The 57,671-nt window shown below is 70.1% G+C and carries 51 protein-coding genes and 1 tRNA gene (2 of these 52 cut by a window edge); 34 read left to right on the top strand and 18 right to left on the bottom strand.

Annotated elements, in window-relative coordinates; genetic code table 11:
• The 3 genes from AU194_RS01580 to AU194_RS01590 all read left to right on the top strand — a co-directional run.
• A protein-coding gene (locus AU194_RS01580; protein ID WP_059087439.1) for a LysR family transcriptional regulator crosses the window boundary here: on the top strand, window positions 1-645 show its 3' portion. 246 nt of this gene lie to the left of the window's left edge; 645 of the gene's 891 nt are visible here — the last part of the coding sequence; the start codon falls outside the window, past its left edge; the stop codon is at window positions 643-645.
• Window positions 646-727: 82 nt separating this feature from the next.
• Window positions 728-3,388 carry a DNA polymerase I gene (gene polA, locus AU194_RS01585; RefSeq protein ID WP_197417485.1) on the top strand — a complete coding sequence of 887 codons (2,661 nt, stop codon included), beginning with the start codon at window positions 728-730 and terminating at the stop codon, window positions 3,386-3,388.
• Between the two features lies 1 nt (window position 3,389).
• The gene (locus AU194_RS01590; RefSeq protein WP_059087441.1) at window positions 3,390-4,199 is read left to right on the top strand and encodes an acyl-CoA thioesterase II; all 810 of its coding nucleotides are present in this window, start codon (window positions 3,390-3,392) and stop codon (window positions 4,197-4,199) included.
• Here AU194_RS01590 and AU194_RS01595 read toward each other — a convergent pair.
• On the bottom strand, window positions 4,184-5,341 hold the full coding sequence (locus AU194_RS01595; RefSeq protein ID WP_059087442.1) for a PrsW family intramembrane metalloprotease: 1,158 nt from the start codon (window positions 5,339-5,341) through the stop codon (window positions 4,184-4,186). The two genes, AU194_RS01590 and AU194_RS01595, sit on opposite strands and share 16 nt — an antisense overlap.
• Window positions 5,342-5,380: 39 nt before the next feature.
• Here AU194_RS01595 and AU194_RS01600 point away from each other — a divergent pair, with 39 nt between their 5' ends.
• From AU194_RS01600 to coaE, 5 genes are all read left to right on the top strand, one after another.
• Window positions 5,381-5,836 carry a nuclear transport factor 2 family protein gene (locus tag AU194_RS01600; RefSeq protein WP_059087443.1) on the top strand — a complete coding sequence of 152 codons (456 nt, stop codon included), beginning with the start codon at window positions 5,381-5,383 and terminating at the stop codon, window positions 5,834-5,836.
• Window positions 5,833-6,648: an NAD(P)-dependent oxidoreductase gene (locus AU194_RS01605; RefSeq protein ID WP_059087444.1), complete on the top strand. Its 816-nt coding sequence runs from the start codon at window positions 5,833-5,835 to the stop codon at window positions 6,646-6,648. The genes AU194_RS01600 and AU194_RS01605 overlap by 4 nt, the downstream gene beginning before the upstream one ends.
• Window positions 6,645-7,232 carry a TetR/AcrR family transcriptional regulator gene (locus AU194_RS01610; RefSeq protein ID WP_059087445.1) on the top strand — a complete coding sequence of 196 codons (588 nt, stop codon included), beginning with the start codon at window positions 6,645-6,647 and terminating at the stop codon, window positions 7,230-7,232. The genes AU194_RS01605 and AU194_RS01610 overlap by 4 nt, the downstream gene beginning before the upstream one ends.
• A gap of 119 nt (window positions 7,233-7,351) precedes the next feature.
• Window positions 7,352-8,791: a 30S ribosomal protein S1 gene (gene rpsA / locus AU194_RS01615; RefSeq protein ID WP_059087446.1), complete on the top strand. Its 1,440-nt coding sequence runs from the start codon at window positions 7,352-7,354 to the stop codon at window positions 8,789-8,791.
• A 77-nt stretch (window positions 8,792-8,868) separates the two neighbouring features.
• Window positions 8,869-10,026, top strand: a complete 1,158-nt coding sequence (gene coaE / locus AU194_RS01620) for a dephospho-CoA kinase (RefSeq protein ID WP_059087447.1) — start codon at window positions 8,869-8,871, stop codon at window positions 10,024-10,026.
• 4 nt (window positions 10,027-10,030) lie between these two features.
• On the opposite strand, the gene AU194_RS01625 is transcribed toward coaE, so the two are convergent.
• Window positions 10,031-10,558 (bottom strand): hypothetical protein, encoded by a 528-nt coding sequence (locus tag AU194_RS01625; protein ID WP_059087448.1) that lies wholly within the window; start codon window positions 10,556-10,558, stop codon window positions 10,031-10,033.
• Window positions 10,559-10,568: 10 nt separating this feature from the next.
• The gene (locus AU194_RS01630; RefSeq protein WP_197417486.1) at window positions 10,569-11,075 is read right to left on the bottom strand and encodes a DUF402 domain-containing protein; all 507 of its coding nucleotides are present in this window, start codon (window positions 11,073-11,075) and stop codon (window positions 10,569-10,571) included.
• A gap of 58 nt (window positions 11,076-11,133) precedes the next feature.
• Between AU194_RS01630 and uvrB the strand changes: the two genes are divergently transcribed.
• Both uvrB and AU194_RS01640 read left to right on the top strand, forming a co-directional pair.
• Window positions 11,134-13,293: an excinuclease ABC subunit UvrB gene (uvrB, locus tag AU194_RS01635; RefSeq protein WP_059087450.1), complete on the top strand. Its 2,160-nt coding sequence runs from the start codon at window positions 11,134-11,136 to the stop codon at window positions 13,291-13,293.
• A gap of 44 nt (window positions 13,294-13,337) precedes the next feature.
• The gene (locus tag AU194_RS01640) at window positions 13,338-14,783 is read left to right on the top strand and encodes an MFS transporter (RefSeq protein ID WP_059087451.1); all 1,446 of its coding nucleotides are present in this window, start codon (window positions 13,338-13,340) and stop codon (window positions 14,781-14,783) included.
• Here the strand turns inward: AU194_RS01640 and AU194_RS01645 are convergent.
• Entirely contained in the window at window positions 14,755-15,492 is a 738-nt protein-coding gene (locus AU194_RS01645; RefSeq protein ID WP_059087452.1) for an MgtC/SapB family protein, read from the bottom strand. The two genes, AU194_RS01640 and AU194_RS01645, sit on opposite strands and share 29 nt — an antisense overlap.
• Window positions 15,493-15,606: 114 nt before the next feature.
• Here AU194_RS01645 and AU194_RS01650 point away from each other — a divergent pair.
• Window positions 15,607-15,680: transfer RNA gene (locus AU194_RS01650), tRNA-Cys, on the top strand.
• A gap of 421 nt (window positions 15,681-16,101) precedes the next feature.
• On the opposite strand, the gene AU194_RS32395 is transcribed toward AU194_RS01650, so the two are convergent.
• A complete protein-coding gene (locus tag AU194_RS32395; RefSeq protein ID WP_231743106.1) occupies window positions 16,102-16,521 on the bottom strand; it encodes a hypothetical protein in 420 nt (139 codons plus the stop codon).
• A gap of 8 nt (window positions 16,522-16,529) precedes the next feature.
• Between AU194_RS32395 and AU194_RS32400 the strand changes: the two genes are divergently transcribed.
• The 3 genes from AU194_RS32400 (at window position 16,530) to AU194_RS32410 (ending at window position 18,766) form a co-directional block, all read left to right on the top strand.
• The gene (locus tag AU194_RS32400; RefSeq protein WP_231743107.1) at window positions 16,530-17,156 is read left to right on the top strand and encodes a hypothetical protein; all 627 of its coding nucleotides are present in this window, start codon (window positions 16,530-16,532) and stop codon (window positions 17,154-17,156) included.
• Window positions 17,157-17,705: 549 nt separating this feature from the next.
• The gene (locus AU194_RS32405) at window positions 17,706-18,344 is read left to right on the top strand and encodes a hypothetical protein (RefSeq protein WP_231743108.1); all 639 of its coding nucleotides are present in this window, start codon (window positions 17,706-17,708) and stop codon (window positions 18,342-18,344) included.
• Between the two features lie 53 nt (window positions 18,345-18,397).
• Window positions 18,398-18,766, top strand: a complete 369-nt coding sequence (locus AU194_RS32410) for a hypothetical protein (protein ID WP_231743109.1) — start codon at window positions 18,398-18,400, stop codon at window positions 18,764-18,766.
• Between the two features lie 48 nt (window positions 18,767-18,814).
• Here AU194_RS32410 and AU194_RS01660 read toward each other — a convergent pair whose 3' ends face one another.
• Complete coding sequence (locus AU194_RS01660) at window positions 18,815-20,146, bottom strand: sensor histidine kinase KdpD (protein WP_231743118.1); 1,332 nt, start codon at window positions 20,144-20,146, stop codon at window positions 18,815-18,817.
• Between the two features lie 145 nt (window positions 20,147-20,291).
• On the opposite strand from AU194_RS01660, the gene AU194_RS01665 reads away from it, so the two are divergent.
• Window positions 20,292-21,149 (top strand): acyl-CoA thioesterase II, encoded by an 858-nt coding sequence (locus tag AU194_RS01665; protein ID WP_059087454.1) that lies wholly within the window; start codon window positions 20,292-20,294, stop codon window positions 21,147-21,149.
• Here the strand turns inward: AU194_RS01665 and AU194_RS01670 are convergent.
• Window positions 21,122-21,814 (bottom strand): UdgX family uracil-DNA binding protein, encoded by a 693-nt coding sequence (locus AU194_RS01670; RefSeq protein ID WP_059087455.1) that lies wholly within the window; start codon window positions 21,812-21,814, stop codon window positions 21,122-21,124. The two genes, AU194_RS01665 and AU194_RS01670, sit on opposite strands and share 28 nt — an antisense overlap.
• Window positions 21,815-22,072: 258 nt before the next feature.
• On the opposite strand from AU194_RS01670, the gene AU194_RS01675 reads away from it, so the two are divergent.
• Both AU194_RS01675 and AU194_RS01680 read left to right on the top strand, forming a co-directional pair.
• Window positions 22,073-22,519: a universal stress protein gene (locus AU194_RS01675; RefSeq protein WP_059087456.1), complete on the top strand. Its 447-nt coding sequence runs from the start codon at window positions 22,073-22,075 to the stop codon at window positions 22,517-22,519.
• Window positions 22,520-22,589: 70 nt separating this feature from the next.
• Window positions 22,590-23,891 (top strand): cytochrome P450, encoded by a 1,302-nt coding sequence (locus AU194_RS01680; protein WP_059087457.1) that lies wholly within the window; start codon window positions 22,590-22,592, stop codon window positions 23,889-23,891.
• A gap of 23 nt (window positions 23,892-23,914) precedes the next feature.
• On the opposite strand, the gene AU194_RS01685 is transcribed toward AU194_RS01680, so the two are convergent.
• A complete protein-coding gene (locus AU194_RS01685) occupies window positions 23,915-24,592 on the bottom strand; it encodes an MBL fold metallo-hydrolase (protein WP_059087458.1) in 678 nt (225 codons plus the stop codon).
• Window positions 24,593-24,678: 86 nt separating this feature from the next.
• Here AU194_RS01685 and uvrA point away from each other — a divergent pair, with 86 nt between their 5' ends.
• Window positions 24,679-27,573 (top strand): excinuclease ABC subunit UvrA, encoded by a 2,895-nt coding sequence (gene uvrA, locus AU194_RS01690; RefSeq protein ID WP_059087459.1) that lies wholly within the window; start codon window positions 24,679-24,681, stop codon window positions 27,571-27,573.
• Here the strand turns inward: uvrA and AU194_RS01695 are convergent.
• From AU194_RS01695 to AU194_RS01720, 6 genes are all read right to left on the bottom strand, one after another.
• The gene (locus tag AU194_RS01695) at window positions 27,563-29,014 is read right to left on the bottom strand and encodes an NAD(P)/FAD-dependent oxidoreductase (RefSeq protein ID WP_059087460.1); all 1,452 of its coding nucleotides are present in this window, start codon (window positions 29,012-29,014) and stop codon (window positions 27,563-27,565) included. The genes uvrA and AU194_RS01695 overlap by 11 nt on opposite strands.
• 52 nt (window positions 29,015-29,066) lie before the next feature.
• Window positions 29,067-30,233, bottom strand: a complete 1,167-nt coding sequence (locus AU194_RS01700; RefSeq protein ID WP_059087461.1) for a winged helix DNA-binding domain-containing protein — start codon at window positions 30,231-30,233, stop codon at window positions 29,067-29,069.
• A 3-nt stretch (window positions 30,234-30,236) separates the two neighbouring features.
• Window positions 30,237-30,506, bottom strand: coding sequence for a hypothetical protein (locus tag AU194_RS01705; protein ID WP_059087462.1), 270 nt, complete (start codon window positions 30,504-30,506; stop codon window positions 30,237-30,239).
• A gap of 34 nt (window positions 30,507-30,540) precedes the next feature.
• Entirely contained in the window at window positions 30,541-31,848 is a 1,308-nt protein-coding gene (locus AU194_RS01710; protein WP_059087530.1) for an alpha/beta hydrolase family protein, read from the bottom strand.
• Between the two features lie 86 nt (window positions 31,849-31,934).
• Window positions 31,935-35,237 (bottom strand): bifunctional lysylphosphatidylglycerol synthetase/lysine--tRNA ligase LysX, encoded by a 3,303-nt coding sequence (gene lysX / locus AU194_RS01715; RefSeq protein ID WP_059087463.1) that lies wholly within the window; start codon window positions 35,235-35,237, stop codon window positions 31,935-31,937.
• A 45-nt stretch (window positions 35,238-35,282) separates the two neighbouring features.
• Window positions 35,283-35,618: a DUF1844 domain-containing protein gene (locus AU194_RS01720; protein WP_059087464.1), complete on the bottom strand. Its 336-nt coding sequence runs from the start codon at window positions 35,616-35,618 to the stop codon at window positions 35,283-35,285.
• Window positions 35,619-35,871: 253 nt separating this feature from the next.
• On the opposite strand from AU194_RS01720, the gene infC reads away from it, so the two are divergent.
• The 4 genes from infC to AU194_RS01740 are packed head-to-tail and all read left to right on the top strand — an operon-like array spanning window position 35,872 to window position 37,900.
• Window positions 35,872-36,450: a translation initiation factor IF-3 gene (infC, locus tag AU194_RS01725; RefSeq protein WP_197417487.1), complete on the top strand. Its 579-nt coding sequence runs from the start codon at window positions 35,872-35,874 to the stop codon at window positions 36,448-36,450.
• Window positions 36,451-36,486: 36 nt separating this feature from the next.
• Window positions 36,487-36,681 carry a 50S ribosomal protein L35 gene (gene rpmI, locus AU194_RS01730; protein WP_059087466.1) on the top strand — a complete coding sequence of 65 codons (195 nt, stop codon included), beginning with the start codon at window positions 36,487-36,489 and terminating at the stop codon, window positions 36,679-36,681.
• A gap of 44 nt (window positions 36,682-36,725) precedes the next feature.
• Window positions 36,726-37,115: a 50S ribosomal protein L20 gene (rplT, locus tag AU194_RS01735; RefSeq protein ID WP_059087467.1), complete on the top strand. Its 390-nt coding sequence runs from the start codon at window positions 36,726-36,728 to the stop codon at window positions 37,113-37,115.
• A 2-nt stretch (window positions 37,116-37,117) separates the two neighbouring features.
• Window positions 37,118-37,900: a TrmH family RNA methyltransferase gene (locus AU194_RS01740; protein ID WP_369804012.1), complete on the top strand. Its 783-nt coding sequence runs from the start codon at window positions 37,118-37,120 to the stop codon at window positions 37,898-37,900.
• A gap of 64 nt (window positions 37,901-37,964) precedes the next feature.
• Here AU194_RS01740 and AU194_RS01745 read toward each other — a convergent pair whose 3' ends face one another.
• On the bottom strand, window positions 37,965-39,203 hold the full coding sequence (locus AU194_RS01745; RefSeq protein ID WP_059087469.1) for an acyl-CoA dehydrogenase family protein: 1,239 nt from the start codon (window positions 39,201-39,203) through the stop codon (window positions 37,965-37,967).
• A 5-nt stretch (window positions 39,204-39,208) separates the two neighbouring features.
• On the bottom strand, window positions 39,209-40,231 hold the full coding sequence (locus AU194_RS01750) for an oxygenase MpaB family protein (protein WP_059087531.1): 1,023 nt from the start codon (window positions 40,229-40,231) through the stop codon (window positions 39,209-39,211).
• A 110-nt stretch (window positions 40,232-40,341) separates the two neighbouring features.
• Here AU194_RS01750 and AU194_RS01755 point away from each other — a divergent pair, with 110 nt between their 5' ends.
• From AU194_RS01755 to argH, 11 genes are all read left to right on the top strand, one after another.
• Window positions 40,342-41,169: an adenylate/guanylate cyclase domain-containing protein gene (locus AU194_RS01755; RefSeq protein ID WP_059087470.1), complete on the top strand. Its 828-nt coding sequence runs from the start codon at window positions 40,342-40,344 to the stop codon at window positions 41,167-41,169.
• A 59-nt stretch (window positions 41,170-41,228) separates the two neighbouring features.
• Window positions 41,229-42,263, top strand: a complete 1,035-nt coding sequence (gene pheS / locus AU194_RS01760; protein WP_059087471.1) for a phenylalanine--tRNA ligase subunit alpha — start codon at window positions 41,229-41,231, stop codon at window positions 42,261-42,263.
• Window positions 42,263-44,749 carry a phenylalanine--tRNA ligase subunit beta gene (pheT, locus tag AU194_RS01765; RefSeq protein WP_059087472.1) on the top strand — a complete coding sequence of 829 codons (2,487 nt, stop codon included), beginning with the start codon at window positions 42,263-42,265 and terminating at the stop codon, window positions 44,747-44,749. The genes pheS and pheT overlap by 1 nt, the downstream gene beginning before the upstream one ends.
• Before the next feature lie 133 nt (window positions 44,750-44,882).
• Window positions 44,883-45,917: an N-acetyl-gamma-glutamyl-phosphate reductase gene (gene argC / locus AU194_RS01770; RefSeq protein WP_082698428.1), complete on the top strand. Its 1,035-nt coding sequence runs from the start codon at window positions 44,883-44,885 to the stop codon at window positions 45,915-45,917.
• Window positions 45,872-47,113 (top strand): bifunctional glutamate N-acetyltransferase/amino-acid acetyltransferase ArgJ, encoded by a 1,242-nt coding sequence (gene argJ / locus AU194_RS01775; RefSeq protein ID WP_369804013.1) that lies wholly within the window; start codon window positions 45,872-45,874, stop codon window positions 47,111-47,113. The genes argC and argJ overlap by 46 nt, the downstream gene beginning before the upstream one ends.
• Window positions 47,110-47,997, top strand: coding sequence for an acetylglutamate kinase (gene argB / locus AU194_RS01780; RefSeq protein WP_059087475.1), 888 nt, complete (start codon window positions 47,110-47,112; stop codon window positions 47,995-47,997). Before argJ ends, argB begins: the two co-directional genes overlap by 4 nt.
• A complete protein-coding gene (locus AU194_RS01785; RefSeq protein ID WP_059087476.1) occupies window positions 47,994-49,172 on the top strand; it encodes an acetylornithine transaminase in 1,179 nt (392 codons plus the stop codon). The genes argB and AU194_RS01785 overlap by 4 nt, the downstream gene beginning before the upstream one ends.
• A complete protein-coding gene (gene argF / locus AU194_RS01790; protein ID WP_059087477.1) occupies window positions 49,169-50,095 on the top strand; it encodes an ornithine carbamoyltransferase in 927 nt (308 codons plus the stop codon). Before AU194_RS01785 ends, argF begins: the two co-directional genes overlap by 4 nt.
• A complete protein-coding gene (locus AU194_RS01795) occupies window positions 50,092-50,571 on the top strand; it encodes an arginine repressor (RefSeq protein ID WP_059087478.1) in 480 nt (159 codons plus the stop codon). The genes argF and AU194_RS01795 overlap by 4 nt, the downstream gene beginning before the upstream one ends.
• 13 nt (window positions 50,572-50,584) lie before the next feature.
• Window positions 50,585-51,787: an argininosuccinate synthase gene (locus AU194_RS01800; protein ID WP_059087479.1), complete on the top strand. Its 1,203-nt coding sequence runs from the start codon at window positions 50,585-50,587 to the stop codon at window positions 51,785-51,787.
• Window positions 51,788-51,794: 7 nt separating this feature from the next.
• Complete coding sequence (gene argH / locus AU194_RS01805; protein ID WP_059087480.1) at window positions 51,795-53,207, top strand: argininosuccinate lyase; 1,413 nt, start codon at window positions 51,795-51,797, stop codon at window positions 53,205-53,207.
• Here the strand turns inward: argH and AU194_RS01810 are convergent, their stop codons facing one another.
• Together AU194_RS01810 and AU194_RS01815 are read right to left on the bottom strand one after the other, a co-directional pair.
• Window positions 53,208-53,645 carry a TIGR03618 family F420-dependent PPOX class oxidoreductase gene (locus AU194_RS01810; protein WP_059087481.1) on the bottom strand — a complete coding sequence of 146 codons (438 nt, stop codon included), beginning with the start codon at window positions 53,643-53,645 and terminating at the stop codon, window positions 53,208-53,210. It abuts the gene before it with no gap.
• Window positions 53,646-53,672: 27 nt separating this feature from the next.
• A complete protein-coding gene (locus AU194_RS01815) occupies window positions 53,673-55,463 on the bottom strand; it encodes an ABC-F family ATP-binding cassette domain-containing protein (RefSeq protein WP_059087482.1) in 1,791 nt (596 codons plus the stop codon).
• Between the two features lie 137 nt (window positions 55,464-55,600).
• On the opposite strand from AU194_RS01815, the gene AU194_RS01820 reads away from it, so the two are divergent.
• A protein-coding gene (locus AU194_RS01820; protein ID WP_059087483.1) for an acyl-CoA synthetase crosses the window boundary here: on the top strand, window positions 55,601-57,671 show its 5' portion. 944 nt of this gene lie beyond the right edge of the window; only the first 2,071 of its 3,015 coding nucleotides appear in the window; the start codon lies at window positions 55,601-55,603; the stop codon falls past the right edge of the window.

Genomic DNA, 57,671 nt, shown 5'->3' on the forward strand with positions numbered 1-57,671 from the left:
GACGACGTCGCGGGCCTGGTTCGCGGGTCGGTGGTGATCGGCACCGTCACCGCGCACGACGTCGACATGCCGCGCCTGTTGGCCGGATTCCATGCCGCCCACCCGGGCGTGGAGATCACCCTGACCACCGCGGAGTCCGATCGGTTGATCGAAGGGGTAAGGGCCGGGCACTTCGACGTCGTCATCGCCTCGGTGGGCGCCGACGAGGTGCCCGACGGACTCGCGATCGAGGTCACCACCGACGAGGCGGTCAGTGCGGCGGTGGGCCTCGACGATCCGTGGTCCGGCCGCCGGACGGTCACCGTCTCGGCGCTCGCCCAGCGCCCGCTGATCGCGCTGCCCTCGGGGACGGGGCTGCGCCGCCGACTCGAGGAGGCGTTCGCGGCCGCCGGGCTGGCCCCGCGGGTGGCGTTCGAGGCGAGCACGCCGCAGGAGTTGGCCGCGCTGGCCGCGCGCGGGCTCGGCGTCGCGATCGTCCCGCAGTCGCTGGCCCGCAACCGGCCCGATCTGCATGCCGTCCCGATCCGCCCGGCGCTGCGGGGCCGGCTCGTGCTGGCGTGGCGCGCGGACGGACCGGTCGGCCCGGCGGCGCGGGTGCTCATCGGCATGGCCCGCGAGCACGTGCGTGTCGGACGGGGTGCCTAGAGTTGAGCCCGTGAGCCCCGCAGCGACCAAGAACACGGCGAGCCAGAAGACAGCCGCCAAGGCGGATGACAAGCCGACATTGATGCTGCTGGACGGCAACTCGCTGGCCTACCGCGCCTTTTACGCGCTGCCCGCGGAGAACTTCAAGACCCAGGGCGGGCTGACCACCAACGCGGTCTACGGCTTCACCGCGATGCTGATCAACCTGCTGCGCGACGAACAGCCCAGCCACGTGGCGGCCGCGTTCGACGTCTCCCGGCAGACCTTCCGCATCGACAAGTACCCCGAGTACAAGGCAGGCCGGTCGAAGACGCCCGACGAGTTCCGCGGGCAGATCGACATCACCAAGGAGGTGCTGGCGGCACTCGGCATCGGGGTGCTGGCAGAACCCGGTTTCGAGGCCGACGACATCATCGCCACGCTGGCCACCCAGGCCGAGGCGGAGGGGTACCGGGTGCTCGTCGTCACCGGCGACCGCGATGCGCTGCAGCTCGTCAGCGACGACGTGACCGTGCTCTACCCCCGCAAGGGCGTCAGCGAGCTGACCCGGTTCACCCCCGAGGCGGTGCTCGAGAAGTACGGGCTCACCCCACAGCAGTATCCCGACTTCGCGGCCCTGCGCGGCGACCCCAGTGACAACCTGCCCGGCATCCCCGGCGTGGGGGAGAAGACGGCGACCAAGTGGATCGCCGAGTACGGGTCGCTGCAGGCGCTCGTGGACAACGTCGACAAGGTCAAGGGCAAGGTCGGCGACGCGCTGCGGGCCAACCTGTCGCACGTGGTGCTCAACCGGGAACTCACCGACCTGGTCAAGGACGTCCCGCTCCCGCACACCCCGGACACGCTGCGGGTGCAGCCCTGGAACCGCGACCAGATCCACCGCCTCTTCGACGACCTGGAGTTCCGGGTGCTGCGCGACCGGTTGTTCGAGACGCTGGCCGCCGTCGAACCCGAGGTGGAGCACGGGTTCGACGTGCGCGGCAAGGCGCTCGAGCGCGGTGAGCTCGCCGCCTGGCTGTCCGAACACAGCCTCGGCAACCGGTTCGGCATGGCCGTCGTCGGTACGCACCTGGCCTACGACGCCGACGCCACCGCGCTGGCCATCGTCGCCTCCGACGGCGACGGACGCTACATCGACACCGCGACGCTGGACCCCGACGACGAGGCCGCGCTGGCGTCCTGGCTGGCCGATCCGGGCCCGCCGAAGGCGTTGCACGAGGCGAAGCTCGCCATCCACGATCTGGCCGGGCGCGGGTGGACGCTGCGCGGAGTCACCTCCGACACCGCGCTGGCCGCCTACCTCGTGCGTCCCGGCCAGCGCAGCTTCAGCCTCGACGATCTGTCGCTGCGCTACCTGCGCCGCGAACTGCGCGCGGACAACCCTGCGCAACAACAACTCTCGCTGCTCGACGACAGCGAGGGCGGCGACGACCAGGCGATCCAAACCCTGATCCTGCGCGCGGTGGCGGTGCTCGACCTCGCCGACGCCCTCGACGAGGAACTCGCGCGGATCGACTCGTCGTCGCTGCTGGGCCGCATGGAGCTGCCGGTGCAGCGGGTGCTCGCCGACATGGAGCACATCGGCATCGCCGTCGACATCGACCAGCTGCGCGCGCTGCAGAGCGAGTTCGCCGACCTGATCCGCGACGCCGCCGAAGCCGCCTACGCGGTGATCGGCAAGCAGATCAACCTCGGGTCCCCGAAACAGCTGCAGGCGGTGCTGTTCGACGAACTCGAGATGCCCAAGACGAAGAAGACCAAGACCGGCTACACCACCGACGCCGACGCGCTGCAGTCCCTGTTCGACAAGACCGGTCACCCGTTCCTGCAGCATCTGCTCGCCCACCGCGACGCCACCCGACTCAAGGTCACCGTCGATGGGCTACTGAACTCCGTGGCCTCCGACGGGCGCATTCACACCACGTTCAACCAGACGATCGCCGCGACCGGCCGGCTGTCGTCGACCGAGCCGAACCTGCAGAACATCCCGATCCGCACCGAGGCGGGCCGGCGCATCCGCGACGCATTCGTGGTAGGCCAGGGTTATGCCGAGCTCATGACCGCCGACTACAGCCAGATCGAGATGCGCATCATGGCGCACCTGTCGCAGGACGCCGGGCTGATCGAGGCGTTCAACACCGGCGAGGACCTGCACTCGTTCGTCGCGTCGCGGGCGTTCGACGTCCCGATCGACGAAGTGACACCGGATCTGCGGCGTCGCGTCAAGGCGATGTCCTACGGCCTGGCGTACGGGTTGAGCGCCTACGGGCTCGCCGCGCAGCTCAAGATCTCGACCGAAGAGGCCAAGGTCCAGATGGACCAGTACTTCGCACGGTTCGGCGGCATCCGCGACTACCTCCGCGACGTCGTCGACCAGGCCCGTAAGGATGGCTACACCTCGACGGTGTTCGGCCGTCGGCGCTATCTGCCCGAACTCGACAGCAGCAACCGCAACGTGCGCGAAGCCGCCGAGCGGGCCGCGCTCAACGCCCCGATCCAGGGCAGCGCCGCCGACATCATCAAGGTCGCGATGATCGACGTCGACCAGGCGATCAAGGACGCCGGGCTGAAGTCGCGGATGCTGCTGCAGGTGCACGACGAGCTGCTGTTCGAGGTCGCCGAGGGGGAGCGGGACACGCTCGAGGCGCTGGTGCGCGACAAGATGGGCAGTGCCTACCCGCTCGACGTGCCGCTGGAGGTCAGCGTCGGATACGGCCGCAGCTGGGACGCGGCGGCGCACTGAGGTGACGGAGCACCCCTTCGACGCCGCGGTCGCGCTCGAACCGGTGTTGCACGCCGGTCACTGGCGCGGGCACACCCACCCGGATTGGGCCAACATGGTCGGACCGTTCGGCGGGATGACCGCCGCGGTCCTGCTGCACGCCGTCGAGAAACACCCCGACCGCATCGGTGAACCGGTCGCGCTGACCGTCAACTACGCGGCACCCGTGGCCGACGGCGCCTTCGACGTCGTGGCCACCTGCATCCGGACCAACCGCACCAACCAGCACTGGGTCGTCGAGCTCCGGCAGGACGGGGCGGTGAAGACGAACGCCACCGCCGTCTTCGGCACCCGCCGCGACACGTGGTCGGACACCGAAGCCACCATGCCGGAGGTGCCCGCGCCCGATCGTGTCGCCGAATCCGGGCTGCCCGACATCATCGTGTGGGCAGGCAACTACGAGACGCGGTATGTCGAAGGCGGCGTGCCCGGCGAAGGCGCGGGTCCGGCGCCGTCGTCGGCGACGACGCTGTGGGCGCGCGACCGCCGGGGTCGCGGACTCGACTTCCCGGCGCTCACGGCGATGAGCGACATCTTCTATCCGCGGGTGTTCCTGCGGCGGGGTGCGATCTCACCGGCCGGCACCATCTCGATGACCATCTACTTCCACGCCGACTCCGCAGCGCTCGGCGCCGTCGGCGACGACTACGTGCTCGCCCGCACCCGCGGCAACCGGTTCTCCCGCGGCTACTTCGACCAGTCCGCCGAATTGTGGAGCCGCGCAGGCGAACTGCTCGTCACCACCCACCAGGTGGTCTACTTCAAGGCCTGACCCGCGCGCGCGGCGTACAGCGCGTAGGTCTCCTCGTGCAGCAGGCCCACGACGCGGGCGTCGCCGAACCCGCGGTCGATGCGGTCGCGGACGAACGCCAGCTCGACCACCTGGTTGGCGAACCTCGCCACCGACCGGGCGGCCGGTGCACCGCCGACCCGCCGCGCCTCTGCGATCGCGCGTTTGCGGGTCGCCAGCGATCCGAGCCAACTCGCCTCGGCGGGCGTCAGCAGGCCGGCGGCCACCATGCCCGGCAGTTTGGCCGCCACGATCTGCTGCTCGCGACGGCGACTGCGGACCGCGAGCACGATCGCGAGCCCGAAGATCGGCATCATCCAGAACACGTACAGGCCGAAGTACGCCCCGGCGCCGAACATCGAGGAGCCGTTCCACATCGCGTGCAGCAGCACCGCGCCGGCGTAACCGAGCAGCAGGAAGCCGATGCGGGCGGCGGTGTCGCGCCGGTTCAGCGCGTACCAGACGCCGATCGCGAACGCCGTCGTGAACAGCGAATGCGCGAACGGCGCCATGATGAGCCGCAGGGCCGCGGTGAGCAGCGAGTCGGCCAGCGATTCGCCGTTGGCGATGTAGAGGATGTCCTCGAGCCAGGCGAAACCGGCGCCGACCAACCCCGCGTAGACCAGGCAGTCGGTCAGCGAGTTCATCTCGCGGCGGCGGGCGCCGGTCATCATCACCAGCAGGAAGAGCCCCTTGGCCGCTTCCTCGGTCAACGGGGCGCCCAGTGCCAGCGTCACCGGGCTGGTGCCGGTGTCGCCGACGGCGGGATGGATCCACGCCTCCAGGACCAGTTGCAGCACCGCCGAGACGACGACGGCCACCGAGGTGCCCCAGACGAACGCGAACACCAACAGCCGCGGCGGCTCGGGTTCCCAGCGGTCCAGCCACAGATAGGCCAGCACGACGACGGTCATCGCGACGCTGGACAACACGAACCCGACGGCGGTGCCGACCGGGTTCACCGCCGTCAACAGGATGACCAGCAGACCGGTGAGCGTGCCGAGGGCGATCAACACGCCCAGAGGTGCGCCGACGTCACGCACCCGTCGGGTCCAGGGGGCGCCGGGGTGAGACACCCGAGCAGGGTAGCCGGAATACGTCGTGGCGCAGCACGGTTGACGCAATACGAGACGGTATCGTCTCGTAATTAGGAGGAGATCCCGATGACCGACCGCGACCGCCGCCGGCGCGCTCACCAGACCATCGACCGGCTCACGAAGGCGCTACTGGCCCACGACATGTCCGCATTCGCCGACCAGTGGGCGCCCGACGGCACCATGAGCTTCCCGTTCGCGCCGCCCGGGTGGCCGGCGCCCGTCGGCCGCGAGGCCGTGCGGGCCTATCTCGCCGACTACACCGACACCGTCGACGTCCGCGCCGTCACTCGGATGACGCGGCACGACACCACCGACCCCGACACGGTCATCCTCGAATGGGCCGTCACCGGGGTCGCCGTCAAGACGGGCCTGCCATACGACATCGCGTACGTCGCCGTGATCACCGTCGGCCCCGACGGGATCGTCGCCTACCGCGACTACTGGAATCCGCTCGCGGCCGCCGCCGCACTCGGCGGCGTCGATGAGATGCGAGCCGCGTTCGACGCGCAGGTCCGGCGATGAGCGGCGCGGTTCTCGTCCTCGGCGCCACCGGCAACACGGGCAGCGCGGTGATCGACGCGCTGGGGCGTTCACCGGAGGTCCGCGCCGCGAGCAGGCACGGCCACCACCGCTTCGACTGGGCCGATCGCACGACCTGGGACGACGCCCTCGACGGAGCGGATCGGATGTACCTGGTCGCGCCGGTCGGCGATCCGGATCCGATGACCGCGGTCGGCCCGTTCCTCGAGCGGGCCGTCGCCGCGGGCGTGCGGCGGGTGGTGGCGTTGAGTTCGTCGGCGGTCGCATTCGGCGATCCGGGCCTGGGGGAGGTGGCCGCCGCCGTGCGCGACGCATTCGGTGAGTGGGAGATCCTGCGCCCGTCCTGGTTCATGCAGAACTTCACCGGTCGGCACCCGATCGCCGACAGCATCCGCCGCAACGGCGAATTCGTCACGGCCGCCGGGCGCGGTCGACTGGCGTTCATCGACGCCCGTGACATCGGACGCACCGCGGCGCACCTGCTCACCGCGGCAGAAGCGCGGTGCGAGGAACACCTGCTGACGGGGCCGGAGGCGCTCACGTACGACGACGCCGCCGCCATCGTCGCGGCGGCGACCGGCCGGGCGGTCCGCCACCGTGCCGTCGATCACGACCGCCTCGTCGCCGTCCTCGTCGCCGCCGGATACGACGCCGCCTTCGCCACGGTGCTCGCCGCGCTCGACGCGCTGGTCCGCGAGGGCGGCCAGGCCGTCGTCGCCGACACCGTCGAGCGGCTCACCGGAACACCCCCGCGCCGCTTCGCCGACTACCTGCGCGCGGTGCAGCCGGTATGAACGCCGGACGGCCCCGCGACGCGCGGGTCACCGAGTCGATCCTCGTGGCGGTGCTCGACGAACTCGCCGACAAGGGATTCGGCGGGTTGACGATGGACGCCGTCGCCCGCCGCGCCGGCGTCGGCAAGAGTGCGCTGTACCGGCGGTGGCCCTCCAAGGTCGAGATGACCGCCGATCTGATGCGGACGCTGAGCGTCCCCACCGAGCCCGCACCGGACACCGGGTCGCTCCCCGGTGACGTGCGGGCCCTGCTCGACGACGTCGTCGGCTGGTTGACCGACGACCGGGTCCGCCGCGTCTACCCGGACCTGCTCGCCGAGGCCCAGCGCACCCCGACGCTCGCCGACGCCCTGATGACCTACGTCGGCCGGCCCCGGCGGGCCCGTGGGTTCGCCGTCCTCGAGCGCGCCGCAGATCGCGGAGAATTGGCCGTCGACGCTGATCAGGACGTTATCGTGGACGCGATGGGGGCGCTGGTGTTCTGGCGGCTGATCGCGCTGGGGCAGCCGGTGACCGCCGCGCACCTGGACCGGGTGACCACCGCGATCTGTGCGATGGCACGCGGTGCCGCACCGCGCGGCTGACCGGGTTTGTCCTGCGTGGACCGAGTCGAGTAGCCTGAACGAGTACCTGTGTGCGCGATCTCAGGTCACGAACCAATCACCTGTACCTACGAGAAAACCTGTCCGGAGCAACCCACCACATGCCAAGTCCCTCCGTCACCTCGCCGCAAGTAGCCGTCAACGACATCGGCTCGGCTGAGGACTTCCTCGCCGCCATCGACAAGACCATCAAATACTTCAACGATGGCGACATCGTCGAAGGGACGATCGTCAAGGTCGATCGCGACGAAGTACTCCTAGACATCGGTTACAAGACCGAAGGCGTCATCCCTTCCCGCGAGCTCTCCATCAAGCACGACGTCGACCCCAATGAGGTTGTGTCCGTCGGCGACGAGGTGGAAGCCCTGGTCCTCACCAAGGAGGACAAGGAAGGCCGCCTGATCCTGTCCAAGAAGCGTGCACAGTACGAGCGCGCCTGGGGCACCATCGAAGAGCTCAAGGAAAAGGACGAGGCCGTCAAGGGCACCGTCATCGAGGTCGTCAAGGGCGGCCTGATCCTCGACATCGGCCTGCGCGGCTTCCTGCCCGCATCGCTGGTGGAGATGCGTCGCGTCCGCGATCTGCAGCCGTACATCGGCAAGGAGATCGAGGCCAAGATCATCGAGCTCGACAAGAACCGCAACAACGTGGTGCTCTCGCGCCGCGCGTGGCTGGAGCAGACCCAGTCCGAGGTCCGCAGCGAGTTCCTCAACCAGCTGCAGAAGGGCGCCATCCGCAAGGGTGTCGTGTCCTCGATCGTCAACTTCGGCGCGTTCGTCGATCTCGGCGGTGTCGACGGCCTGGTGCACGTCTCCGAGCTGTCCTGGAAGCACATCGACCATCCGTCCGAGGTCGTCACCGTGGGCGACGAGGTCACCGTCGAGGTCCTCGACGTCGACATGGACCGCGAGCGGGTTTCGCTGTCGCTCAAGGCGACTCAGGAAGATCCGTGGCGCCACTTCGCCCGCACCCACGCGATCGGCCAGATCGTGCCGGGCAAGGTCACCAAGCTGGTGCCGTTCGGTGCGTTCGTCCGCGTCGAAGAGGGCATCGAGGGTCTGGTGCACATCTCGGAGCTGTCCGAGCGCCACGTCGAGGTCCCGGACCAGGTCGTCACCGTCGGCGACGACGCGATGGTCAAGGTCATCGACATCGACCTGGAGCGTCGCCGGATCTCGCTGTCGCTCAAGCAGGCCAACGAGGACTACACCGAGGAGTTCGACCCGTCGAAGTACGGTATGGCCGACAGCTACGACGAGCAGGGCAACTACATCTTCCCCGAGGGCTTCGACTCCGAGACCAACGAATGGCTCGAAGGTTTCGAGAAGCAGCGTGAGGAGTGGGAGTCCCGCTACGCCGAGGCCGAGCGCCGGCACAAGATGCACACCGCGCAGATGGAGAAGTTTGCCGCCGCCGAGGCCGAGGAGGCCTCGCGTCCGGTGTCGAACGGTTCGTCTCGCTCGGAGGAGTCGACCGGCGGAACGCTCGCCAGCGACGCCCAGCTCGCCGCTCTGCGCGAGAAGCTGGCTGGCAACGCCTAAGCAGTAACTCCAGTACGACCGCCCCGGCTCACCGAGCCGGGGCGGTCGTCGTTCAAGGGCCCTGACACACTGGTGCGGTGCTGAGAATCGGATTGACCGGAGGTATCGGGGCGGGCAAGTCGACGGTGTCCGCGACGTTCGCGGACTGCGGCGGCGTGGTCGTCGACGGCGACGTCATCTCTCGCGAGGTCGTCGAACCGGGGACCGAGGGGCTGGCCGCCCTGGTCGAGGCCTTCGGTGACGACATCCTGCTGCCTGACGGTGCGCTCAACCGACCGGCGTTGGCGGCCAAGGCTTTTCAGGACGACGAACAGCGTGCCAAGCTGAACGGCATCGTGCATCCGCTGGTGGGCAAGCGACGTCAGGAGATCATCGACTCGGTCGCGCCGGGCACCGTCGTCGTCGAGGACATCCCGCTGCTGGTGGAAACCGGTATGGCGCCGTTCTTTCCGCTCGTCGTGGTGGTCTGGGCCGACGAGGAGACCCGGGTGACCCGCCTGATCAAACGCGGCCTGCCCGAACACGACGCACGCGCACGGATGAAGGCGCAGGCGACCGACGAGCAGCGCCGCGCGATCGCCGATGTCGTGCTGGACAATTCGGGCACCCAGGAGGAGATCGTCGCGGCCGCGCGCCGGCTGTGGGAGGAGCGGGTGCTGCCGCTGGCCGAGAACATCCGCACCGGTCAGCGGGTGTGTGTCGAACCGAAGCTGGTGCCGCACGATCCGGCCTGGGCCGCCGACGCGCAGCGAATCATCAACCGGCTCAAGGCCGCCGGTGGTGCGAAGGTGCTGCGGGCCGACCACGTGGGGTCCACCGCGGTCGCCGGACTGGACGCCAAGAACGTCGTCGACGTCCAGGTGACGGTGGCCTCGCTCGACGATGCCGACGAGATCGCCGGGGCGTTGGCCGCCGTCGGGTACCCGCGGGTGGACGGCGTCGACTCCGACGTCGCGCACGACGACAGCGGCCGGTGGGGCAAACGGCTGCACGGCGCGGCCGACCCGGGTCGCCCGGCCAACATCCACATCCGCGTCGACGGCTGGCCCAACCAGCGGTTCGCGCTGCTGTTCCCGGCGTGGCTGGCCGCCGAACCCACGGCCCGAGAGGAGTACCTCCAGGTCAAGCGTGCCGCGTTGACGGCCCCGGATTATGCCGAGGCCAAGGAGCCGTGGTTCGCCCAGGCCTATCCCACGGCGCTGGCGTGGGCCGAGGAGACCGGCTGGCGCCCCTGACGGGTCAGGCGACCGGAGCCGGCGGCTCGGCGGGCGGGGCCGGTTCGACCGGCGGTTCGACGGGCGCATTCCGTACCGCCGCCGCGACCGGGGCCTCGCAGGTCAGCACGGCGTAGTCGGGGTCCTGTGGCAGGAACCGCGGGGCGACGAAATCGTCGGCCTGGGCGGCGAGCTGATCGTCGATGAGCACCTCGCAGTGCAGATTCGCCGAGTACGGCCACTGCACCGACACCTTCATCGTGGCCACGTCGGACTCGGGAAGCACGGTGTTCACCTCGAAGACGCGGCCCGGCACCATCGTCGGATTCGCGGTCAGCGTCTGGTCGCCCTCGGCTTCGTAGGTCACGGTGGCGCCGCGGGAGACGCCGTCGATCCGGGCCCGGTACACGACGTTGTGCAGCACCGGCGGCGCCTCCGAGACCACGGTCTGCGTATCGCTGTCCGGGTCCGCGACGGCGACGGCGGGGCTCACCAGGACACCGCCGACGGCGGCGCTCATCACCACTGTTCCCGCGCGCATGACGGAATTCATATAGGTGACCTTACAATGTTCGCCACGAGAGGACCATGCCGTGCCCGGCCAGCCAGCTGTGCAGGTCGTACCCGTGGCGGGCAAGGCCGCCGACTGTGCTGACGGCGGTCTGCACCGCCTGTTCGCCGGCCTCCGGGGTCAGCAGGTTGTGCCGGACCGCGGTGAGCAGTTCGTCGACGTCGCACAGTTCGGCGCCCAATCCGGTGCGCACCACGATGTCGAGGTAGTGGTCCTCGGCGGTCCACCGGTCCGGCCCGGGGGTATAGGCGCCGATATCGAGGTAGAAGTCCTGGTCCTTCTCGAAGCCGGGATTGAAGTGGAACACCGACGCCCGCAGGTTCAGCGACGGCAGCAGCCACGACTCCAGGTAGTGGAACTGCGCGCGGCCGGGGGTGGGGCGCGCCATGTACAACCCCCACGACTCGACCGAATAGACGTCGACGGCCCGCACGATGCCTTTGGGATCGGTGTTCGTGCAGGCGAGCAGGTCGAAGGTCTCGTGTTTGGGCGCGTGGATACCTGCAGCATAGGGCTGGGAACAGAAACGTGTCGGTCGCTGGTTCTACCCTGGTGAAATGGCATTCGCTACCGAACACCCCGTACTCGCGCATTCGGAGTACCGCCCGGTCGAGGCGATGGTGCGTACCGGCAAGCGGTTCGAGGTCGTCAGCCCCTACGAGCCGGCCGGCGACCAGCCCGCCGCCATCGACGACCTCGAACGCCGCATCCGGGCGGGGGAGAAGGACGTCGTCCTGCTGGGCGCCACCGGCACCGGTAAGTCCGCGACCACCGCGTGGCTGATCGAACGGCTGCAACGTCCCACGCTCGTGATGGCGCCGAACAAGACGCTGGCCGCCCAGCTCGCCAATGAGCTGCGAGAGATGTTGCCGCACAACTCCGTCGAGTACTTCGTCTCGTACTACGACTACTACCAGCCCGAGGCGTACATCGCGCAGACGGACACCTACATCGAGAAGGACAGCTCGATCAACGACGACGTGGAGCGGCTGCGGCACTCCGCGACGTCGAGCCTGCTGTCCCGGCGTGACGTCGTCGTGGTCGCCTCGGTGTCCTGCATCTACGGCCTCGGCACGCCGCAGTCCTACATGGACCGCTCCGTCGAGCTCACGGTGGGCGAGGAGGTGCCGCGCGACGCGCTGCTGCGCCTGCTCGTCGACGTGCAGTACACCCGCAACGACATGGCGTTCACCCGCGGCACATTCCGGGTGCGTGGCGACACCGTCGAGATCATCCCGTCCTACGAAGAGCTCGCCGTGCGGATCGAATTCTTCGGCGACGAGGTGGAGGCGCTGTACTACCTGCACCCGCTGACCGGTGACATCGTCCGCCGGGTCGATTCGCTGCGGATCTTCCCCGCGACGCACTACGTCGCAGGCCCGGAGCGCATGGCGCAAGCGATCACCTCGATCGAGCAGGAACTCGAGGAACGGCTGGCCGAACTCGAGGGGCAGGGCAAGCTGCTGGAGGCGCAGCGGCTGCGCATGCGCACCAACTACGACATCGAGATGATGCGGCAGGTCGGGTTCTGCTCCGGCATCGAGAACTACTCGCGCCACATCGACGGACGCGGTCCGGGAACGGCGCCCGCCACGCTGCTCGACTACTTCCCGGAGGACTTTCTCCTCGTCATCGACGAGTCGCACGTGACGGTGCCGCAGATCGGCGGCATGTACGAGGGCGACATGTCGCGTAAACGCAACCTCGTCGACTTCGGTTTCCGGCTGCCGTCGGCGGTGGACAACCGGCCGCTGACGTGGGAGGAGTTCGCGTCGCGGATCGGGCAGACCGTCTACCTGTCCGCGACACCGGGTCCCTACGAGATGAGCCAGTCCGGCGGTGAGTTCGTCGAACAGGTCATCCGCCCGACGGGTCTGGTCGACCCGCAGGTGATCGTCAAACCCACCAAGGGGCAGATCGACGACCTGATCGGTGAGATCCGCAAACGCACCGAACTCGACGAGCGCGTCCTGGTCACCACGCTGACCAAGAAGATGGCCGAGGATCTCACCGACTATCTTCTCGAGCTGGGCATCCGGGTGCGATACCTGCACTCCGAGGTCGACACGCTGCGACGCGTCGAACTGCTGCGGCAACTGCGACTCGGCGAGTACGACGTGCTGGTCGGCATCAACCTGCTGCGTGAGGGTCTCGACCTGCCCGAGGTATCGCTGGTGGCGATCCTCGACGCCGACAAGGAGGGGTTCCTGCGGTCCACCCGCAGCCTCATCCAGACCATCGGCCGCGCCGCCCGCAACGTCTCGGGTGAGGTGCACATGTACGCCGACAAGATCACCGACTCGATGCGTGAGGCGATCGACGAGACCGAACGCCGTCGCGCCAAGCAGATCGCGTACAACAAAGAACACGGGATCGACCCGAAGCCGTTGCGCAAGAAGATCGCCGACATCCTCGACCAGGTCTACCGCGAGGCCGAGGACACCGAGACCGTCGAGGTGGGCGGTTCGGGCCGCAACGCCTCGCGCGGCAGGCGCGCCCAGGGCGAGCCGGGCCGGGCGGTCAGCGCCGGCATCGTCGAGGGCCGCGACACCACCAACATGCCGCGGGCCGAACTGGCCGATCTGATCAAGGATCTGACCGAGCAGATGATGACCGCCGCCCGCGACCTGCAGTTCGAGCTGGCCGCCCGCATCCGCGACGAGATCCAGGACCTCAAGAAGGAGCTGCGCGGCATGGACGCCGCCGGGCTGAAATGACCGGCGGTTGACCTCAACGGCGCTTGAGCTCCTAGCGTGTCGGTGTGACTGACAGTTCGGACGTCGCGGCCGGCGGTTGGCGGGACCTGCTGGGCCCGACCCATCTCGGTGCGTCGACGGTGCTCGCCGGTGGCGTCCTGTTGTACGCGACCAACGAGTTCCTCACGATCAGCCTGATGCCGAGCGCGGTCGCCGACATCGGCGGGCAGCGGTTCTACGCCTGGGTGACGACGGTCTATCTCGTCGCGTCGGTGATCGCGGCGACGACCGTGCAGCCGGTGCTGATGCGAATCGGGCCGCGATGGGCATACCTGTCCGCGCTGACGGTGTTCGCGGCGGGCAGCCTCGGATGCGCACTGGCGCCGACGATGGAACTGCTGCTGGTGGGACGGACGGTGCAGGGCGCCGCGGGCGGTCTGCTCGCGGGCCTCGGCTACGCCGTCATCAACACCGCGCTGCCGAGCCGGCTGTGGACGCGCGCGTCGGCGCTGGTGTCCGCGATGTGGGGAGTCGGCACGCTCGTCGGCCCCGCCTCCGGGGGACTGTTCGCGCAGTTCGGCAGCTGGCGGTGGGCCTTCGGTGTGCTGGTCGCGCTGACCGCCGCGATGGCGGTGCTGGTGCCGTTCACCCTGCCGGCGCGGGTCGGCGATCCGGACGCTCGGCCGTCGCGTCTGCGCATCCCGCTGTGGTCGCTGCTGTTGTTGGGGGCGGCCGCGCTGGTGGTCAGCACGGCCGGTATCCCGCGCGACGTCCGGGTCACGGCGGCGTTGCTCGCCGCCGGGGTGGTCATCGTGGTGGTGTTCCTCGTCGTGGACCGGCGGGCCGCGGTCGCGGTGTTGCCGCCGAGCACGTTCACCCGCGGCCCGGTGAAGTGGATCTACGCGACGCTCGGTCTGCTGATGGCCGCCACCATGGTCGACATGTACGTGCCGCTGTTCGGTCAGCGCCTGGCCGGGATGGCGCCGGTGGTGGCGGGGTTCTTCGGCGCCGTGCTCTCGGTCGGCTGGACGGGCGGCGAGATCACCAGCGCGTCGCTGAGTCGCGAACGGGTGATCGTGCGGACCGTGGCCGCCGCTCCGCTCGTCATGGCCGTCGGTCTGAGCGTCGGCATGCTGGCCCTGCGCGACGAGATGGGTGCCGGGTGGGCCGCGCTGTGGGCGCTCGGTCTGCTGATCACCGGCACGGGCATCGGCATCGCGTGGCCGCACCTGTCGGCGTGGGCGATGAGCCGCGTCGACGACCCGGCAGAGGGGCCCGCCGCGGCCGCGGCGATCAACACCGTGCAACTCATCTGCGGGGCGTTCGGGGCGGGGCTCGCCGGCGTCGTCGTCAACCTCACCGACACGGGGGATGCGGGCGCCGCGCGGTGGTTGTTCGCGGTCTTCGCCGGGGCCGTCGCCGTCGGCGTCCTCGCGTCCATGCGGGCCGTCGCGAAAAACCCTGCGCAGGAACCTGTTTCGGTCAGTCCAGATCGTCGTCGAGCTGCCTGATGGCGGTCACGCCGTCGATGGTGGCCAGCACCGACGGCGCGGTGAGGATGCGATAGCCCGACAGTGTGAGCGACACACCGGACTGCCCTGGACCCGCTGCCAGCGGCTCCCCGGAGGCGTCGGCGGCGAGTTCGGCGAGCTGCCAATCCCGTCGCTCGCACGCCTGTAGGACACGGGTCAGCACGCCCTGCCCCTCGCGGTAGGTGACGTGCAGGCGGATCGACCCGCTGAGCCGCGCGTTGAGGCGCCGGGCCACGGGCATGAAACCCACGACGATGACGAAGTGCAAGCCGGTGACGAGACACGCCAGCAGCAGCAGGCCTGCACCGGCCGCCATCCCGATCGCCGCCGACTCCCAGACCGCGGCGGCCGTCGTCAACCCGTGCACCGAGCCACGCCGGAAGATGATGATCCCGGCGCCGAGGAAACCGATCCCGGTGACGATCTGCGCCGCGACACGCGACGGATCCACCTCGACGGTGCCCGAGTCGAGCACGTCGTGGAAGCCGAACTTGCTGACCAGCATGATCAGCGCCGACGCCGTCCCGACGATCGTCTGGGTGCGCAGACCCGCGCTCTTGCCCTGGATCTCGCGCTCGAGGCCGATGAGGGCGGTCAGGCCGAACGCGACGAGCAGCCCGATGATCTGCCGCGGCTCCTGGCCCGGGCCGCCGAAGAACGGCGCATCGGCGGCCAGCACGAAATCCATAGCCGACCGTAACCGGCGTGGTCAGCGGAGGGACGGCGGCGCGCTGGGGTTCCGAATCAGCGCGAGCAAAAGCCTGGGCGGCGGCGCGCCGGTCGGGCATGGTGGGTGTCGTTCGCGGGTGTGGCTGAGTGGCTAGGCACCGGCCTGCAAAGCCGTTTACACGGGTTCGAATCCCGTCATCCGCTCCAAGCGCCGCCGTCACGACACGGCGTGTCGCGGCCTGATCCGGTTGCCGCTTGAGGAAGCGGGACACAAGGCGATAACCCCGACGCCTCGGGTGCTCGGCGGGCGGGTGCGTTGCCGCAGCGTGCGCCGGTGAACGCGTCCCGTGAAGATCCAGCGCAGTACTACACGGATGTAATTCGTTTCCCTTGCGAACGAATATCGCGTTCACCTGCGCGGTCTGCGCTCGGTAACCGAACCACTTCTCATTTGCAACGGTTCAATAAACGCCAGAATTGTCGCACCGGCCAATTCGCTGACCCGGCATACGTTCCCTCCCGACGCACAGCGTCAAAGGATGCGCACAGAGAACTGAGGGAACATGTCGCGGACTACCAACCGATTGGGCGTCACCGCCCTGGCTACCGCAGGGGCCTGCTGGATCGTTCAGCTGTTCAACCCTGCGACGGCGATCGCTGAACCGGGGACCGTGAGTCCCGGCGTTCCGTGCGTGAACATCATGCAGCAGCTGTTGACCGTTCCCGGCCGGCTGCCGGCGACGTTGCCCAACGCCAACTCCGTCCTGACGAACACCGCGCCGCCGGCGGGCCCGATCCCACCGGCCGGTTCGACCAACGGCATCGCCTCGTCGACGCCGCCGTCGGTGGGGATCCCCCCGGCCGGGTCGCTCAACGGCACCGCGTCCTCGACGCCGCCGTCGGTCGCCATCCCGCCGGCCGGGTCGCTCAATGGGACCGCCTCCGCGACACCGCCGCGCCCGCCCGTTCCCGGCGCGCCGGTGACGTCGTCGTCGGCGCGCGTCACGCCGCCGTCCGGACCGGTGCCGCCCTCAGGCCTGGTCGACACTGCCAGCGGTGCGACGCCGCCGGTCCCCGGCGCGCCGGGTGTGCCCGCCGCGGGTGGCGGCGGCGGAGCGGTTCCGCCCGCCCCCGGCGCACCGGGTGCTCCGCTCGCGAACTCGGGTGGCGTGGCCGTGCCGCCGGCGCCTGCGGCTCCCGGCGGTCCCGCCGGTGGTGCGGGCGGGGCGGGTGCGCCCGCTGGTGGTCCGGGTGTTCCTGCTGGTGTGGTTCAGCCGGCTGCGGGTGCGGTGCCTCCGGCCCCGGCAAGTGCGCCTGCCGGTGGCGCGGGCGGCGCAGGTGCGCCGGCTGGTGGTCCGGGTGTTCCCGCTGGTGTGGTTCAGCCGGCTGCCGGGGCGGTGCCGCCGGCTCCTGCCGCGCCGCCTGCCGGTGTGGTCGAGCCGGCCGCCGGTGCAGTGCCGCCGGCTCCTGCCGCGCCGCCTGCCGGTGTGGTCGAACCTGCCGCGGGCGCAGTGCCTCCTGCCCCGGGTGGCCCGGGTGCCGCAGGTGGTGGCCCTGCGGGTGCGGTGGCGCCGCCGGCTCCGCCTGCGCCGCCTGCTGCGGTGGTTGAGCCTGCGGGTGCGGTGGCGCCGCCGGCTCCGCCTGCGCCGCCTGCTGCGGTGGCTGAGCCTGCGGGTGCGGTGACGCCTCCGGCTCCCGGTGCTCCGGGCGGTCCCAGCGTCAGCTCGGTCGAGAACGTGACGCCGCCGGCTCCGCCGGCACCCCCAGCCGCTGCGTCGACCCCGGCTGAGGCAGTGACGCCTCCGGCTCCTGGTGCTCCGGGCGGTCCGAGTGTGAGCTCGGTGGAGAACGTGACTCCTCCGGCGCCTCCGGCTCCCGGTGGTGAGTCGGGGGGCTCGGTGGAGCGGTTCTCGCCGCCGGCCCGGCCTGCGCCGCCGGCTTCGGCGTCGACTCCGGTCGAGGCGGTGACGCCTCCGGCTCCTGGTGCGCCGGGCGGTCCGAGCGTGAGCTCGGTGGAGAACGTGTCGCCTCCGGCGCCTCCGGCTCCGGGTGGGGAGTCGGCGGGCTCGGTTGAGCGGTTCTCGCCGCCGGCCCCGCCCGCGCCGCCGGCATCGGCGTCGACTCCGGTCGAGGTCGCGACGCCGCCGGCTCCGCCGGCACCGGCAACCCCAGCAGGCAGCTCGGTCGAGGCGGCGACGCCTCCGGTTCCGCCGGCTCCGCCTGCTGCGGTGGTTGAGCCTGCTGCTGCGGCGACGCCTCCGGTTCCGCCGGCTCCGCCTGCCGCGGTGGTCGAGCCCGCTGGCGCTGCGGTGCCTCCGGCCCCGGCCGGTCCGCCTGCTGGTGTGGTTGAGCCTGCTGCGGGTGCGGTTCCTCCGGCTCCGGGTGGTCCCGGTGGCGGCGCCGGTGGCCCCGGTGGCGCAGGCGTGCCCCCGGCTCCGGCTGGTCCTCCGGCTGCTGCCGTGGAACCCGCTGCGGCCGCAGCGCCGCCTGCCCCGGGTGGTCCCGGCGGTGCTGCGGGTGGCCCCGGTGGTGCCGCGGTGCCTCCGGCCCCTCCGGCCCCGCCCGCCGGTGCAGTCCAGCCCGCCGCTGCCGCTCTCCCGCCGGCTCCGGGTGGTCCGGGTGCCGCAGGTGGCGGTCCCGCCGGTGCGGTCTTGCCCCCGGCTCCGCCGGCGCCTCCGGCCGCCGTGGTTCAGCCCGCCGCTGCCGCGGTGCCTCCCGCCCCGCCGGCCCCGCCTGCGGCCGTCGTGGAACCGGCTGCCGCCGTCGTCCCGCCCGCGCCTCCGGCTCCGGGTGTCCCGGCAGCCGGTGCGGTGCCCGTCGCCGCCCCGCCCGCTCCGCCCGCGCCTCCGGCCGGCGGTTCCGGTGCGGTGAACATCGCGGCTCCTCCGGCGCCTCCGGCTCCGCCGGCCGCCAGCTCCACCGCCGTGAACATCCCGACGCCGCCGTACCCGGCGGCACCGGGAGCCCCGGTCACCGGTGGCGCGGGTACGCCGGGCGGCGTCCTCCCGCCGCTCGAGGGTGCGGCTGCGGTGTTCGACCGGCTCCTGCCGGGCGTCCCCGCGCCGGGTGCGCCGGGTGCCACCGCCAACGGCCCGTGGGATTTCATCCCGACGATCACCGTCCCGCAGATCCCGGGCCTGCCGGTTCCGCTGCCGACCGAGATCGGGCCGCCCAGCGACGGCATCTGCGCGGGCACCGGCGGCCTGTGGTCGGCCAGCGCCAACCCGGGCGCCGCCCCGGCTCAGGCACCGGTCACCGGCCCGGCCACCGATCGTCGCGACGACTGGGGCTGAGCTCCACAATGATCGGGCCCGGCGTGCACACGCCGGGCCCGATTCATGTCACCGCGAGGCGGGCAACCGCAACAGCAGCCGGGCCCCACCCATCGGACTGGTCTCCAATGACGCTGTCCCACCGTGCAATTCAGCCTGCTGCGCCACCAGTGCCAAGCCGAGACCCGACCCCGAACGCGACGCCGTCGACCCGCGCGAGAACCGCTCGAAGACCAGCGCGCGTTCCTCTTCCGGGACGCCGCTGCCGTTGTCGTCGACCGCGATCTCGACGTCGTCGCCGGAACGGATGGCACTCAACCGGATCTGCGTCGCGTTCCCGTGCTTGATGGCGTTGGCGATCGCGTTGTCGATGACCAACCGCAGCCCCGCGGGCAGCCCCAGGATCCGCACCGGCGCCGACGGCACCAGCGACACATCGAGATCCGGGTAGCTGCGCAACGCGTCGTGGGCGGCGCGGTCCAACAATTCGGTGACGTCGACCGGGACGTGATCCTCGGCAGTGGTCAGCTCACCCTGCGCCAACCGCTCCAACGCCGTCAGCGTCGCCTCGATCCGGCTCTGGGTGCGCACGACGTCGGCGATCACCTCGTTGCGCTGTTCGTCGGTCATGTCCAGCGTCGAGAGCACCTCGAGGTTGGTGCGCATGGCGGTCAGCGGGGTGCGCAGCTCGTGCGACGCCACCGCGGCGAAATCGCGGGCGGACTCCAACGCCGCCTTGGTCCGCGCCTGCTCCTCACCGATGCGCGCCAGCATGCCCTCGACGGCCTCGGCGATCTCGGCGGCCTCCCAGACGCCGCCGACCTGCACTTCCTCGGGTTTGGACTGCGCGTTGATGGCGCGGGCCTGCTGCGCCAGCAGCCGGAACGGGTTGATCATGATCAGCCACATCACCCAGCCCACGACCACCGTGCCCGCGATGACGCCACCGCAGATCAGCACCACGCGCAGGTGCAACTGGTCGATACGGCGCTGCGTCTCCTCCAGCGGCGAACCCAACGCGATCGTGGCGGGACCCGCGGCGAAGGTGCGGACCCGGTACTCCACGCCGTCGATCGTGGTGTTGGCGTACCCGATGTCCAGCTTCGGCAGGACGATGTCCTTGGGCACCGACACTGTCACCCCGCCGATACGCGCCGTCCGCACCAGCGTGCGGTCCGGGGGCGGGGAGGTGGGGCTCCCGGTGGCGTTGGCCGGGTTCAGGAACGTGCCGAAGTCACCGAGGCTGGTCACCGAGTCGAGCTGCCGGTCGAGCTGGCTGTACTGGTCGTTGGTCACGCCGATCCACACCCATGTGCCCAGCGTGAGCACGAGGACCACCACCGACAGCGCGGCCACGATCACGATGGTCCGCAGCGACAGGATCGGCATGGGCATCGGCATGAAACGCCGCAGCCGCTCGTCGACGCGCACTAGCGGATCGACCGCGCGGTGCCCGGTCGGCGTCGAGATGTCGCAGCGCTGTCCACAACGCTCATCTTGCCTGACCGCTTCATCGTGGTGCGGTGGCGTCCGGCATGATGCGCGGGTGCTGGCGCAGACGCTCTCGGACATCCTGACGACCCTCGACGTGGAACGTGTCGGTGACGACGAGTTCAGCGCAATCCAGATGGACAACCCCGCCCATCACATCGTCGGCGGGCACATCGCGGCCCAGTCGCTGATGTCGGCCAGCCGCACGGTGACCGCCGATCGCACACCGCACAGCATGCACGTGTACCTGTTGCGGGCCGGGGATGCGCGGCGGCCGGTGCACTTCGAGATCACCCGGCTGCGCGACGGCGGGGTGCTGTCGTCACGTCGGGTGCTGGCCCGCCAGGACGATCAGGTGCTGCTCGAAGCGCTCGTCTCGTTCACCGCGCCGGTGGACAGCCTCGAACACCAGCAGCCCGCGCCCGACGTGCCCGCCCCCGAGTCGCTGCCGCCGGTGCAGGAACAGCTGCAGCCCTACGCCGACGAGCACGGGGGAGCGTGGCTTCGGCCGCATCCGCTGGAGCGGCGCTACATCGACCCTCCGCCGCGGGTGGCGCTCGACGTACCTGATCCGTCCCCGCGCATCCGAACCTGGTGGCGCCCCAGCGCACCCATGCCTGCCGACCCCATCCTCAACAGCTGCCTGCTGACCTACGTGTCGGGCACCGCACTGCTGGAGACCGCGATGGTGGTGCGGCGCACCACACAGCTGACCGCGTTCTCCGCGCTGATCGACCACGCGGTGTGGTTCCACCGCCCCGCCGATCTCTCGGACTGGGTGCTCTGCGACGCCGTCACCCCCAGCGGGGTGCACGGTCGCGCGCTCGCCACGGCCACCATGTACAACCGGGACGGGTCGTTGGTGTGCACCGCCTCCCAGGAAATCTACTTCGGTCGCGACCGTCGCGAATGACGCTGCGGCGCTTGGCTGTCGGCCATCAGCCGGGCAGCGACGCGCAAGTCCTCGGTGAGCGCGTCGAACGCCTCCTGCCGGTTCTCGCGCGGTCCGCGCAGCACCGACGACGGATGCACCGTGGCCACCACCGCGGGGTCGATGCCCAGATCGTCGGGCGGTAACCCCAGCACCTCGCCGCGGTGTGCGGTGATGCGGAAGTCGTTGCCCAGCAATGCTTTCGCGGCCGTCGCGCCCAGCAGCACCACGATGTCCGGCTGGACCGCGTCCAACTCCGCGAGCAGCCAGGGCCGGCACGCCACCACCTCGGTGCGACTCGGGGTCTTGTGGATGCGTCGCTTACCGCGTTCGGGCAGCGTGAACTTGAAGTGTTTGACCGCGTTGGTGACGTAGACGGTGTCGCGGTCGATCCCGGCGGCCACGAGCGCCTTGTCGAGCAGGCGGCCCGCCGGGCCGACGAACGGCGCCCCGGCAACGTCTTCCTGGTCGCCCGGTTGTTCGCCGATCAGCATGACGGTCGCATCGGTACTGCCCTGGCCGAACACGCCCTGGGTCGCATCCCGGTACAGCTCGCAACCTCGGCAGGCCTGCACCGCGTCGGCGAGAACCGCCACGTCGTGGCTGTCAGGGACGAAGTCTTGTGCGCCGGGCACTTTCGTCGCCATGGTGGGGGACTACCCGCGCAAAGCCCGCGTCACGCAGCCCGATCCGCGGCGGATTGACCTGCGTCACGGCGTGGTGGGGTGGGGACGACTCGGTCACTGTGGCACCCGCAGCGCGGTTGCCGGCGGCTAACATCAGTGCCGGTAGAACGCTGTTGACCGCCTTGATCAGGCTGCCGGGTGTCGCGATTAGCACCCGGGTTCGTCGGGCAACACGTTAATGTTCCGTTTGGCCTTGCAAATGACTCTGGGAGGGTATGGATGAGCGCCTATCGCACCGTGGTGGTCGGCACCGACGGATCGGATTCGTCGTTGCGGGCAGTCGACCGCGCGGGCCAGATCGCCGCCGGATCGGGCGCCAAGCTCATCGTCACCACCGCCTACTTCCCGCAGAGCGAGGATCAGCGCGCCGCCGACGTCCTCAAGGACGAGGGCTACAAGATGGCGGGCAACGCCCCCATCTACGCGATCCTGCGCGAGGCGCGCGACCGCGCCAAGGAGGCCGGCGCCGAGAACATCGAGGAGAGGGCCGTCGTCGGCGCACCCGTCGACGCTCTGGTCGAACTGGCCGAAGAGGTCAAGGCCGATCTGCTGGTCGTCGGCAACGTCGGTCTCAGCACCATCGCCGGACGGCTGCTCGGCTCGGTGCCCGCCAACGTGGCGCGCCGGTCGAAGACCGACGTCCTGATCGTGCACACCACGCCCTGACACACCTCGGTCATTCCTGACCCCGCGGCGGTCCCGAGTGCCACACTCGGGATTGACGTGGAGGTCAGCCATGACGACAACCCTGCATCCGACCGGCATCGCCCCTCGCGAGAACGGCGCGCCGCCGCCGGATGTGCCGCTCGGTGACATCGATCTGGGCACCCTCGAGTTCTGGGAGTGGGACGACGACCGCCGCGACGGCGCGTTCGCCACACTCCGGCGGGAAGCCCCGATCTCGTGGTTCGAGGTCCCCGAATTCGCCGGTTTCCCCGGCGGCCGCGGACATTGGGCGCTGACCACCTACGACGACGTGCACCATGCGAGCAGGCACCCGGAGGTGTTCAGCTCGATCCCGACGAGCACCGCACTCAACGACGTCCCCGTCGAGATCGCCGAGTACGTCGGGTCGATGATCTCGCTCGACGACCCGCGGCATCTGCGGCTGCGCTCGATCGTGAACCGGGCGTTCACCCCGAAGATGCTCACCCGCATCGAGCAGAGCGTCCGCGACCGCGCCCGGCGCCTGGTCGCCGACCTCATCGCACATCACCCGGACGGGTGCGCGGACTTCGTGCGGACCGTCGCCGGACCGTTCCCGCTGCAGATCATCTGCGACATGATGGGCATTCCCGAGGAGGACGAGGAGAAGATCTTCAACTGGACCTCGATCGTGCTCAGCGGTGCCGACGAGGAGATCGCCAGAGACCACGACACCGTCGTCGGGGCGGTGCTGTCACTGGGCGAGTACGGGCTCGCACTGGCCGAGGCCCGCCGCACCCGGCCCACCGATGACCTCACCACCAACCTGGTACAGGCCGAGGTCGACGGCGAACGGCTCACCTCTGCCGAGATCGCCTCGTTCTTCATCCTGCTCTCGGCGGCGGGCAACGAGACCACCCGCAACGCGATCAGCCACGGCCTCGTCGCGCTGACCCGCTATCCCGAACAGCGGCAGCGGTGGTGGGATGACTTCGACGCCGTCGCCCCGACCGCGGTGGAGGAGATCGTGCGGTGGGGCTCGCCGATCATCTTCATGCGCCGCAACCTCACCGAGGACGTGGAGCTGCGCGGCGTGCAGATGAAGGCGGGGGACAAGGTGTCGCTCTGGTACAACTCCGCAAACCGCGACGAGACGAAGTTCGACAACCCGTGGCTGTTCGACGTCACGCGGGACCCCAACCCGCAGATCGGATTCGGCGCGGGCGGCGCGCACTTCTGCCTCGGCGCCAACCTCGCGCGCCGCGAGATCCGGGTCCTCTACTCCGAACTGCGCCGGCAGGTCCCCGACATCATCGCGACCGAGGAACCGGCGATCCTGCGGTCAGCGTTCGTGCACGGCATCAAGCGGCTGCCGGTCGCATGGACGGTGTGAGCCGGTGTGAGCCGGTCTGACGGTCACCAGCCGCGTTCGCGCCACTCGTCCAGATGCGGGCGCTCGGCGCCCAGCGTGGTGTCGTCGCCGTGGCCGGGATAGACGACCGTGGAGTCGGGATAGACGTCGAACACCCGCGTGGTCACGTCGGTGAGGAGCTTCTCGAAGTCGCCCTCCTGCCATGTCTTGCCCACCCCGCCCGGGAACAGGCAGTCGCCGGTGAACAGGTGCACCGCGTCGCCTGCTGCGGGGCCGTGCAACGCCAGCGCGATCGACCCGGGGGTGTGCCCGCGCAGATGGATGACGTCGAACGTGAGATCGCCCACCTGCAGGGTGTCCCCGCCGGCGAGGTGGCGGTCCGGGGTGACCGGCAGCGGTTCGGCGTCCAGTTCGTGGGCGGCGGTCGGCGCACCGGTGGTCCGGGCCAGCGTTTCAAGGGCCTGCCAGTGGTCGAAATGCTGGTGTGTGGTGAGGATCATGGTGACCGTCGGCGCCAGCTGGGCGACGAGCCCGCTCAGGACGTCGGCGTCGTTGGCGGCGTCGATGAGTAGCGTCTCGCCGGTGCGGGAACAGGTGACCAGGTAGGCGTTGTTGTCCATGGGGCCCACGGAGACCTTGACGATCGTCGCGCCGGGAAGTGTTCGCCTGGCCGCGGTCCGTGGTTCCACATGTCCGGTGTAGTTGTCGTCGACGACTGTCATGGCAGCCACGGTAACGGGCTTGTCGGTGGCGACACCTAGCATGGGACGAAGTGGGGTGACCATGTCTGGACCAGGGAAGGACCGAGTTGGCTGACCGCCTGATCGTCAAGGGTGCGCGCGAGCACAACCTGCGAAGCGTCGACCTTGACCTACCGCGCGACGCCCTGATCGTGTTCACCGGCCTGTCCGGTTCGGGCAAGTCGTCGCTGGCCTTCGACACGATCTTCGCCGAGGGGCAGCGACGCTACGTCGAATCGCTGTCGGCGTACGCCCGGCAGTTCCTCGGGCAGATGGACAAACCCGACGTCGACTTCATCGAGGGGCTCTCGCCCGCGGTGTCGATCGACCAGAAGTCGACCAACCGCAACCCGCGGTCGACGGTCGGCACCATCACCGAGGTCTACGACTACCTGCGTCTGCTCTACGCGCGCGCCGGCACCCCGCACTGCCCGGTGTGCGGGGAGCGCATCGCACGGCAGACCCCGCAGCAGATCGTCGACCAGGTCCTCGCCATGGACGAGGGGCTGCGCTTCCAGGTCCTCGCGCCCGTGGTGCGCACCCGCAAGGGTGAGTTCGTCGACCTGTTCGAGAAGCTGAACAGCCAGGGCTACAGCCGCGTCCGCGTCGACGGCGTCGTCTATCCGCTCACCGAGCCGCCGAAGCTCAAGAAGCAGGAGAAGCACGACATCGAGGTCGTCGTCGACCGGCTCACCGTCAAGGCCAGCGCCAAGCAGCGGCTCACCGATTCGGTGGAGACCGCGCTCGGCCTCGCCGACGGCATCGTCGTCCTCGAGTTCGTCGACCGCGAGGACGACCACCCGCACCGTGAGCAGCGGTTCTCCGAGAAACTGGCCTGCCCCAACGGTCACCCGCTGGCCGTCGACGACCTGGAACCGCGGTCGTTCTCGTTCAACTCCCCGTACGGCGCCTGCCCGGAATGCACCGGCCTCGGCATCCGCAAAGAGGTCGACCCCGAACTCGTCATCCCCGATCCGGACCTGACGCTCGCCGAAGGCGCGATCGCCCCGTGGTCGATGGGCCAGACCGCCGAGTACTTCACCCGGATGCTGACCGGTCTCGGCGAGTCGATGGGCTTCGACGTCGACACCCCGTGGAAGAAGCTGCCCGCCAAGGTGCGCCGCGCCATCCTCGAGGGCTGCGACGAGCAGGTGCACGTCAAGTACCGCAACCGCTACGGCCGCACCCGCTCCTACTACGCCGACTTCGAAGGCGTGATGGCGTTCCTGCAGCGCCGGATGGAGCAGACCGACTCCGAGCAGATGAAGGAGCGGTACGAGGGCTTCATGCGCGACGTGCCGTGCCCCGAGTGCGACGGCACCCGCCTCAAACCGGAGATCCTCGCGGTCACCATGGCCGCCGGTGACCACGGCGCCAAGTCGATCGCCGAGGTCGCCGAACTGTCGATCGCCGACTGTGCGGCCTTCCTGAACGCGCTGACGCTGGGTCACCGCGAACAGGCCATCGCCGGTCAGGTGCTCAAGGAGATCCAGTCCCGGCTGGGCTTCCTGCTCGACGTCGGCCTGGACTACCTGTCGCTGTCGCGGGCGGCGGCCACGCTGTCCGGCGGTGAGGCGCAGCGGATCCGGCTCGCCACCCAGATCGGGTCGGGGCTGGTCGGGGTGCTGTACGTCCTCGACGAACCGTCGATCGGCCTGCACCAGCGCGACAACCGCCGGCTCATCGACACCCTGACGCGGCTGCGCGAGCTCGGCAACACGCTGATCGTCGTCGAACACGACCTCGACACCATCGCGCACGCCGACTGGGTCGTCGACATCGGTCCCGCGGCCGGTGAGCACGGCGGACGCATCGTGCACAGCGGCACCTACAAGGAGCTGCTGCGCAACAAGGAGTCGCTGACCGGGGCCTACCTGTCGGGCCGCGAGAGCATCGAGGTGCCTGCGATCCGGCGGCCCATCGACCGCAAGCGCCAGATCACCGTGATCGGCGCGCGGGAGCACAACCTCAAGGACGTCGACGTCGCGTTCCCGCTCGGGGTGCTGACCTCGGTCACCGGGGTGTCGGGTTCGGGGAAGTCGACCCTGGTCAACGACATCCTGGCGTCCGTGCTGGCCAACAAGCTCAACGGCGCCCGCCAGGTGCCCGGCAGGCACACCCGGGTCAACGGCCTCGATCAGCTGGACAAGCTGGTGCGGGTGGACCAGTCGCCGATCGGGCGGACCCCGCGGTCGAACCCGGCCACCTACACCGGGGTGTTCGACAAGATCCGCTCCCTGTTCGCGGCGACCACCGAGGCCAAGGTCCGCGGCTACCAGCCCGGCCGGTTCTCCTTCAACGTCAAGGGCGGTCGCTGCGAAGCCTGTTCCGGTGACGGCACGATCAAGATCGAGATGAACTTCCTGCCGGACGTGTACGTCCCGTGCGAGGTGTGCCACGGCGCCCGCTACAACCGCGAGACACTCGAGGTGCACTACAAGGGCAAGACCATCGCCGAGGTGCTCGACATGCCGATCGAGGAGGCGACCGAGTTCTTCGAACCGATCAGTTCGATCCACCGCTACCTCAAGACGCTGGTCGACGTCGGGCTGGGCTACGTGCGGCTCGGACAGCCGGCGCCGACACTGTCCGGCGGTGAGGCCCAGCGCGTGAAGCTCGCGGCCGAACTGCAGAAGCGTTCGACCGGGCGGACGGTGTACATCCTCGACGAGCCGACCACCGGTCTGCACTTCGAGGACATCCGCAAGCTGCTCAAGGTCATCAACGGGCTGGTCGACAAGGGCAACACCGTCATCGTCATCGAGCACAACCTCGACGTCATCAAGACCTCGGACTGGATCATCGACATGGGTCCCGAGGGCGGCGCGGGCGGCGGCACCGTGGTGGCGCAGGGCACGCCCGAGGACGTGGCGGCCAACACCGCCAGCTACACCGGCCACTTCCTCGCCGAGATGCTCGAGGTGCCCGAACCCGCCCGCAAGCGGCGCAAGGTCAGCGCTTAGTCACCTCGTAGGCGTCGACGTCGAAGCGCCGGGTCTGGTTACGGAACCGGAACGTGAAGTCCGGCCACAGCGTGGTGTTGTTGCCGTGCGCGTCGAGGTACCAGCTCGCGCACTTACCGGTCATCCACACCGACCCCTTCAGTGCCTGCTGCAGGCGTTCGTTGTAGACGTCGAGCGCCTCCTGGGTGACCTCGACGGTGCGCAGACCCTGCCTTTCCATGGTCGAGACGGCGTCGACGACGTAGTTGAGCTGGCTCTCGATCATGTACACCATCGAGCTGTGACCCAGCCCGGTGTTGGGGCCGATGAGCACGAACATGTTGGGATACCCCGCGACGGTTGTGCCCTTGTAGGCGCGCATGCCCTTGTCGGCGAACCGCTGGGTCAGGCTGGCGCCGTCGGCGCCGCACACCGTGTCGAACATCGGGGAGTCGGTGACGTGGAAGCCGGTGGCGACGATGATCGCGTCGACCTCCCGCGCGGTGCCGTCGGCGGTGACGATGCGGCGGCCGTCGATCTCGTGGATGCCGTCGGTGACGAGGTCGACGTGGTCGCGGTCCAGCGTCGGATACCAGTCGTTGGAGATCAGCATGCGTTTGCAGCCGATGCGGAAGTTCGGGGTGACCTTGCGGCGCAGCGCGGTGTCCTTGATCTCGGTTCGGATTTTGAGGCGCGACAGCAGTTCGAACCCCTTCATCAGGTTCGGGTTCTTCGCCAGGCCGACGACCTGGACCTCGCGGCCGGCGTAGATCCCGGCCCGCGCGATGCGCAGGAAGCCGGGCACATTGCGGAACGCCCACTTCTCCGCGCCGGTGAACGGCCGGTCGAAGCGCGGCAGCAGCCACGGCGCGGTCCGCTGGTACACGTCGAGGTGGGCGACCTGATCGGCGATCGCCGGCACGATCTGAATGGCCGACGCGCCGGTGCCGATGACCGCGACGCGTTTGCCGGTCAGGTCGGCGTCGTGGTTCCAGCGCGCGGAGTGGAACATTTCGCCGTCAAAGGACTCGATGCCCGGGATGCCTGGCAGCGACGGTTCGGCCAGCGAGCCGAACGCGGTGATCAGCACGTCGGCGGTGACGGGTCCGCCGGTGGTCGACAATTCCCACTGCGCGGTCGTGGGATTCCAGGCGGCCCGCTTGACGGTGCAGTCGAAGCGGTGCCGGTCGAGCACGCCGTAGCGTTCGGCCACCTCCCGCAGATACGCCTCGATCTCCGGCTGTGCGGAGAACGAGCGGGTCCAATTCGGGTTCAGCGCAAACGAATACGAGTACAGGTGCGACGGCACGTCACACGCGGCTCCCGGGTACGTGTTGTCGCGCCAGGTGCCGCCGACGTCGGGCCCCCGCTCCAGGACGACGAAATCGCGGTGACCTGCCTGCTGCAGTCGGATCGCGGCGCCGAGACCGGAGAACCCACTGCCGATGATCGCGATCTTCATCGCAACCCCTTCCGTCGGTGGCCGTAGGTTAGCCACCCCGACACGGTCTGAATCAGCGTTTCGTCACCGGGGAGGGAAACCGCGGGCTCACGCGGGTCCCGGCCAACCACGCGGTGAGGGCTTCGGCGCGTTGCCCGAGTGCCGCCACCCCGTCGCGGCCGACGTCGTCGAGCAGGTGCAGCACCACCCGGCCGTCGGTGTCCTGGGTCCACGCGCCGACGATGCGGCCGTTCCACCACGCCGTCGGGCCGCCGTTGCCGTTGCGGTCGAACACGTGCCCGCGGTGCGGGCCGAGGTACCAGTCGCGGTCGAACCACCCCATGGTCGTGGGGTCCAGACCGGGCAGCAACGCCGCCCACGGCGCAGGCTCCGGTTCGGGGTCGAGGTCGTCCGGCAGCACGTACCCGGGCTGGCCGTGCAGGTCCACCTCGACGGCGCCGAGTGCGCGCAATGCCTGCCGCGCCCACGTCAGCGTGTGGCCGAACCACCACTTGACGTCGGTGACGGTCGCCGGGCCGAAGGTGCGCAGCCACCGGCCGACGGCGTCGACGGCCGCCTCGTCCGGCTCCACCGGGGCGTGCCCGTCGCGCAACCAGTCGGTGCGCAGCGTCCACCGCGGCCGGCTGACCGTCCAGCCGCCGTCGTTGGGTCCGCGCACGATGTCACCGCGCACGCCCAGCACCGTCAGCACCCGCGGACCAAGGGGGATGGTGCCGCCCCAGGTCTTCCCGGGTGCCGGGTCGTGGCTGCCCGCCAGTTCGGGCAGCGCGGCGCGCAGTTCGCGCGCACTGGTCGGCCCGTGCCGCCGCAGATGGGCGAGCACGGCCGCGCACGCGTCGTCCAGCCACCGTGCCCCGTCGGCGGCGATGCCCGCCTTCTCCGCGTCGGCGATCAGCCGTCGGCGTTCGTTGGCCGCGACGCGGTCACTGGCCGCGCTCTGGATGGTCGGCAGGTCCTCGCGGCGCACCACCCACAGCGTGCGCCGCATGGCGAGGTGTTTGACCACGGTGCGGCGGTCGTACAGGGCGCTGTCGAGATCGTCGCGGCCGAAGCCGTCGACACGCGCCCACAGTGTCAGGTACGGGGTGGCGGGATCGGTGGCGTGCAGCCCGACCAGCCGGGTGACGACGTCGTCGACGGACGTCCCGCGGTGCTCAGCGGTGAGGAGGTGTCTGCGGCCGAGCCGGGCGCGGCGTTCGTCGACGGTGAATGTGCGCAGCGCTCAACCCTTTTCGGTATCGCCGCCGCGCATCTGGTCGCGGATCTGGGCGAGCCGTTCGGCGGCCGCGCGTTGCCGCTCCTCGTACTGTTCGTCGGCGGTGCGGCCCTCAGGGGTCTCGGCCGCCAGTTCCGCCGCGCCGACCGCGCTGCCGTAGCGGCCCTCGATCTTCTCGCGCACCGAGTCGAAGGTGGGGACGCCGCCGGGGGTGTAGCCGGTGTCGAGCGCCTCCTCGGGCGGGGGCGGCGGCGCGGGCGTGGGTTCGTCGGCCATGCCGTCACCGTACTCGCGGGGGCCGACAACCGAATCACTTCACCGCGGCCGGGATGACGGGTGGCCCGGTTTGCGGTCGGGGCAACGGCACCGGAGGAACATCGGGCGTGCCGAGCTGCCCGGCGAGCCACGGCAGCGCGGCCGCGAAGGCCTGGGTGGCGAACGGCCAGTCGTGCATTCCGGGCTGGACGGCGACCGTGCAGTCGATGCCCTCCGCGGCGCCGAGCGCGCACAGCGTCGACGCCGCCGCGGTCTGCTCAGGACCCGCGGTGTTGGTGTCGAACCAGCCGGCGACGTCGGCGTAGCGGCCGTGCCTGGTCATCACCGTGGTGGGGTCATAGGCGGCCCACGACGCGGCGCTGCCCCCGAACAACCGCGCGATGGTCTGCTCCTTGGTCCCGGCGTTCGGGCTGAGGTCGCCTGCGATGTCCTCGAACGCGCTGAACAGCTCCGGGTGCATGACGCTGAGGTCCACCGCGCACGTCCCGCCCATCGACCACCCGACGATGCCCCAGTCCGACCGGTTCGAGCTGACGCCGAAATGCGAGATCACATAGGGCCGAACGTCTTTCGTGAGGTGGTCGGCGCTGTTGCCGCGGTTGCCGTCGACGCATTCGGTGTCGTTGTTGAACGCGCCGCCCGCATCGGCGAACACCAACACCGGTGCATACCCGTGGTGGGCGGCGGCGAAGGTGTCTGCGGTCGAGACGGCGTCACCCACCCGCACCCAGTCGGCGGGGGTGTTGAACTCGCCGCCGATCATCAGCACCGCAGGCAGCCGGGGCGGGGGAGACGTGGCGTACCAGGCGGGCGGCAGGTAGACCAGCTCGCTGCGGTGCCGGAAACCCGATGCGGCGTCGCCGGTTTCGACGGGCACGAGGGTGCCCTTGGCCGGGACCGCGTGGTGCTGCTGCAGCGCGGTGAGGGTCGCCAGGCTGATCTGATCGGGCAACGGCCCGGCCGTCAGCTGGTTCCACGCGGTCTGCACCGTCGGGAAGTATCCGGTCCACAGGTTGACCACGAGCAACACCGACAGCACGCACAGCGGCACCGTCACCACCGACACCGCCCGCCGCCACCGTGCCGCGCCCGGCCACCCGACCACCAGCACCACCACCGCGACCCCGACGAGCCCGATCCACACCCACAGCGACTGCGGCGCAGGGTCATCCGCCCAGCCCTGCGATGCGACGTACTCGAAGGCGGCGAGCGCGAGCAGCGCCCCGATCAGCAGCGCCCATGGCACCCACACCAGGCGCCAGCGCCGCGTCCGCCAGCCGATGGCCGCGGCCAGCGCGACGACCGCCGCGACGTGCACGACGAGGGGTAGCCACCCATGCATCAGCGAGACATGGTGGTGCAGTGTGTGTGCCGGGCCCACGGGGACATCGTGGCCCCGCCACCTTGGGGCCGGCTGTCAGCAGGCTGTCAACGTGGTTTGGCCAACGGGAACGGCAGCGTCTCCCGGATGCTGCGCCCGGTGATCAACATGACGACCCGGTCGACACCCATGCCGAGCCCGCCGGTCGGCGGCATCGCGTACTCCATCGCCTGCAGGAAGTCCTCGTCGAGTTCCATCGCCTCGGGATCGCCGCCCGCGGCGAGCAGGGACTGCTCCTGCAGCCGGCGGCGCTGTTCCACCGGATCGGTCAATTCGCTGTAGGCGGTGCCGAGTTCGACGCCCCAGGCGACGAGGTCCCACCGCTCGGCCACGCCGGGGATGCTGCGGTGCGGCCGGGTCAACGGCGACACCGACGTCGGGAAGTCCTTGTAGAACGTCGGCCTCGCGGTGCGGTCCTCGACCAGGTGCTCGTACATCTCGAGTACGACGGCGCCCTCGTCCCAGTGGGTCAGGTAGGGGATGCCCGCCGCGTCGGCGAGCTTGCGCAGCATGGGCAGTTCGGTGCCGGCGTCGATGTGTTCGCCGAGCGCCTCGGACACCGCGTCGTGGACGGTCTTGACCGTCCACGGGCCGGAGATGTCGACGGGTTCGAGCACACCGTCCGCACGGGGACGCATGAACACGTGCTCACCGTTGGCGGCCAACGCGGCGTTCTGAATCAGTTCGCGGCAGCCGTCGATCCACACGTTGTAGTCGGCGTGCGCCTGGTACGCCTCGAGCAGCGTGAACTCGGGGTTGTGAGAGAAGTCGACGCCCTCGTTGCGGAAGGCGCGGCCCAGCTCGAACACCCGCTCCACCCCGCCCACGCACAGCCGTTTGAGGTACAGCTCGGGCGCGATGCGCAGGTACAGGTCGAGGTCGTAGGCATTGATGTGGGTGAGGAACGGCCGCGCGTTGGCGCCGCCGTGGATCTGCTGCAGAATCGGCGTCTCGACCTCGAGGAAACCCTTGTGGTACAGGGTGTCCCGGATCGCGTGCAGCACACCGCTGCGGGCCCGGATCAGATCTCGTGCCTCGGTGTTCACCGCCAGGTCGACGTAGCGGGCCCGCACCCGGGCCTCCTGGTCGGTGAGGCCCTTCCACTTGTCCGGCAGCGGGCGCAGGCATTTGCCGGTGAGTCGCCAGCGCCGCACCAGCAGCGACCGGGTGCCGTTGCGGCTGTAGCCCATGGTGCCGGTCGCCTCGATGAGGTCGCCGAGGTCGATGGCGGCGGTGAAGTCGGCCGTGCCGCCTTCTTCGAGCGTCGAATTGTCCAGCAGCAGTTGGACTTCGCCGGACCAGTCCCGCAGCTGCGCGAACAGCACGCCGCCGTAGTCGCGGATGCGCAGCACCCGGCCCGCGACGCTCAGTTCGACGTCGTCGGGGGAGTCGATGGCCTCGGCCGCGGTGTGGCTGGGCGGTTGACCGACCGGATAGGCGTCGATCCCGTTGGCCTGCAGGGTCTTCAACTTGGCCATCCGGACCCGGACCTGTTCGGGCAGCCGTGGCGGTTCGGTGTCGGTGGTGTCGGTGTGCAGCGCCGCGAGATCGGGTGCGGTGCCGTCGGCGTGCAGCATCCCGCTGGCGATGAGGTCCGGCGGTGCCGAGGTGTGGTGTCCGGTGTGCTGTTTGTTGCGCCGTGAGAACGGCAGCACGAGAAAGCCCTCGGCGATCACCGAGGCCACCCCGACGCGGGGGATCAGCCGCGCGTCGTCGTAGCACGCGTAGCGGGGGACCCACTCCGGCTGGTACTTCATGTTCGACCGGTAGAGCGTCTCGAGCTGCCACCAGCGCGAGAAGAACACCAGCAGCCAGCGCCACAGCCGCGCGACCGGCCCCGCGCCGAGTTGGGCGCCCTGTTCGAACGCCGACCGGAACATCGCGAAGTTCAGCGAGACCCGGGTGACGCCGATGTCCTCGGCCTGCAGGCACAGCTCGCTGACCATCAACTCGATGGTGCCGTTGGTGGACTGCGGGGAGCGGCGCATCACGTCGAGGGAGACACCGTTGCTGCCCCACGGGACCAGCGACAGCATCGCCACCACCTGCTCGCCCTGCACGGCCTCCACGAGCAGGCAGTCGCTGTCGGCGGGATCCCCGAGCCGGCCCAGCGCCATCGAGAATCCGCGCTCGGTCTCGGTGTCCCGCCAGGCGTCGGCGTTGGCGATCACCTCGGCCATCTGTTCGGCGGACAGTTCCCGGTGTCGGCGGATGCGCACGGTCACCCCGGCGCGCCGGGCCCGGGTGACGGCCTGGCGCACCGCGCGCATGTCCGGGCCGGAGAGCCGGAAGCCGTCGGGGTGCAGGATCGCCTCGTCGCCGAGCTGGATGGCGTTGAGGCCGGCCGCGCGGAACGCCTCGGCGGCGCCGGCGCTGGCGCCCATCACGCCGGGCGCCCAGCCGTAGGTTTCACACAGCGCCAGCCACGCCTCGATCGCCTGCGGCCAGGCCTTGGGATCGCCGACGGGGTCGCCGCTGGCCAGGCAGACCCCGACCTCCACGCGGTAGGTGATCGCGGCGCGGCCGCTGGGCGCGAACACCACGGACTTGTCGCGGCGGGTGGCGAAGTAGCCGAGTGAGTCGTTCTTGCCATAGAGCTCCAGCAGCCCGCGGATCGCCGACTCGTCCTCACCGGTGAGCGCGTTCTCCGAGCGCTGCGACTGGAACAGCACGATCGCCGCCGCCATCAGGGCCAGCGCACCGAACAGACCGAGCAGTGCGTTGACGATGACGTGGGGGTGCTGGCCGTCGAACGCGCCCGCGTCCACACCGGCGAAGGCGAAGACCCGGTTGGCCGCGTAGGCGAGCCGGTAGTCGCGTTCGAGGCTGCCGGGGAACAGTTCGACCAGACCCCAGCCGACGAGGATGCCGACGGCCATGCCGGCGGCGAGCACCCCGGCGGCCTTGAACAGCGCCCCGCGCCGCACCCGTGCCCAGAACAGCGGGCGGGCCAGCAGCAGGAAGACGATCGCGGCCAGGTGGAACGCCAGCCCGATGACCTCACCGGTCTCCTCCACGATCGACTCGTCGCCGGTGAGCAGGTCGCCGACGTTCCACGCGAGCGCGCCGACCATGTACAGCAGCAGCACCCACCACGCGATGCGTTTGCGGGCGGCCAGCGCGCCGGCCAGGATCGCGAGCACGAACGCCCACGCGAAGCTGGTGTCGGGGAAGTTGAAGATGTAGTCGTTGACGAACTCGCGCGGCACCCGGATGACCGCCCGCACCAGCGGCGAGACGCTGGCGATGAGCGAGAGGGTGGCGATGACGCCGACGGTCCACCCGGCGGCCGCGGGCACCCACGAGTAACGGGAGGCGGTGTGCGCCCTCGGCGCACTGGTCAGCGTCATAGGCCGGGACAATATTCGCTCAGCGGGCGAAATGGTGGGAGCTGATCACCACACGGGGCCGGTGTATTTCTCGCCGGGACCCTTCCCGGGTTCGTCGGGGTGGGCGCTGGCTTCTCGGAACGCCAACTGCAGGGTCTTCAGACCGTCGCGCACCGGTCCGGCGTGGGGGCCGAGGTACTCGGCGGAGGCGGTCACCAGGCCCGCCAGGGCGGTGATCAGTCGGCGGGCCTCGTCGAGGTCACGGTGCGGGCTGTCCTCGGGATCGGGGTGCGAGAGGCCCAGTTTCTCGGCCGCGGCGCTCATCAGCATCACCGCCGAACGGGTGATCACCTCGACGGCCGGAATATCCTCGAGCTCGCGGATGCTTTGGTCATCGGTCATGCCTGCTAGACTTGCATGCGCGACCGTCCTGGCTGGCGCCAGGACAGCAAGTGGAGTCCCACTCCCACCGCTGGCCACTTCGGCACAGCGGTCCGGTCACCGGCATCGAGTATGCCGGTTCTGTGCTGTTCGGCACGGGCGGCGTATGCCGTGATCGGTCGGCACGGGCCCTGCGATGCAGGGCCTTCCTGCTCTCGCGGGCAGGTCGGATGGGCCGTTGGACTCCCCTGGAGAACACAACATAGGAGGCCCCATCAGCACTGAGACCCGCGTCAACGAGCGCATCCGCGTACCTGAAGTCCGTCTCATCGGACCGGGCGGTGAACAGGTAGGCATCGTGCGCATCGAAGATGCACTCCGCGTCGCCGCGGACGCCGATCTCGATCTCGTCGAAGTCGCACCGGACGCCAAGCCGCCCGTGTGCAAGATCATGGACTACGGCAAGTTCAAGTACGAGACGGCACAGAAGGCGCGCGAGTCTCGCAAGAACCAGCAGCAGACCGTCGTCAAGGAGCAGAAGCTCCGTCCCAAGATCGACCCGCACGATTACGAGACCAAGAAGGGTCACGTCATCCGCTTCCTGGAAGCAGGGTCCAAGGTCAAGGTGACGATCATGTTCCGCGGCCGTGAGCAGTCGCGACCCGAACTCGGGTTCCGGCTCCTGCAACGCCTGGGCGCCGACGTGGCCGAGTACGGCTTCGTCGAGACGTCCGCCAAGCAGGACGGGCGCAACATGACGATGGTGCTGGCACCGCACCGCGGCGCGAAGACTCGCGCCAAAGCGGCGGAGCAAGCCGAACGTCCCCGTGGTGAGTCCCCGGACGCCACGTAGAACCGCACGACACCGAACAGAATCAAGAGGACATCCATGCCCAAGGCCAAGACCCACAGCGGCGCTTCGAAGCGCTTCCGGCGCACCGGCACCGGAAAGATCGTGCGCCAGAAGGCCAACCGGCGCCACCTGATGGAGCACAAGCCCACGAAGCGCACCCGTCGTCTCGCCGGCCGTACCGAGGTGGCCGCCAACGACAACCGGCGCATCAACAAGATGCTCAACGGCTAGCGACGAACCAGACCTTTACCTTCCGCACGAGTTAGGAACCACCCATGGCACGCGTCAAGCGCGCAGTCAACGCCCAGAAGAAGCGCCGCACAGTTCTCAAGGCCTCCAAGGGCTACCGCGGTCAGCGGTCCCGCCTGTACCGCAAGGCCAAAGAGCAGCAGCTGCACTCACTCACCTACGCCTACCGCGACCGGCGGGCCCGCAAGGGTGAGTTCCGCAAGCTGTGGATCTCGCGGATCAACGCCGCCGCCCGCGCCAACGACATCACCTACAACCGGCTGATCCAGGGCCTCAAGGCCGCCGGTGTCGAGGTCGACCGCAAGAACCTCGCCGAGATCGCCGTCAGCGATGCCGCCGCGTTCACCGCGCTGGTCGAGGTCGCCAAGGCCGCGCTGCCCAGCGATGTCAACGCGCCCGCCGGAGAGGCCGCCTGAGCCTGCTCACCGAGCGCTCCACCCGCGTGGTGGCAGCGGTCAAACTTCACCGACACGTCGGTCGTCGCCGCGCCGCACGCTTCCTCGCCGAGGGTCCCAACCTCGTCGAGGCGGCGTTGCGGCGCGGAGTCGTTTCCGAGGTGTTCGCGACCGAGGCCGCCGCACAGCGGTTCTCGTCATTGCTGGGCGACGCTGACGTTCAGCTGGTCACCGAGCGGGCCGCGAAAGCGTTGTCGGACACCGTCACCCCGGTCGGGTTGGTCGCGGTGTGCACGATGCCCGAGGTCTCCCTCGACGCGGTGCTCGCCGGGGATCCCCGGTTGGTCGCGGTCGCGGTCGAGACGGCCGAACCCGGCAACGCGGGCACCCTGATCCGGCTGGCCGATGCGATGGGTGCCGATGCGGTGATCCTGGCCGGCCACAGCGTCGACCCCTACAACGGGAAATGCCTGCGCGCCTCGGCGGGCAGCATCTTCGGGCTGCCGGTGCTCGAGGCCCCCGACACCGCGGGGCTGATCGCCGCGCTGCGCGCGGCCGGGCTGACCGTGCTCGCGACCACGCTCGACGGGGAGGTCAGCCTCGACGATGCGGAGCTGGCCTCGCCGACGGCGTGGTTGTTCGGCCCCGAGGCGCACGGTCTGGCGCCGGAGGTGGCCGCGCTGGCCGATGCCCGCGTGACGATTCCGATGGCGGGCAGTGCCGAGAGCCTCAACGTCGCGGCGGCCGCGGCGATCTGCCTGTACCAGAGCGCCAGGGCGCTGCGCTCACTCCCGCGCCGAACGTGAACCCACTGCGAAGATCCGGCCGGAATTTCGCAATGAGTGCACGCTCGGCGCAGGCTCATGTGACCTAGTAGTCGCGCAGCAGCCCTTTGGCCACGTGGGTGATCTGCACTTCGTTGCTGCCCGCGTAGATCATCAGCGACTTCGCGTCGCGCGCCAGCTGTTCGACCCGGTACTCGGTCATGTAGCCGTTGCCACCGAACAGCTGCACGGCGTCCATGGCGACGTCGGTGGCGGCCTGCGAGCAGTACCACTTGATCGCCGACGCCTCGGCCAGTGAGATCGGGGATCCGGTCTGACCGGCCTCGATCACCCGGAACAGCATGTTGCGCACGTTCATCCGCGCCACCTCCATCGAGGCGAGCTTGAGCTGGATGAGCTGGAACTGACCGATCTCCTTACCCCACAGCGTGCGGCTGCGGGCGTAGTCGACCGAGAGCTTCAGGCACTCCTCGATGACCCCGAGCGCCATGGCGGCCACGCCGATGCGTTCGGCCGAGAAGCTCGACCGCGCGCTCTCCCTGCCGTCACCGGAGGCGTTGTCCTCAGTCTCACCGAGCAGCCGGTCGCGGCCCAACCGCACGTTGTTGAAGAACAGCTCGCCGGTGCGCGACGAGTGAATGCCCATCTTGCGGAACGGCTTCGACTGCACGAAGCCCTCCATGCCGCGGTCGAGCACGAACGTGAGCACCTTACGATCGCGCTTGTCTACTCCGTCGCCCTCATCCAACTTGGCGTAGACCACCACCACGTCCGCGTCGGGTCCGTTGGTGATGAACGTCTTCTGGCCGTTGAGGATGTAGTCGTCACCGTCGCGGACCACATAGGACTTCATGCCGCCGAACGCATCCGAGCCGGAATCCGGCTCGGTGATCGCCCACGCGCCGACCTTCTCGTAGGTGACCAGCCCGGGCAGCCAGCGCTCCTGCTGGGCCAGCGTGCCGCGGCTCATGATGGTGGGCACGGTCAGGCCCAGGCTGACGCCCATTCCGGTGACGACGCCCATGCACACCCGGCACAGTTCGCTGACCACGACGAAGCCCATCCCGCTGCCGCCGTCGCCGAACATGCCGCCGGACTTGCCGCCGCCGGACGAGGAGCCGCCCTCCCGCAGCCGGGCGAGGCGCTTCTCCAGCGACTCCTTGGCCATCGCATCGATTCCGAAGGTGCTGAACAGCTTTCGGATGATGGGGTAGGGCTCCATCTCGCCGCTCTCCAGAGCGTCGACATGCGGACGTATTTCCTTGTCGACGAACTCGCGGACGGCATCGCGCACGGCGAGATCGACATCAGACCACTCGAGCATGCCCTTCAGGCTGCCTTATCCCGTCCGCGCGCCGGACGCAGGGCTGCCAAAGACAACGTCGTGTGCACCAGCGAGCCGGCCTTGTCGAGCAGTGTCCTGCGGCGCGGGACGTAGTGCATGGGCAGTCCGCGACGGTCGGCGGGCGGCCCCATGAACGCGGGCGCCTCGACGAGCGGGGCATCCTGCGGGAGTTTTCCTTCGGCGCGGCGGTAGGCGGCCAGCGCCCGCGGATGCAGCCGGATCTCGTCGGGGACGGCGACGAACGCCATCTCGACCAGTTTGCCGAACAGCCGCAGCAGCACCTCGTCGCCCGGCGTCCACCGCATCCCCGCGCGTTCGCGCACCGCGGGCTCGAACAACCCCGCGGCGATCCAGCGCTGCGCACCCAGCATCGGCTTGAACATCTGGTCCCACACCGGCGTCGGCATCAGCACGAACCACGGTTTGGGGATCCGCATCGAGAAGATGTCCAGCGTCGCCCGGTTGATCTCGAGTTCCTCGCGGCACTTGCGGTCCCAGTACTCGCAGAACTCCTCCCACGAACCCGGCACCGGACGCATGCTCATCCCGTACATCCGGTACCACTGCACGTGTTCGTCGAACAACTGCCGTTTCTCGGCCTCGGTGAGCCCGCCGCAGAAGTACTCGGCGGTCTTGATGATCAGCATGAAGAACGTGGCGTGCGCCCAGTAGAACGTCTCGGGGTTGAGTGCGTGGTAGCGACGGCCGGCGTGGTCGGTGCCCTTGATGGTGGTGTGGAAGCCCTTGATCTGTTCCCCGGTCTGCGAGGCGCGGTCACCGTCGTAGACCACACCCATGATCGGGTACACCGAACGCGCCACCCGCTGCAGCGGCTCACGCAACAGGATCGAGTGGTCCTCCACGCCGGCGCCGAGTTCGGGATACATGTTCTGGATCGCGCCGATCCACACGCCCAGCATCCCGGTGCGCAGATCCCCGAAGTACTTCCACGTCAGCGAATCCGGACCCAGGGGTCCGTCGGTGGTGTGGGGTGTGGTCGCGGTCATCGGTTCCTCGCTGACTCGATGCTCACTGTGATCCACACCATAGTGATGACAACGTTTGTTGTCCACGACGCCACGCGGGCGCCCGACGGCGCGCCGCATACGCTGACGAGGTGGAGCTCGAGGCATCCGGCGATCGGTCCGGTGGTGGCGGCGGACCGTTGGGCTGGCTCTACAACGCCAACCACAGCCCCGGGGTGGTCGGCTTCCTGCGCCGGGCCCGCCGCGCGCTGCCGGGGGATCCGGACTTCGGCGACCCGCTGTCGGCCGACGGTGACGGTGGCCCCCGCGCGGCCGCCCGCGTCGCCGACCGGCTCCTCGACCGCGAGGCCGCGTCCCGGGAGGTCAGCCTCGGCGCGCTGCAGATCTGGCAGGCCGTCACCGAGCGGGTGTCGGGCAAGCCGGCCAACCCGGAGGTGACGCTGGTCTTCTGTGACCTCGTCGGCTTCTCGTCGTGGTCGCTGACCGTCGGTGACGACGCGACCCTGCGGTTGCTGCGCCGGGTCGCGCAGGCCTATGAGCCGCCGCTGCTGGAGGCGGGCGGGCGCATCGTCAAACGCCTGGGCGACGGGTCCATGGCGGTGTTCTCCGACCCCGGCACCGCGGTGCGCGCGGCGCTGGCGGCGATGCGCGCGGTTCGCACCGTCGAGGTCGACGGCTATCAGCCGCGGATGCGTGTCGGGATCCACACCGGACGGCCCCAGCGCATCGGCTCGGACTGGCTCGGGGTGGACGTCAACATCGCGGCGCGGGTGATGGAGCGGGCGACCCGCGGTGGGCTCATCGTCTCGCAGGCCACGCTCGACGGGATCCCCGCCGACGAGTTCCAGGCTCTCGACGTCACGGTCAAGCGGCAGCGCCGCCAGGTGTTCACCCTCAAATCCGACGGGGTGCCCTCGGATCTGGCGATGTACCGGTTGCACACTTCCCGCGACACCTGACGGCCGTCGGGGCGCGGGGAGCGATCACCTATGATCGCCGGGTGGCTGAGCAGCCCGGAATGGCCGGAAACCTGTCTGAAGAGGCGTTGACCGATGCGGTCACCGCGGCCCGCCGCGCGTTCGATTCGGCCGCCGATCTCGATGCGCTGGCCCGCGCCAAGACCGAGCACCTCGGTGACCGGTCGCCGATCGCGGTGGCCCGGCAGTCGCTCGGCAGCCTGCCGAAGAGTGAGCGTGCCGATGCGGGCAAGCGGGTCAACGTCGCCCGCACCGACGCGCAGCGCGGCTACGACGAGCGTCTCGCGGCGCTGCGGGCCGAACGCGACGCGGCCGTGCTGGTCGCCGAACGCATCGACGTCACGCTGCCTTCGACGCGGCAGCCGGTCGGCGCCCGCCACCCGATCACGATCCTGGCCGAGAACATCGCCGACACGTTCGTGGCGATGGGCTGGGAACTCGCCGAGGGCCCCGAGGTCGAGACCGAACAATTCAACTTCGACGCGCTGAACTTCCCGCCGGACCATCCCGCCCGCAGTGAGCAGGACACGTTCTACGTCGCCCCGGACGGGTCGCGTCAGGTGCTGCGCACCCACACCTCACCCGTGCAGATCCGCGCCCTGCTGGAACGCGAGCTGCCGGTGTACATCATCTCGATCGGCCGCACGTTCCGCACCGACGAACTGGACTCGACCCACACCCCGGTGTTCCACCAGGTCGAGGGGCTCGCCGTCGACCGGGGACTGACGATGGCGCATCTGCGCGGCACCCTGGACGCGTTCGCGCGCGCCCAGTTCGGCCCGCAGGGCGGTACGCGGTTCCGGCCGCACTTCTTCCCGTTCACCGAACCGTCGGCCGAGGTCGACGTGTGGTTCCCCGGTAAGAAGGGCGGGCCGGGCTGGGTCGAGTGGGGCGGCTGCGGGATGGTCAATCCGAATGTGTTGCGAGCGTGCGGGATCGACCCCGACGAGTACTCCGGCTTCGCATTCGGCATGGGTTTGGAGCGAACATTGCAGTTCCGCAACGGGATTCCCGACATGCGCGACATGGTCGAAGGTGACGTCCGGTTCTCCCTGCCGTTCGGGGTGGGCGCCTGATGCGGTTGCCGTACAGCTGGCTGCGCGAGGTCGTGGCCGCCGGGGCGCCCGGCTGGGACGTCCCCGCCGACGAACTCGAGCAGACCTTCATCCGCATCGGCCACGAGGTCGAGGGGGTGCACCCCGTCGGCCCGGTGACCGGGCCGCTGACGGTCGGGCGGGTCGCCGAGATCGAGGAGCTCACCGAGTTCAAGAAGCCGATCCGCGCCGTGAAGGTCGATGTCGGGGAAGCTGAGCCGCGCGACATTGTTTGCGGTGCAACGAATTTCGCGGTCGGCGATCTGGTGGTCGTGGCGCTGCCCGGCACTGTGCTGCCCGGTGACTTCGCCATCGCCACCCGCAAGACCTACGGCCGTACCTCCGACGGCATGATCTGCTCGGTCTCCGAACTCAACCTGGGTTCTGACCACTCCGGGATCTTGGTGCTGCCGCCGGGCACCGCTGCGCCGGGCACCCCGGCCGCCGAGGTGCTCGGACTCGACGACGTCGTGTTCGACCTGGCGGTGACCCCGGACCGCGGCTACTGCCTGTCGGTGCGGGGGATGGCGCGCGAGATCGCGTGCGCCTACGACCTGGACTATGCGGACCCCGCCGACGTGCCCGCGCTGCCCGTCGGGGGCGAGGCGCTGCCCGTCACGATCGAACCCGGCACCGGGGTGGTGCGCTTCGGGCTGCGGCCGGTCACCGGCATCGATCCGACCGCGGTCTCGCCGTGGTGGTTGCAGCGCCGGCTGCTGCTGTCGGGCATCCGCGCGATCTCGCCGGCGGTCGACGTCACCAACTATGTGATGCTCGAACTCGGCCATCCGATGCACGCCCACGACAGCTCGCTGATCACCGGCGGGTTCCGGGTGCGCTTCGCCGAGCCCGGCGAGACGGTCGTGACGCTCGACGACGTCGAACGCCGGCTCGATCCGGCCGACGTGCTGATCGTCGACGACGCCGCGACCGCCGCCATCGGCGGTGTGATGGGCGCGGGCACCACCGAGGTCCGCGAGACCACGACCGACGTGATGCTCGAAGCGGCGGTGTGGGATCCGGCGGCGGTGTCGCGGACCCAGCGCCGGCTGCACCTGGCCAGCGAGGCGGGCAGGCGCTACGAGCGCACGGTCGACCCGGCGGTCTCCGTCGCGGCGCTCGACCGGTGCTCAGCGCTGCTCGCCGAGATCGCGGGCGGAACCGCGCAGCCCCGGCTGACCGACTGGCGGGGCGATCCGCCGCGCGAGGACTGGTCACCCGCCCCGGTGTCGATGGCGCTCGACCGCCCCGACCGCACTGCTGGCGTCGACTACGCGCCGGGCACCACGCAGAAGCGGCTCACCCAGATCGGCGCCGTCGTCACCGTCGACGGCGACCGCGTGACGGCCGTCCCGCCGAGCTGGCGCCCCGACCTCCGGCAGCCCGCCGACCTGGTCGAGGAGGTGCTGCGGCTGGAGGGTCTCGAGCAGATCCCCTCGGTGCTGCCCGCCGCCCCGGCCGGCCGCGGCCTGACCCCGGTGCAGAAGCGCCGCCGCGCGATCGGCAAATCGCTGGCGCTCAGCGGCTACGTCGAGATCCTGCCCACTCCGTTCCTGCCCGCGGGCGTCTTCGACGTGTGGGGCCTCGACGCCGACGACCCGCGCCGGGCCACCACCCAGGTGCTCAACCCCTTGGAGGCCGACCGCCCGCACCTGGCCACCACGCTGCTGCCCGGTCTGCTGGAAGCGTTGGCGCGCAACGTCTCTCGCGGTGCGGCCGACGCGGCGCTGTTCGCGATCGCCCAGGTGGTCGAGCCCACGGAGCAGACCAGGGCCGTAGAGCGCATCCCGAACGACCGGCGTCCCACCGACGACGAGATCGCCACCCTCGACGCGTCCCTGCCGCGCCAGCCGCAGCACGTCGCCGCGGTGCTGAGCGGGCTGCGGGAGCCGGCGGGACCGTGGGGGAAGGGCCGCCCCGTGGAGGCCGCCGACGCGTTCGAGGCCGTCCGCATCGTCGGCCGCGCCGCCGGTGTCGAGTTCACGTTCCGCTCCGCGCAGTACCTGCCCTGGCATCCGGGGCGGTGCGCCGAGGTGCTCGTCGGCGCCACCGTCGTCGGTCACGCCGGACAGCTGCACCCGGCGGTCGTCGAGCGGGCCGGGCTGCCCAAGGGCACGTGCGCGGTCGAACTCGACCTCGACGCCGTCCCGCTCACTGAACTGCTGCCCGCGCCGCGGGTGTCGCCGTTCCCGGCGGTGTTCCAGGACATCAGCCTGATCGTGGCCGAGGACGTCGCCGCGCAGAGCGTCATCGACGCGGTCCGCTCCGGGGCGGGCGACCTGCTCGAGGATGTGCGGCTGTTCGACGTCTACACCGGGCCGCAGATCGGGGAGGGCCGCAAGTCGCTGGCGTTGGCGCTGCGGTTCCGCGCCGCCGACCGGACGCTGACCGAGGACGAGGCCAGCGCCGCCCGCGACACCGCCGTGCAGGCCGCTGCGGAGCAGTTGGGTGCCGAACAGCGCCGCTGACCGCGTTGGAACTTCGCGCGAGCAGACACAGATTCGCGTGATCTGACCGCGTAGGACGCGAATCTGTGTCTGTTCGGGCGCCCCGCGGTTTAATGAGTTTGCAATTGACTGCATAAAGATGCAGAATTCCTGCATGACTTCTGTCGCGGTCGCCGGTGCCAGCGGATACGCCGGCGGGGAGATCCTCCGCCTGCTCCTCGGGCATCCCGCCTATGCGGACGGCCGGCTGACCATCGGCGCGTTGACCGCCGCGGGCAGCGCGGGCAGCCAACTCGGTGAACACCACCCGCATCTGCTGCCGCTGGCCGACCGTGTGCTCGAGGCGACCGACGCCGAAACCCTCGCCGGCCACGACGTCGTCTTCCTCGGTCTGCCGCACGGACACTCCGCGGCGCTGGCCGAACAGCTCGGCGAGGACACGCTGATCATCGACTGCGGCGCTGACTTCCGGCTCACCGATCCCGCCGCCTGGGAACGGTTCTACGGCTCCGCCCACGCGGGCAGCTGGCCCTACGGTCTGCCCGAACTGCCCGGCGCCCGCGAACGACTCAGCGGAACCAAGCGGATCGCGGTCCCGGGGTGCTATCCCACCGCCGCGCTGCTGGCGCTGCTGCCCGCCGTCGCCGAGGGCCTCGTCGAACCGGCGGTGACGGTCGTCGCGGTCAGCGGCACCTCGGGCGCGGGCCGGGCCGCCAAACCCGACCTGCTCGGGGCGGAGGTGATCGGTTCGGCGCGGGCCTACAACGTCGGCGGCAAGCACCGGCACACCCCCGAGATCGCGCAGGGCCTGCGGTCCGTCACCGACTCAGACGTCACCGTGTCGTTCACCCCGGTGCTGATCCCGACCTCGCGCGGCATCCTCGCGACCTGCACCGCGCGCAGCACCGCCACGCTGTCGCAGCTGCGCGCCGCCTACGAAAAAGCTTACGGTGCAGAGCCGTTCGTGCACCTGCTGCCCGAGGGGCAGCTGCCCAAGACGGGTGCGGTGATCGGCAGCAACGCCGCACAGATCGCGATCGCGCTCGACGAGGACGCCCAGACGTTCGTCGCGATCGCCGCGATCGACAACTTGACCAAGGGGACCGGTGGTGCCGCAGTGCAGTCGATGAACCTCGCGTTGGGCTGGCCGGAGACCGAGGGACTCTCGGTGGTGGGGGTCGCGCCGTGACCGCACCGCTGATCCGCACCCAGGGCGTCACCGCCCCCGCCGGCTTCCGGGCCGCCGGAATCGCCGCGGGGATCAAGGCTTCCGGTGCGCTCGACCTCGCGCTCGTCCTCAACGAGGGCCCCGACCACACCGCCGCGGGCGTGTTCACCCGTAACCAGGTGCAGGCCGCGCCGGTGCTGTGGAGCAGGCAGGTGCTGACCACCGGACACCTGCGCGCGGTCATCCTCAACTCCGGCGGCGCCAACGCGTGCACCGGTCCGCTGGGCTTCCAGGACGCCCACGCCACCGCCGAGGCGGTCGCCGGCGCACTGTCGGACTGGGGGTCGGAGACCGGGGCCATCGAGGTCGCGGTCTGCTCGACCGGTCTGATCGGCGACCGGCTGCCGATCGACAAGGTGCTCGCCGGGGTCACCGAGGTGGTCCACGAGATGGCCGGCGGATTGTCCGGGGGCGAGGAGGCCGCCCGCGCCATCATGACCACCGACACCGTGCCGAAACAGGTTGCGCTGCATCACCCGAACAACTGGACCGTCGGCGGCATGATCAAGGGTGCCGGCATGATGGCGCCGTCGCTGGCCACCATGCTGTGCGTGCTGACCACCGACGCGGTCGCGTCCTCCGAAGCTCTCGACACCGCACTGCGGCGGGCCGCGAAGCGCACGTTCGACCGCCTCGACATCGACGGCAGCTGTTCGACCAACGACACCGTGCTGCTGCTGGCCTCGGGCGCCAGCGAGATCACCCCGACCCAGGACGAACTCGACGAGGCCGTGCTGCGGGTGTGCGACGACCTGTGCGCCCAGTTGCAGGCCGACGCCGAAGGCGTCACCAAGCGGGTGTCGATCACCGTCACCGGCGCGCCCACCGAGGACGACGCGCTGACCGCGGCCCGGGTGATCGCCCGCGACAGCCTGGTCAAGACCGCGCTGTTCGGCTCCGACCCGAACTGGGGCCGGGTGCTGGCCGCCGTCGGCATGGTGCCGTTCACCATCGACCCCGGCCGGATCACCGTGTCGTTCAACGGTTCTCCCACCTACGCCGACGGTGCGGGGACACCGGGGGCGCGCGAGGTCGACCTCAGCGGCGCCGACATCGACGTCACCGTCGACCTCGCGCTGGGCGCGGGGGAGGCCACGGTACGCACCACCGACCTGTCGCACGCCTACGTCGAAGAGAACTCGGCCTACAGCTCATGAGCGCGGGCACCGAGGACAAGACCACCGAGACCAAGGCGCAGGTGCTCGCCGCCGCGCTGCCCTGGCTCAAACAGCTGCACGGCAAGATCGTCGTCGTCAAATACGGCGGCAACGCGATGACCGACGACACCCTCAAGGCCGCATTCGCCGCCGACATGGTGTTCCTGCGGAACTGCGGGGTGCACCCCGTCGTCGTGCACGGCGGTGGCCCGCAGATCAGCGCGATGCTCAAACGGCTCGGCATTCCCGGCGACTTCCGCGGCGGATTCCGGGTGACCACCCCCGAGGTACTCGACGTCGCACGCATGGTGCTGTTCGGTCAGGTGGGCCGCGAACTCGTCGGGCTGATCAACGCCCACGGCCCCTACGCCGTCGGGATCACCGGCGAGGACGCGCAGCTGTTCACCGCGGTGCGCCGCGACGTGCTGGTCGACGGGGTGGCCACTGACATCGGCCTGGTCGGCGACGTCGAATCCGTCAGCACCGCAGCGGTTCTCGACCTGATCGCCGCGGGCCGCATCCCGGTCGTGTCGACCATCGCCCCCGACGTCCACGGCGTCGTGCACAACATCAACGCCGACACCGCGGCGGCCGCGCTGGCCGCGGCGCTGGGCGCCGAGAAACTGCTGATGCTCACCGACATCGAGGGCCTCTACACCGACTGGCCGGACCGCAACTCGTTGGTCAGCCAGATCGACACCGCAGCACTGGCCGAACTCCTCCCGAAGCTCGAGACCGGGATGGTCCCGAAGATCGAGGCGTGCCTGCGCGCCGTCAACGAGGGGGTGCCCAGCGCCCACGTGATCGACGGCCGCGTCGAACACTGCGTGCTGGTGGAACTGTTCACCGACGAGGGCACCGGCACGAAGGTGATCAGCGCATGAGCCTGCAGGACCGCTGGCAAGCGGTGATGATGAACAACTACGGCACCCCGGCGCTGGCGCTGGCCGAAGGGGACGGCGCGGTCGTCACCGACACCGACGGCAAGACCTACGTCGACCTGCTGGGCGGTATCGCGGTCAACGTGCTCGGCCACCGGCATCCCGCCGTGATCGAGGCCGTGACCCGGCAGCTCAACACCCTGGGCCACACGTCCAACCTGTACGCCACCGAACCCGGTGTCGCACTGGCCGAAGCGCTCGTCGGGCACCTCGGCGCGGACGCGCGGGTGTTCTTCTGCAACTCGGGCACCGAGGCCAACGAGGTCGCGTTCAAGATCACCCGGCTCACCGGGCGGACGAAGATCGTCGCCGCACAAGGCGCCTTCCACGGCCGCACGATGGGGTCGCTGGCCCTGACCGGTCAGCCGTCGAAGCAGGCGCCGTTCGCACCTCTGCCCGGCGACGTCGTCCACGTCCCGTACGGCGACACCGGCGAACTCGATCGCGCCGTCGACGACCAGACCGCCGCGGTGTTCCTCGAACCGATCATGGGGGAGGGCGGCGTGGTCGTCCCGCCCGCGGGTTACCTGGCCGCCGCCCGCGAGATCACCACCCGCCACGGCGCGCTGCTCGTCGTCGACGAGGTGCAGACCGGCGTCGGACGCACCGGCGTGTTCTACGCCCACCAGCACGACGGCATCACCCCCGATGTGGTGACCCTGGCCAAGGGGCTCGGCGGCGGGCTGCCGATCGGCGCGTGCCTGGCCGTGGGCGCCGCGGGCGACCTGCTCACCCCGGGCCTGCACGGCAGCACCTTCGGCGGCAACCCCGTATGCACCGCGGCCGCACTGGCCGTGCTGCGGACACTGGCCGACGAGGATCTGGTGAACCGCGCCGGCGTCCTGGGCAAGACCCTGCACCACGGCATCGAGGAGCTGCACCACCCGCTGGTCGACCACGTCCGCGGGCGGGGCCTGCTGATCGGCATCGCGTTGCGCGCCGCGGCGGCCAAGGCGGCCGAGGCCGCGGCCCGCGACGCCGGTTTCCTGATCAATGCGGCCGCGCCGGACGTGATCCGGCTGGCCCCGCCGCTGGTGGTCACCGAGGAGCAGATCGACGGCTTCCTCGGGGCGCTCCCACGGATCCTCGATACCGCCGCGGAGGTGGCGAACCCATGAGACATTTCCTGCGTGACGACGACCTGACCCCGGCCGAGCAGGCCGAGGTGCTGGCCCTGGCCGCCGAACTCAAGAAGGATCCGCTGCTGCACCGCCCGCTGGCCGGGCCCCGCGGCGTCGCGGTGATCTTCGACAAGAACTCCACCCGCACCCGGTTCTCCTTCGAGGTGGGCATCGCCCAGCTCGGCGGCCACGCCGTGGTGGTGGACGGCCGCAGCACCCAGCTCGGCCGCGAGGAGACCCTCGAGGACACCGGTGCGGTCCTGTCCCGCTACGTCGATGCCATCGTCTGGCGGACCTTCGCCCAGGAGCGGCTGACCGCGATGGCCGCGGGCGCGACGGTGCCGGTGATCAACGCGCTGTCCGACGAGTTCCACCCGTGCCAGGTGCTCGCCGACCTGCAGACGCTGATCGAACGCCGGGGGGCGCTGCCCGGGCTGCGGATGACTTACTTCGGCGACGGCGCCAACAACATGGCGCACTCGCTGATGCTCGGCGGCGCCACCGCCGGGATGCACGTGACCATCGCCGCCCCGCACGGCTTCGAACCGCACCCGATGTTCGTCGCCGCGGCGCAGGTACGCGCGCAGGAGACCGGCGGGTCGGTCACCGTCACCGCCGATGCGCACCAGGGCGCCGACGGCGCCGACGTGCTCGTCACCGACACGTGGACGTCGATGGGTCAGGAGAACGACGGCCTCGACCGGGTTCGGCCGTTCCGGCCGTTCCAGGTCAACACCGCACTGCTCGACCGCGCGGACTCCGAAGCAGTTGTGCTGCACTGCCTTCCGGCGCACCGCGGACACGAGATCACCGACGAGGTGATCGACGGGCCGCACAGTGCGGTGTTCGACGAGGCCGAGAACCGGCTGCACGCGCAGAAGGCGCTGCTCGTGTGGTTGTTGGAGCGGTCCGGCGTATGACCTCGGCGGCGACCCGGGCAGGGCGGCAGGCGCGCATCGTGGCGATCCTGTCGTCCCATTCGGTGCGCAGTCAGAGCGAACTCGCCGCCAAACTCGCCGACGAGGGGATCGAGGTCACCCAGGCCACGCTCTCGCGGGACCTCGAAGAGCTCGGCGCGGTGAAACTGCGCGGCGCCGACGGCGGTGTCGGCGTCTACGTCGTCCCCGAGGACGGCAGCCCCGTGCGGGGTGTCTCGGGGGGCACCGAGCGGCTGACCCGGCTGCTCGGCGACCTGCTGGTGTCCTCGGACGCCAGCGGCAACCTCGCCGTACTGCGCACACCGCCCGGTGCGGCACACTATCTCGCCAGCGCGCTCGACCGGGCCGCGCTGCCGTACGTCGTCGGCACCATCGCCGGCGACGACACCATCATGGTGGTGGCCCGCGAGCCCATGACGGGCGTCGAGCTGGCTGCCACCCTCGAGAACCTGAAGTAAGAGGAGATTGGTCATGTCCGAACGCGTCATCCTGGCGTACTCCGGCGGTCTGGACACTTCGGTGGCGATCAGCTGGATCGGCAAGGAGACCGGGCGCGAGGTGGTGGCGGTGGCCATCGACCTCGGTCAGGGCGGTGAGGACATGGACGTCGTCCGTCAGCGCGCCCTCGACTGCGGCGCCGTCGAAGCGGTCGTCGTCGACGCGCGCGACGAATTCGCCGAGAACTACTGCCTGCCCGCCGTCCAGTCCAACGCGCTCTACATGGACCGCTACCCGCTGGTGTCGGCGCTGAGCCGGCCGCTGATCGTCAAGCACCTCGTCGACGCCGCGCGCGAACACGGCGGCGGCATCGTCGCCCACGGCTGCACCGGCAAGGGCAACGACCAGGTCCGCTTCGAGGTCGGATTCGCCTCGCTGGCACCCGATCTCGAGGTGCTCGCCCCGGTCCGCGACTACGCGTGGACCCGGGAGAAGGCCATCGCGTTCGCCGAGGAGAACGCGATCCCGATCAACGTCACCAAGCGTTCGCCGTTCTCGATCGACCAGAACGTGTGGGGCCGCGCGGTGGAGACCGGATTCCTCGAGCACCTGTGGAACGCGCCGACCAAGGACGTGTACGACTACACCGAGGATCCGACGCTGAACTGGAGCACCCCCGACGAGGTCGTCGTCGGCTTCGACAAGGGTGTGCCGGTGTCGATCGACGGGCGCCCGGTCACGGTGCTGCAGGCCATCGAGGAGCTCAACCGCCGGGCCGGGGCCCAGGGGGTCGGACGCCTCGACGTGGTCGAGGACCGGTTGGTCGGCATCAAGAGCCGCGAGATCTACGAGGCGCCCGGCGCGATGGTGCTGATCACCGCGCACACCGAACTCGAACACGTCACCCTCGAGCGTGAGCTCGGCCGGTTCAAGCGCGGGACCGACCGCAAGTGGGGCGAGCTGGTCTACGACGGCCTGTGGTTCTCTCCGCTGAAGCGGTCGCTGGAGGCGTTCGTCGCCGACACCCAGCAGCACGTCACCGGCGAGATCCGGATGGTGCTGCACGGCGGGCACATCGCCGTCAACGGCCGGCGCAGCGCGGAGTCGCTGTACGACTTCAACCTGGCCACCTACGACGAGGGCGACACCTTCGACCAGTCGTCGGCCAAGGGCTTCGTGCACGTGCACGGGCTGTCGTCGAGCATCTCCGCCCGCCGCGACCTCGGCATCAAGTGAGCGGCGCGTGAGCACCAACGAGGGATCCCTGTGGGGCGGCCGGTTCGCCGACGGACCCGCCGACGCGTTGGCGGCGCTGAGCAAGTCGACGCACTTCGACTGGGTGCTCGCGCCGTATGACATCGCCGCGTCGAAAGCCCATGCCCGCGTGCTGTTCCGGGCCGGTCTGCTCACCGAGGAGCAGCGCGACGGGCTGCTCGCCGGGCTCGACAGCCTCGCCGCCGACCTGGCCGACGGCAGTTTCGGCCCGCTGGTCACCGACGAGGACGTGCACGGTGCGCTCGAACGCGGGCTGATCGACCGGGTCGGCCCCGAGCTCGGGGGCCGGTTGCGCGCCGGACGGTCCCGCAACGATCAGGTCGCGACGCTGTTCCGGGCCTGGCTGCGCGACGCGGTCCGCCGCGTCGCGGCCGGGGTGCTCGACGTGGTGGGCGCGCTGGCCACCCAGGCCGCCGCCCACCCGACCGCGATCATGCCCGGTAAGACACACCTGCAGTCCGCGCAGCCGGTGCTGCTGGCCCACCACCTGCTCGCCCACGCGCATCCGCTGCTGCGCGACGTCGACCGGCTCGCCGACTTCGACAAGCGGGCCGCGGTGTCGCCGTACGGGGCCGGTGCGCTGGCCGGGTCGTCGCTCGGGCTCGACCCCGACGCGATCGCCGAGGAACTCGGCTTCGACGCCGCCGCCGACAACTCGATCGACGCCACGGCCGCACGTGACTTCGCCGCCGAGGCGTCGTTCGTGCTGGCGATGATCGGCGTCGACCTGTCCCGGCTCGCCGAGGACATCATCCTCTGGAGCACAACGGAATTCGGTTACGTAGAACTGCACGACGCCTGGTCGACGGGTAGCTCGATCATGCCGCAGAAGAAGAACCCCGACATCGCCGAACTGGCGCGCGGGAAATCGGGTCGGCTGATCGGCAACCTGACCGGTCTGCTGGCCACGCTCAAGGCGCAGCCGCTGGCCTACAACCGCGATCTGCAGGAGGACAAGGAGCCGGTCTTCGACTCGGTGGCACAGCTGGAGCTGCTGCTGCCCGCCGTCGCCGGGCTGGTGTCCACCCTGCGTTTCGACGTCGATCGGATGGCCGAACTGGCGCCGCTGGGCTACACCCTTGCCACCGACGTCGCGGAATGGCTGGTACGGCGCGGGGTTCCGTTCCGGGTGGCGCACGAGGCCGCGGGCGCAGCGGTGCGCGCCGCCGAGGCGCGCGGAGTGGGCCTCGAAGACCTCGAGGACGCCGAGCTGACCGGCATCCATCCGGAACTGACCGGCGAGGTGCGCGAGGTGCTGACCATCGAGGGTTCGGTCAACTCCCGCGACGCCCGCGGCGGCACCGCACCGGTGCAGGTGGCCAAGCAGCTGGGCGTCGTCCGCGACACCGCCGACCGGTTGCGGTTGCGGCTGCGTGGCTGATCAGCCGGGATTGGTGTAGACGCGCTGCGGCGCGACGAGCACCGCGGTGCGCCGCTCCTCGGCCATCACCCGGTCGTAGGTGTCCCAGTCGTCGTGGGTGCCGCCCGCGGCGGTGAACACGTCGCGCAACAGCTTCCGCAGATCGACCTCGGGGTGGGGGTCGTCGGGTCCGATCAACTCCGCGCGGCCCTCGACGGTCGCCCACTGCCAGCCGGCGCGAGCGGCGATCGTGGCCCGCGGATCGGCGCGCAGATTGCGCAGTTTGAGCGAGCCGCCGACCGCGACGAGCCCGACCACCGGCGTCGCGGTGACCGGATGCGCGAGCACGCCGGCGTTGACGACCGTGGACTGGATGCTGCCGTCGCGGCGCAGTGTGCTGACCACACACAGCCCGTGGTCGCGCGCGAGCAGCCCGGTGAACGCGGTGAGGTCGGCCATGGGTCGACGCTACCCCCGGCCCGTCAGCTAACCGATCTGCTCGGTCAGTTCGAACCAGCGGCTCTCGGCCTCGGCGACCTCGTCCTCCAGAGCTCGAATCGCGGCCACCTTGGTGGCCAGCCCCTCGAAGTCGGATTGGTCGTGATCGGCGAGCGCCGTACGGTCGCGGTCGATCTGGGCCTGGAGTTTCTCCAACCGGCGCTCCAGGGCGGCGACTTCCTTCTGCGCCGCCCGCAACTCGGCTCCGGACAGTTCCGTCGACTCCTCCGCAGGAGCGGCGGGTGCGGGCCCGGTCTCGGCGGCGTGCGCCGCGCGCAACCGCAGGTACTCGTCCACGCCCGCGGGTAGGTGCCGGAGACGGCCGCCGAGAATGCCGTACTGCTGGTCGGTGACCCGTTCCAGGAAGTACCGGTCGTGACTGACCACGATGAGGGTGCCCGGCCACGAATCCAGCAGATCCTCCATGGCGGCCAGCATGTCGGTGTCGAGGTCGTTGGTCGGCTCGTCAAGGATCAGCACGTTGGGCTGTGACAGGAGGATGAGCAGCAGCTGCAGGCGACGCTGCTGACCGCCGGAGAGGTCCTTGACCGGAGTCGACAACTGGGCGCTGGAGAATCCGAGCCGTTCCAGCAGTTGACCCGGGGTGAGTTCCTGAGCCTTGGACCCGGCGCCGAATGTGTATGTGGTGCGCAGGCTTTCGAGGACGATACGGACGGGATCGTCGAGGTGCGGCTGGAGTTCGTCGAGGGTCTGGGTCAGCGTCGCGATCTTGACGGTCTTACCGCGTTTGACCTGGCCCGCGGTCGGCTCCACCGAGCCGTCGATGAGACCCAGCAGTGTCGACTTACCTGCCCCGTTGACGCCGAGGATGCCGGTGCGTTCACCGGGGGCGAGCCGCCACTCGACGCTGTGGAGCACCTCGTGGTCGCCGTAGGACACCGACACGTCGAGCAGGTCGACCACCTGCTTGCCGAGCCGGGACACGGCCAGCGACTGCAGCGCCACCTTGTCGCGGATCTCGGGGACGTCGGCGATCAGCGTGTTCGCCGCCTCGATCCGGAACTTGGGCTTCGACGTCCGGGCCGGGGCGCCACGGCGCAGCCACGCCAACTCCTTGCGGGCCAGATTCTGGCGGCGCGCCTCGATCGTGGCGGCCTGGCGGTCGCGTTCCACCCGCTGCAGCACATACGCCGCGTATCCGCCGTCGAACGGTTCGACGATCCGGTCGTGCACCTCCCACGTCGTGGTGCACACCTCGTCGAGGAACCAGCGGTCGTGCGTCACCACCAGCAGTCCGCCGGCCGACGGCGACCAGCGTCGCTTCAGATGTTCGGCCAGCCAGGTGATGGCCTCGACATCGAGGTGGTTGGTCGGCTCGTCGAGAGCCAGCACGTCGTGGTCGCCGGCCAGCAGCGCGGCCAGCGCCACCCGGCGGCGCTGCCCGCCAGACAGTGTGCCCAGCACCGCGTCCCACGCCAGATCGCCGAGTAGGCCTGCGATCACGTCACGACCGCGCGGATCCCCGGCCCACTCGTGTTCGGGCATGTCACCGACCACCGCATGCCCGACGGTGTCCGCGTCGTCGAGGGTGTCGGCCTGATCGAGCACCCCGATCCGCACCCCGCCGCGCACCGTCACCCGGCCCGAGTCGGGGCCGCGCCGGCCCGCCAGCATGGCCAGCAGGCTGGACTTGCCGTCACCGTTGCGGCCCACGATGCCGATCCGGTCTCCCTCGTTCACGCCCAGCGAGACCCCGTCGAACACGACTTTGGTCGGGTATTCCAGATGGAGGGCTTCGGCCCCGAGAAGATGCGCCATGTCCCCTCAAGGCTATGCGGGTGTGGTGCCCGGCATTCACGGCGGCCGACCAGCAACGCTGTGCCATGATGACGAGGCATTCCGGCAGGGCAGCGGGGGGCCGGCCCGCGACGTCGAGGTGGAGGGCGGCAACTGTGGTGGACCTCTCAGCGATCACCGGTCCGGTAGGACGGCTGGTGGCGACCGCGCAGAACGGACTCGAGGTCCTGCGCTATGGGGGGTTGGAGACCGGCGCCGTGCCGTCCCCGTTCCAGATCGTGCAGAGCGTGCCGATGTACAAGCTGCGCCGGTATTTCCCGCCGGACGTGCGTCCCGGCGCCACGCCGCCCGGTCCGCCGGTGCTGATGGTGCACCCGATGATGATGTCGGCCGACATGTGGGACGTCACCCGCGACGACGGGGCCGTCGGCATCCTGCACCGCGCGGGCCTGGACCCCTGGGTGATCGACTTCGGCTCACCGGACAAGGTCGAGGGCGGGATGCAGCGCAACCTCGCCGACCACGTGGTGGCGCTGTCGCAGGCGATCGACACCGTCAAACAGGTCGCCGGGCACGACGTGCACCTCGCCGGCTACTCCCAGGGCGGCATGTTCTGCTACCAGACCGCCGCCTACCGGCAGTCCCGCGATCTGGCCAGCATCGTGGCGTTCGGCGCCCCCGTCGACACGCTGGCCGCCCTGCCGCTGAACCTGCCCGCCGGGTTGGCCGCCAACGCCGCCGACTTCATGGCCGACCACGTCTTCAGCCGCATCGACATCCCGGGCTGGTTGGCGCGCACCGGGTTTCAGATGCTCGACCCGATCAAGACCGCCCAGGCGCGCGTCGAGTTCCTGCTCCAGCTGCACGACCGCGAAGCGCTGCTGCCGCGCGAACAGCAGCGGCGGTTCCTGGCCTCCGAAGGGTGGATCGCCTGGTCCGGTCCGGCGATCTCCGAACTGCTCAAACAGTTCATCGCCCACAACCGCATGATGACCGGCGGTTTCGCCATCCACGGGCAGCTGGTCACGCTGTCGGACATCACCTGCCCGGTGCTGGCGGTCGTGGGTGAGGTCGACGACATCGGACAGCCGCCGTCGGTGCGCGGTATCAAACGGGCCGCCCCGCAGGCCGACGTCTACGAATACCTCATCCGCGCAGGCCATTTCGGCTTGGTCGTCGGGTCGAAGGCCTCGCAGCAGACGTGGCCGACGGTCGCGAACTTCGTGAAGTGGCTCGAAGGTGCGGGTGATATGCCCGCCGACGTCGAACCCATGGCGCTGCAATCCGAGGAGCACCTCGAAAGCGGTGTCTCGCTTACGTCCCGTGTGGCCCACGGCGCGACGGCCGCCACCGAGATGGCGTTCGACGTCGCCCGCTCGGCCGCCGGAGCCCTGCTGTCGGCGAACAAGTCGGCGCGCACGCTGGCCGTGGAGACCGCGCGGACCCTGCCCCGGTTGGCGCGGCTGGGCCAGATCAACGACCACACCCGGATCTCCCTCGGCCGCATCCTCTCCGAACAGGCCCGGGGCGCCCCACGAGGGGAGTTCCTGCTCTACGACGGCCGCGTCCACACCTACGAGGCCGTCGACCGCCGCATCAACAACGTGGTGCGCGGGCTGATCGACGTCGGGGTGCGGCAGGGCACCCGCGTCGGGGTGCTGATGGAGACCCGCCCCAGCGCGCTCGTGGCGATCGCCGCGCTGTCACGGCTGGGCGCGGTCGCGGTCCTGATGCCCCCGGACGTCGACCTGGCCGAGGCCGCGCGGCTCGGCGCGGTGTCGGAGATCATCGCCGACCCCACGCATCTGGAGGCGGCGCGCGCGCTGCCGATGCGCACGCTGGTGCTCGGCGGCGGCGACGTCCGCGATCTGCACGTGCCCGACGACGCCGACGTCATCGACATGGAGCAGATCGACCCCGACCAGGTGGCGCTGCCGGGCTGGTACCGCCCCAACCCGGGTCTGGCCCGCGACCTGGCGTTCATCGCCTTCAGCTCGGTCGGCGGGGACCTCGTGGCCCGGCAGATCACCAACTACCGGTGGGCCTTGTCGGCATTCGGCACGGCGTCGGCGGCGAACCTCAGCCGCAGCGACACCGTCTACTGCCTGACCCCGCTGCACCACCAGTCCGGGCTGCTGGTCAGCCTCGGCGGCGCGGTGGTCGGCGGGACGCGGATCGCCCTGTCCAAAGGGCTGCGGTCGGACCGGTTCGTGCAGGAGATCCGCCAGT

Origin of the sequence: Mycobacterium sp. GA-2829 (assembly GCF_001499965.1) — a bacterium.
GTDB lineage: Bacteria > Actinomycetota > Actinomycetes > Mycobacteriales > Mycobacteriaceae > Mycobacterium.

Bases quoted from the DNA above. Each gene is read 5' to 3' on its own strand.
- polA (WP_197417485.1), top strand. From the start codon at position 728: ATGCTGCTGGACGGCAACTCGCTGGCCTACCGCGCCTTTTACGCGCTG.
- AU194_RS01600 (WP_059087443.1), top strand. From the start codon at position 5,381: ATGACCGACCGCGACCGCCGCCGGCGCGCTCACCAGACCATCGACCGG.
- AU194_RS01605 (WP_059087444.1), top strand. From the start codon at position 5,833: ATGAGCGGCGCGGTTCTCGTCCTCGGCGCCACCGGCAACACGGGCAGC.
- AU194_RS01610 (WP_059087445.1), top strand. From the start codon at position 6,645: ATGAACGCCGGACGGCCCCGCGACGCGCGGGTCACCGAGTCGATCCTC.
- rpsA (WP_059087446.1), top strand. From the start codon at position 7,352: ATGCCAAGTCCCTCCGTCACCTCGCCGCAAGTAGCCGTCAACGACATC.
- AU194_RS01625 (WP_059087448.1), bottom strand. From the start codon at position 10,558: ATGAATTCCGTCATGCGCGCGGGAACAGTGGTGATGAGCGCCGCCGTC.
- uvrB (WP_059087450.1), top strand. From the start codon at position 11,134: ATGGCATTCGCTACCGAACACCCCGTACTCGCGCATTCGGAGTACCGC.
- AU194_RS01645 (WP_059087452.1), bottom strand. From the start codon at position 15,492: ATGGATTTCGTGCTGGCCGCCGATGCGCCGTTCTTCGGCGGCCCGGGC.
- AU194_RS01660 (WP_231743118.1), bottom strand. From the start codon at position 20,146: ATGCCGATGCCCATGCCGATCCTGTCGCTGCGGACCATCGTGATCGTG.
- AU194_RS01670 (WP_059087455.1), bottom strand. From the start codon at position 21,814: ATGGCGACGAAAGTGCCCGGCGCACAAGACTTCGTCCCTGACAGCCAC.
- AU194_RS01675 (WP_059087456.1), top strand. From the start codon at position 22,073: ATGAGCGCCTATCGCACCGTGGTGGTCGGCACCGACGGATCGGATTCG.
- AU194_RS01680 (WP_059087457.1), top strand. From the start codon at position 22,590: ATGACGACAACCCTGCATCCGACCGGCATCGCCCCTCGCGAGAACGGC.
- AU194_RS01685 (WP_059087458.1), bottom strand. From the start codon at position 24,592: ATGACAGTCGTCGACGACAACTACACCGGACATGTGGAACCACGGACC.
- AU194_RS01695 (WP_059087460.1), bottom strand. From the start codon at position 29,014: ATGAAGATCGCGATCATCGGCAGTGGGTTCTCCGGTCTCGGCGCCGCG.
- AU194_RS01705 (WP_059087462.1), bottom strand. From the start codon at position 30,506: ATGGCCGACGAACCCACGCCCGCGCCGCCGCCCCCGCCCGAGGAGGCG.
- AU194_RS01710 (WP_059087530.1), bottom strand. From the start codon at position 31,848: ATGCATGGGTGGCTACCCCTCGTCGTGCACGTCGCGGCGGTCGTCGCG.
- lysX (WP_059087463.1), bottom strand. From the start codon at position 35,237: ATGACGCTGACCAGTGCGCCGAGGGCGCACACCGCCTCCCGTTACTCG.
- AU194_RS01720 (WP_059087464.1), bottom strand. From the start codon at position 35,618: ATGACCGATGACCAAAGCATCCGCGAGCTCGAGGATATTCCGGCCGTC.
- rpmI (WP_059087466.1), top strand. From the start codon at position 36,487: ATGCCCAAGGCCAAGACCCACAGCGGCGCTTCGAAGCGCTTCCGGCGC.
- rplT (WP_059087467.1), top strand. From the start codon at position 36,726: ATGGCACGCGTCAAGCGCGCAGTCAACGCCCAGAAGAAGCGCCGCACA.
- AU194_RS01745 (WP_059087469.1), bottom strand. From the start codon at position 39,203: ATGCTCGAGTGGTCTGATGTCGATCTCGCCGTGCGCGATGCCGTCCGC.
- AU194_RS01750 (WP_059087531.1), bottom strand. From the start codon at position 40,231: ATGACCGCGACCACACCCCACACCACCGACGGACCCCTGGGTCCGGAT.
- pheS (WP_059087471.1), top strand. From the start codon at position 41,229: ATGGCCGGAAACCTGTCTGAAGAGGCGTTGACCGATGCGGTCACCGCG.
- pheT (WP_059087472.1), top strand. From the start codon at position 42,263: ATGCGGTTGCCGTACAGCTGGCTGCGCGAGGTCGTGGCCGCCGGGGCG.
- argC (WP_082698428.1), top strand. From the start codon at position 44,883: ATGACTTCTGTCGCGGTCGCCGGTGCCAGCGGATACGCCGGCGGGGAG.
- argB (WP_059087475.1), top strand. From the start codon at position 47,110: ATGAGCGCGGGCACCGAGGACAAGACCACCGAGACCAAGGCGCAGGTG.
- AU194_RS01785 (WP_059087476.1), top strand. From the start codon at position 47,994: ATGAGCCTGCAGGACCGCTGGCAAGCGGTGATGATGAACAACTACGGC.
- argF (WP_059087477.1), top strand. From the start codon at position 49,169: ATGAGACATTTCCTGCGTGACGACGACCTGACCCCGGCCGAGCAGGCC.
- AU194_RS01795 (WP_059087478.1), top strand. From the start codon at position 50,092: ATGACCTCGGCGGCGACCCGGGCAGGGCGGCAGGCGCGCATCGTGGCG.
- AU194_RS01800 (WP_059087479.1), top strand. From the start codon at position 50,585: ATGTCCGAACGCGTCATCCTGGCGTACTCCGGCGGTCTGGACACTTCG.
- AU194_RS01810 (WP_059087481.1), bottom strand. From the start codon at position 53,645: ATGGCCGACCTCACCGCGTTCACCGGGCTGCTCGCGCGCGACCACGGG.
- AU194_RS01815 (WP_059087482.1), bottom strand. From the start codon at position 55,463: ATGGCGCATCTTCTCGGGGCCGAAGCCCTCCATCTGGAATACCCGACC.